The sequence below is a fragment of the Psychrobacter sp. Choline-02u-9 genome (genome assembly GCF_002836505.1).
Lineage (GTDB): Bacteria > Pseudomonadota > Gammaproteobacteria > Pseudomonadales > Moraxellaceae > Psychrobacter.
In genome coordinates, this window is sequence record NZ_PJBF01000042.1 from 1 (window position 1) to 57,671 (window position 57,671).

Below are 57,671 nucleotides of genomic sequence, written 5' to 3' on the forward strand. Positions count from 1 at the left end.
TAAGTATTTCAGCCTACGAGTCTTTTTTAGCTTTATTTGCAGTCAGCAGCTCTCTTTCGAGATAGTGAATATTTTGCGCTTCACGAGTAAAGTTATCATCCGCCAAAATCACATCACGATGCAAAGGTATATTGGTTTTGATACCTTCGATAATCAGCTCATCAAGGGCATGTACTGTCTTAGCAATAGCTTGCTGACGAGTTTGACCGTGACATATAAGCTTACCAATCAATGAATCGTAATAGGTCGGTATCTCATAGCCAGGGTATAGATGAGAGTCAAAACGGATACCAGAACCACTTGGCGTGAACAATTGACTGATAGTACCTGGGCAAGGTACGAAAGTCGCTGCATCTTCGGCATTGATACGACATTCGATCGCATGACCCTGAATCTCAATCTCACTCTGACGATAAGACAGGCCGTAACCGGCAGCAATTTTGAGCTGTTCGACAACAACATCAATACCAGTAATCATCTCAGTCACTGGATGCTCAACCTGTACACGAGTGTTCATTTCAATAAAGAAAAATTCGTTATTTTCAAACAAGAACTCAAATGTGCCGGCACCGCGATACTTAACAAGCTCGCAAGCTTTTACACACGCCTTTAAGATTGGCTCACGTACATCATCTGGGATGTCAGGCGCAGGTGCTTCTTCTAGTACTTTTTGATGGCGACGCTGCAATGAGCAATCACGATCATATAGATGGATAGCATTACCATTACCGTCACCCAACACCTGTACTTCTACGTGGCGTGGGTTCTGTAGATAGCGCTCCATATAGACAGTGTCGTCACCGAACCAGAGCTCAGCTTCTTGTTTGGCCGCTTGTACCTGACCAATTAGTTCATCGAAGCGTTCAACCACACGCATACCGCGTCCACCACCGCCAGAAGCCGCTTTAATCAATAGTGGGAAGCCGATATTGCGTGCTTGCTCTTCAGCATTATGCAGGGTCACAGCGCCAACTGAACCAGGTACAGTTGGTACGCCCGCTTTTTTCATAGCATTGATGGCAGAAACTTTGTTGCCCATAAGGCGAATATGATCAGCATTAGGACCAACGAAGGTCAATCCTGCTTCTTCTACTTGTTCAGCAAATTCAGCATTCTCAGACAAAAAGCCATAACCGGGATGGATAGCATCTGCACCAGTGATTTCAGCAGCGGTTAAGATGGTATTGATATCAAGGTAGCTTTGGTTAGCATTAGGCTTGCCAATACAAATTGCCTCATCAACAAAGCGCAAGTGCATCAAGTTGGCATCCGCAGTAGAGTAGACACCTACCGTTTCGATACCTAGCGCTTTACAGGCGCGGACGATGCGCAGGGCAATTTCGCCTCTGTTGGCAATGAGCAATTTTTTTATCATGGGTTCATCCTTGTCGAAGCGTCAGTCATTGACTGAGTTTCGATACATAGCATCAGGTTGTTTAGCATTGACGCAGTATATATACCAAAAGCCAGCCATAATGAAATAAAGTATGGCAAATATCGTTACGCTTTATAGCGTATGACAGGTTGACCGAACTGTACGACTTCAGAGTTATCTACCAAGATCTCGTCAACAATACCACTTTGAGTCGCTTCAAGCGGGTTCATGATTTTCATCGCTTCGATAATACCTAAAGTATCACCTGCCTGAACTTTTTGACCAACTTTCACAAATGGTGGATCATTAGGACTTGGTGCTGAATAAAAAACACCAACCATTGGTGAAGACTCAACGCTACCCGCTTTTTCTGCAGGTTTGCCTTCGACAGCGGCAGCAGGAGCAGCGCTCGCAGCCATCATAGTTGGCGCAGGCGCGTCATAGTGACGAGTTAAGCTAATATGCTCGTCGTCAGAACTGATTTCTAAATTAACCAGTTCACTTTCTTCCATAAGGGCGATGAGGGTGCGTATTTTTTCAATATCCATAGTTTTTATCTGGCCTTGTACTAAATTCGAGAAATAGTGTAACTAAATATTGTCTAATTAATTGCTAATGATACCTAGATTCAGGGCAATGAGCAATCAATGTACAGTTGTTAACTGAGAATTTTTACATATTTTGACGTAAGCCATCTTTTTAGTAAGAAAATATCTACGATTTTTCATAGTCTGTATGATCAAATAACGCTAACAATGATTATAAAATGCAATCCATAAGCAATTGGCTCAACCCCATAGTATAGTTAAGCGTTTTTGCTGATAGCGTAGACGCAAAGTAAGTAAAATAGATGATAAGAACAAACCTGTAATCAACGCCATCCAAAATCCTTGTGCGCCAACGTCAGTGAAACGCACCAGATAGACGCCAAGTGGTAGGGCCACTAACCAATAGCAGAAGAGCGTTACCCACATCGGTATGGTGGTATCTTGCATACCGCGCAATATACCAGCGACGTTAACTTGCCAGCCATCAAACAACTGATAAGCAAGTGCAAAGATAAGCAAATGCATAGACTGTGCTCTAACTTCTGGGTTATCCGTGAATGCTGCTGCCAGTTCTGGTCTGAATAGCCATATCCCAAGCATGCAGGTCAAAGCGATCAATACGGTCCATACCAGTCCAGTAGCTTGCACTTGGCGCAGTGCCAATAGGTTTTTTTGACCAAATCGATTGGAGACCATGATAGTGAGCGCCATGGCGACAGATATCGGTATCATAAATAACTGTGAGGTCACTGACAGTGCCACTTGATGCGATGCTGTTGCCAGCTCGCCCAATGGGCTAATGACGAGTGCGCCTAAGCTAAATAAACTGGCTTCGAAGAAGATAGAGATACCAATAGGGATACCAAGTTTTAACAGCTTTTTGATCTGTGTTCGGTTAGGGCTAGAGAAGCCATAAAAAAATCGTGTGCTCACAAATTCGCGGCGCTTTGTAAAGCTAGTATAGGCTGCAAGCAATAGGACATTTATCCATAAGACCAATGCTGTCGCCACCCCGCAGCCTGCACCGCCCATTTCTGGCATGCCAAATAACCCATGAATAAATATATAGTTCAAAGGAATATCTGCGAGCAGGCCAATGATGCTAATGACAGTCACAGGCTCAGGACGACCCAGTGCCTCACAATAACTGCGTAGAACAGCATATACAGCGAGCGCTGGGAAACCAAATGAGACACCATGTAAATATTGCGTCGCTATCGGCTGAATGTTTTCTGGGACACCCATAATGCCAAGAACATTAGGAGCCAAATTAACAATGATAAAACCAATAATGCCAATGACACCTGCCGTCCATAGAGACTGCTGCGTGATATGCGGCACTTGGCCATGCTGGTCTTGACCAATCGCCTCACCAATCAGAGGCGTGGTTGCGATAAGCACACCTGTGGCCAATAAAAACAGCGGTAGCCAAATACCAGAGCCAACTGCTACCGCAGCCAAATCAAGCGCCGATACTTGACCTGCCATGATGGCATCGACCACGCCAAGTGCGGCTTGGCAAAACTGAGTAATTAAGATAGGGAGGGCAAGTATGCCTAAACGTAAGCTGTAGCTTTTAAAATCTTTGAAAGACAATGGAAAAACCATGGTAAGCAACTTTTTATTCTTTGCGGTAATTGTTATTAAGATAATTATTAATAAACAAACACTGCTATCAATCGACTAAGATTGACGCAGCAAGGAGAGCGTAGTGCCGACGATAATACTCCGATAAATAATATGAGCAAGCTTATAATGTTGCATAAGTAGATAGACAGAGTATGAAAATAAAAGTAAAGACACTAAAATAAAAATAACCCGTCGATCCAAGTAGTGGATTGACAGGTCATATACATAGTAAGATGGTAAATAAGCCACACTATGATGTCAACGCTTTAGCGCCGCTATACAGGTATTAATCTTAGGTTTTTTGTACTCTATTTTATAGTTGACGGACAACAGCCAATAGTTAAATCAATGAGTTTACTCCGGTAACAACTCAAGTGTCTCCGCCATATCCATAATCGCTTGCCAATGTTTGGGCTCTAATGGAATCACTGTTAATTGCTGACATCCTTTCCTAAGTAATAAGGAATCTTCCAAAGCTGGCAAAAATTTTAGCTCTGATAGTGGTAATACCTCTGTAAAAGCTTGCTCAAAAGTGAGATCGACCATATACCAGCGAGGTGCATCTTCAGTCGCAATAGGATCATAGTGACGATGCTCAGGGTGAAACTGAGTAGGATCAGGATACCCTGCTGTAGTCACTGTCATAATACCAGCGACTCCAGACGGCTTGGCGCTAGAGTGATAAAAGAACACTTTGTCACCAACTTTCATATCATCACGCATAAAGTTACGTGCGCGGTAGTTGCGGACACCGTCCCAACCGTCGGTGCCCAGGCGCTGCAAATCTTCAATACCAAAAAATTTAGGGTTGGATTTCATTAACCAATACGCCATATACCTGTCCTTTGATTTTTTATTTATTTTTCAATTTGTTCTTAAAATTATTAGAGTTAATTTTTATCAACTAACTTTTTATTAACTCACTATCTACAGACCGGCTCTTAAACATACTTTCATTTTTAATAGCGTTTTTTCTTAGTAGGGTCTGTTTTTAATAGAACTTAGGGAGAGCATCTATATGCTGCCCATAAGTTACCATGATGAATAGGGGATTTGTACATGGCTTTGTTAATAGTTTTATGATAGATAGGCTTTTCTTTATCTCATCTAGTCGCTATCCTAGCCTTACTTTTGATATCGATCATTATTGCTCACTACAAAATAAGTTTATTTATGCCCAAAGTGAATACAGACAGCATGCCAAATGACCTGAATACGTTAAGCCTTACTGAACCAACGACGGATACTATCGCGGTAGATGTGACCGACATTCCATTGTCTCTTTACATTCACATCCCGTGGTGTGTAAAGAAGTGTCCTTATTGCGATTTTAATTCGCATGAGCTACCGATAGACAGTGAGCTATCCATGTATGAGGAATACGTCGATGCGTTACTGTTAGATGCCGCAATGCAGCAACCTTTAGCTCAGAACCGAAAAATTGGTTCGATATTTATCGGTGGTGGTACGCCGTCTTTGCTACCTATTGCCCAGTATCAGCGATTGTTTACTGGGTTACGTACGTGTTTTGAATTTGCAGAAGACATCGAAGTCACGATGGAGGCCAATCCTGGCACGCTTGAGCATGCACCATTTGCGCAGTATTTAGAGGTTGGTATCAATCGTCTGTCTATCGGCGTACAGAGCTTCGCCGCCGATAAGCTAAAGGTACTTGGACGTATCCACGATCCTGTGCAAGCATTATCAGCGATTAGCGCGGCCAAAGCGGCTGGATTTGTACGGGTCAACGTCGACCTGATGCACGGTCTACCGAAGCAAACCATGAACGAAGCGCTAGAAGATATTCAAATGGCGCATGATGCTGGCGCAACGCATATCTCTTGGTATCAACTGACTATTGAGCCAAATACCGTGTTTTACCGTAGCCAGCCTATTTTACCCGATGAAGACAATTTGGCAGATATTGAACAAGCAGGTCAGTCGCTATTGCAGCAATTAGGCTATAGCAACTATGAGGTATCTGCGTGGGCAGGCGAGTCAGACAAACCATGTCGTCATAATATCAACTATTGGCAGTTTGGCGACTATTTAGCTATTGGCGCTGGTGCACATGGTAAAGTGACGATTGGTCGTAACGATAGCAATGGTAGTAACTCGTCAGACGTAAAAGATAAGATGGAAGATGACTTGTTAGTAGCGTCAGGTATCTATCGCTTTAGCAAATCACGTTTGCCAAAAGATTATGTAGTAATAAATCCAGATACCACAGAGAAGTCTGACATACGCCAAATCACACCAAAAATGGTTGGCTGGCAAGCGATTGATCAAGAAGAATTGGTGAGTGAGTTTATGCTAAATGCATTACGCTTACATGGCGGTGTCGCTTGGTCACTGTTTGAAAAGAGAACTGGATTAACGCTTGATAGTATTGCTGAACAAGTAAACAGTTTGGTCAAACAAGGATTGTTGGTAGATAGCGATACGCAGTTGCAACCGACCGTATTAGGTCAGCGTTATCTCAATCAGATATTACGCGCGTTTTTATAAAATCGTGCTTGAGTAATTGTTTAACAGCAGCGAAGTAAGAACACAAAAAAGACTTATCAAATGAATGATAAGCCTTTTTAAAAATCTAAAAAAAGTAGACCTTAGATTTTATCTTGTACGTCTTGTGCGCCGCCAGTTACAGCATTTCCGGCGCTTGATACGTCTTGGCCAAGGCCTTTGAACGTGTTGCAACCAGTTAGAACGAACATAGCAGTTAAAGATGCGATGATTACTTTTTTCATAATAGTATCCTCAAAGATAAATGAATGGTTATAAATAACAACAGTGACGCTAAGCATCGTGCTCAAGCTTCACTGAAGGGGTATTGGATGAGACAGTCATACATAAATGCTATCGCGCTATCCATTACAGACATCATAATGAAAGTTAAAAACGCTGCACAGTATCAAAATGTAATTATTGGCAGTAAACTGTAACTTTCGATTACCTACTGCTCATAAACTTAAATAATAGAGCGTTGAATATTTGCGGAGTAAGAATGACCATCCATATCGTGCTAGTAGCACCAAAAATGCCGAGCAACACTGGAAATATTATTCGACTGTGTGCCAATAGCGGGGCACAGCTGCATTTAGTCAGACCGTTAGGGTTTGAGCTTGATGATAAAAAGCTACGCCGCGCAGGTCTCGATTACCATGAATATGCCCATTTGCAAGTGCATGATGATTGGACAGCTGCGAGACAAGCTCTAAAAACTGCTGATTGCCATGTGGTTACCGCATTGACAACCAAGCTAAGCAAACCGTTTTATGATTATGATTTTGGTAAGCACTCGGACTCTGAAGCATCTGATAAGGCTGCTATGCCCAATATTGCGCTAGTCTTTGGTTCTGAGACAGCAGGTCTGGCAGATGATATACGCGAAGATATCGGTGCTGATAACTGGCTAAGACTGCCTATGCTAGCTGACTCGCGTAGTTTAAACTTATCAAATAGCGTAGCCATTTGTTTGTACGAAATATGGCGACAGCAAGGATTTACAGGCGATGAGGGTCGTAGTGTCGGTTATGAGACGTTGACAGTCTATGACCCAAAATAGCGTTTCTATAAAGCAATAACTATAGACTTAAAAGTATTTGCGTACTTAATGAGCAGTAAAATATTAGATACTGCTCATGTACATATGATGAGTTTCTAGTGCGACATTGATTGTATCTGATCGCTTATAAAGAACTTATAAACAGTTTGGTGGTTTTGGTAGTCCTGCTAAGCGATTGACATGACGCGCGACCAAACCTGTGTTAAACAATTGCTGTAGCTTTTGATTGCTAATATCGAGTTCTGGCAAAGTCTTTTGTAGCCATTTGATTAATGGACGGGTTGCAGGCGCGTGATTAAATTTGTCAAAAAACGCGCGCACTTGTTGCAAAATTTCTAAATGCTCATCGCTCAGATTGACCTCTAGTGTGTCTGCCAATTGCTGTGCGATAGCAGGTGTCCAAATCGTATGGTCACACAGATGACCGTCTTGATCTAATTCGATATTAGCCGCTGATAATGTAGCGTTGTGAGTGGTCATGTCATTACTCATAAGGCAATCGTCACCACTTTATCAAACTGACTGCTCTGAGTCAGTTCGACCCATTCTGCGTCGGTTAAAATAGCAGTCAACTTAGTTTCTAAATTAAGTTTGCCAGTTGTATTTGTTGTGAGCTGGGCGATGTCATCTGCTAATGCGTAAATACCAGCAATATCCTCGATATCGCTATCATTTAAATAAGCATTGAGCCAATCGATGAAAGCAGAGGTAGCACCAAGCAGAAGGATGCTGTCGCCCGTGCGCCAAGTGCGAGACATCTCTTCAGTACTGCGTCTAAGGGTAGCCATCGTGCTATGCAATTGATATAAAGTTGCCATAAAGGTATCCGATTACGTGCTTTATTATTTTATAAATCTAAGTTATATAGCGATTTAAAAGGTAAGTATCTGCTCAAAGTCTTGCGAATTGATGACCTCTGGCACGAGTGTGAGCTGTGATGCCAGATCTGTCGGCAACATACCAGTGACCCAGCCACTAAAGACGTCATCAGGTAGCCAAGCTGCGGGCATATCGTAAAGCTCAAGTGACTGAATCATGCCATGTAGCCGCGAGTCAGATTGCATCAATAAGCCAAAGACTGGCGCATCTAAGAATAGTTGCACCTCATGACCAAATGTCGCTAAAGTTAGCGCAAGCGCACAACCTTCGTAGCTTGCTGCTTCAGTGGGCGTGTGCAGCTGAATTAATAATCTCATTATGTATTCCTAAAAATAGTTACCGCTACTAGTGATCTTAATATACAAACTATCAAGCGACACGCTATCAAAACTGTATCAAACGACAGTCATCCTGCATCATCATCGCAAGCTCACTAAGTCCCACTAACGTAAACCCTGTCGCAAGATTGGTACCGTCAAGCTGATGGCGTGAGCTATTGTCTACATCACTCACACCGCGACTAAGTGCTGTACTGACACAGACAGGCAGGGGTAATTGATACTGCTCAGCCAAAGACTGCCATTCTTTGGTCAAGTCTAATTGATCGGCTGACTGCCAACGCAATCGATTGGCTATATGAGCCGAATCGCCATAAAAGAAGACATTGAGCAATGGTTGTTCAGAAGTAGCATTATCGCTGCCGCCTGTACCTGTACTATTAGTGTCAGTGTGATCAATATCATCACTATTCGCTGCGCCATTTAGGTAAGCGCGTGCATAGCGTAACGCCAAGTGTGCCAATGGGTGACTAGGGTCAGCAGTAATCAGTAGTAACGGGGTAGTGGTCGTCATAAGGCGCGGTATCACATATTATAAATAAGAGTTTAAAAATTATGGCCGAGTTGCTATAAATGCTTTGTATAAAGTCATTTGGTCGTTATTATTATAGTGCTTGTGTGCAAACTTGCGTGACAGAAAACAGAATTTATACTGATAATGCGACATACAGCGGATCATACTGTCACATCAAATATCGTTATGTCATAAAAGAGAGGTGCGTCGTCTCTATCAAAGATGTTTATGCTAACATAAAGCGCCGCAAACCAAATAGAGTCACTGTTATTTAACGTGGTTTTATCTCAAGTACAGGCACACTGAGTATTATTATTTGATGCTGTGACTGCCTCGTAAGAAAAAACAATAAACTTATGAGCTAGGTTCACGTAGTCTTACCATTCTATGTAAGGAGTTTTTGTCACTATGTTACCTGCTATGCCCTCACGTGTGAACAATGGTACAGATTATCAGCCTACCGTAGAACAACTGCAAGTACTGCAGACAGCGAGCGAATTTGCTTATCAGATTTGGGAAAGTCGGACCGTTTCATGTCAGACGTTTTTGCGTAGCTATCCATTGAATAGTACGCTGACCCGCCAGCAAATCGATGATTTGATACAAGATTATACGTTAGATGAGAACTATCAACTCGCTGATGAAATCAAGGTCATGAGTGGTCTGCGTCACTTGCGCACGCTACTAATGATGCGCTGGATTTGGCAAGATGCCTTGCAGACGATCAGTCTGGAGCAGCTGACCGATGAGTTGTCTGAGTTTGCAGATGGCTGTATCTCTTTTGCTAAGGATTATACCTATCAGCACTTGGTTGCTAAGTATGGTGAGCCGACCTTTATCAATGAACAAGGCAATATACAAATCGATGATATGGCAATCATGGCCATGGGTAAACTTGGTGCGCAAGAGCTGAATTTATCAAGTGATATTGACCTAATATTTGTGCATCAAGCACGCGGCGAGACCAATGGCAATAAGGCAAAAGGCACACGTAGCATAGATAACAAACGCTTTATGACCAGATTGGGTCAAGGCATTATTAAACTGCTTGATAACAAGACCGCTGACGGTTTTGTCTTTCGAGTAGATATGCGCCTGCGACCATGGGGTGATGGAAGTGATTTGGCCATTCATCTGTCTGCATTGCAAAAATACTTTACGATGCATGGGCGTGCATGGGAGCGTTTTGCTTGGTTAAAAGCGCGCGTAGTCGGACAAATAGACCAGCCATTTTATGAAGAGATACAAGCGCTGATTAAGCCATTTGTTTTTCGTTATTATGTGGACTACAGTGCGTTTTCGGCATTGAGAGAGATGAAGTCTCTTATTCAAAATCAAGTTGCACAGCGTGAAGACTTGGACAATATCAAGCTTGGTGCGGGTGGTATTAGAGATATTGAGTTTATCGTACAGGCCTTTCAGCTTATCTATGGCGGCCGGCATCCACAGCTGCAAATCAAACCTTGCTTGCAAGCGATGCAAGTATTGTCTGAGCTTGGCTACCTGGAGCATTCAACTTACGAGCAGCTACAGGCAGCGTATCGGTTCTTACGCCGGCTTGAGCATGCTATTCAAGCGATTAATGACCAACAGACCCAGCGCTTACCACACGATGAGCAGTGGCAGCATAATCTAGCAGTGACGCTGAATTTTGAAAACTGGCATGCCTTATTAGATCAGCTTAATCGTCATCGCGAGAATGTCAATGTGCCGTTTGAGCGTATGGTCACTGAGCGCCAAGTACCTGACAACGAAGATACCGATCTAGAACCAGAGCACTTAGATGAGCAAATCGCCCGTTTAAAAGAAGTGCTGACGGAAGAAAATCGCGAGTTACTACAGAACTTTTGGCAATCAAAAATGGTGGCTAACTTAAGTGATGAGGCCAGAGAGCGTTTAGACGACGCATATCCTGTCATTGTCCATGCGTTGTTAGCGCATCAAGAACAGCAGCAACTTGCCAATACTGCTTTACCGAGATTGATCTCACTGCTTGAAGCGATTTGTCGCCGTTCTATTTACTTGGTCATGATTGCTGAAAACCCCAATGCAACGATTGAGCTGATTCCAATGCTATCTGCCAGCCCATGGATCGCAAAAGAGTTGGCTCAGTATCCCGTGTTATTGGATACATTTTTGCAGCAGCGTTATCGCCATCTGCCAGATAAGCGTGAGCTGCGCGATATCTTGCGTCAACAGTTGCTACGCGTCGAGCCAAACGATGAAGAAGAGCTATTGAGCGTCCTACGTCTGTTCAAAAAGAATCAAGTGTTGGCGGTCGCTGCTAGTGATGTATTGGCTGAACGCCCGATTATGAAAGTGTCAGATTCATTGACTTATATCGCTGAAGTGGTACTAGAAGCGGCATTAGAGCGCGCTTTTGCAGAGATTGTTAACCGTTATGGGTATCCTATTGGCCAAGATGGCGACCCAGTCACTGAAGCTGACTGCGGCTTTGCAATTATCGGTTATGGCAAGCTTGGTGGCTTAGAGTTATCGTATTCTTCAGATTTGGACTTGGTATTCTTACACAAGATAAAGGAGCAAGGCATGACCACTGGTGAAAAATCAGTCAGTGGTATGAAGTTTGCCGCGCGTCTTGTACAAAAGCTGATGAATTATCTCAATACTCAAACCCGTGATGGCCGTGCTTATGAGATTGATATGCGTCTGCGGCCTTCAGGAAATGCTGGCATGATGGTAGTGTCTTGTCATGCGTTTGAAACCTATCAAATGGATAAAGCATGGTCATGGGAGCATCAAGCGTTGGTACGTGCTCGTGCAATTTGCGGGGACAGACGAGTCACTGCACGCTTTTGTGATATTCGTCGCGACGTATTGTCATTGCCACGAACACTGGATCAAGTACGTAGTGAAGTCACCAGCATGCGTATCAAAATGCAAAAGCATCTAGGCACGAACCAATGGCAACAGGAGGCGGGCAAGTTTCATCTTAAGCAAGATGCAGGCGGTATTGTAGACATTGAGTTCTTAGCACAGTTTGCCGTATTGGCTTACTCGCATGAATATCCGAGTTTGACCAAATGGAGCGATAATGTGCGAATTTTCGCAGAAGTTGCTTTGCTTGGTATTTGGGATGACCAAGTCTGTCAGGATTTGACCGATGCCTATCTAAGAATACGTGCTGCCACGCATCAATTAGCACTATCAGAGCAGTCTTTGCTCGTTGATGAGTCACTATGGCAGGAGACGCGAACGTTAGTACAGTCACAATGGCAGCATCTCATGGGCGTGGAGACAGACGACGAGTAATATCGTAACTTGTATGATTCAGGCCTTGCCGATAGTCCAAGAGACGCTTAAACTGTAATGCGTTACGATAAATAGAAGCTATGAACAAAAGCTATCAATAAAAGCTATGAACAAAAACTATGGATAGAATCGGTAGCTAGAAACGATATAATTAAAAACCATATAGTGCCAAACCAAAAGATTTCATTTGCCAAGACGGCCAGTGATATAATCGGTCACACATCATCATAGCACTGTCAGTCGTTTGTCATAATGAAGCTGTTGTTTAGGCAATAAAAATTGACGCTGCGGTGTTATCATACGATGTTGATCAATACTGTTAAATAAAACCTACCTAAAAAAAGTTAGACGTCAGTGCTAGCATAAGGACAATAAAATGAATATGGCAACACAAGATGGTAAGCTTTGGATGAATGGCACGATGATCGAACAGCCAGATGCTAAAGTTCATGTGCTTACACATAGCTTGCATTACGGTATGGCTGTGTTTGAAGGCGTACGCGCTTACCAAACCGCGGATAATCGTACTGCTATTTTCCGCTTAAAAGAACATACCGAGCGTCTCCTTGGCTCAGCCAAAATCTTCCAAATGGACGTACCTTTTGATGCTGCCACTCTAGAGCAAGCACACAAGGATGTGGTCAAGCAAAACAACTTGGCAGAAGCTTATATTCGTCCGCTCATTTGGGTAGGTGCAGAAAAACTTGGATTGTCTTCACGTGATAACAGCATCAATGCAATGGTTGCTGCTTGGCATTGGGGTGCTTATCTTGGTGAGGAAGGTATCAAAAACGGCATCCGTGTAAAAACGTCATCTTATACACATCACATGCCAAACGTGACTATGTGCAAGGCTAAAGCCTCTAGTAACTACCCTGTGTCTATCATGGCAAACCAAGAAGTGACGCGTAATGGCTATGACGAAGCTATCTTAATGGATCCACAAGGATTTGTATGTCAGGGCGCAGGCGAGAACTTATTTTTGGTAAAAAATGGTGAGCTACATACGCCAGACCTATCAGGTGGTGCATTGGACGGTATTACCCGTCGTACTATCTTGCAGTTCGCGGCTGACCTAGGTATCAATGTTATCGAACGCCGTATCACTCGTGATGAGTTTTATTTGGCTGACGAGATATTTATGACAGGTACTGCTGCTGAAGTGACGCCTATTCGTGAATATGACGATCGCATCATCGGTAATGGTGGCCGCGGTGAGTTGACTGAAAAACTACAAACCCTATACTTTGATGTAGTTCATGGCCGCAACGAGAAATATATGGACTGGTTAAGCTTTATTGATTAATAATGCCGTTACTTTAAAGACCAAAAAGGCTGAACATAATTGTTCAGTCTTTTTTTTATGCTAATATAGCTATCATATTTATTCATACGATTAAAGTGAGCAGTCAATGCCAATAGATTCTAGTACAGCCGATAATAAAAATATCAAACAAATTATTTGTATTAAATGGGGTACAAAGTACGGTGCTGATTACGCCAATAAACTATATGGTATGGTATCTCGTAATATCACTCCGCCATTTCGTTTTGTATGTTTTACGGATGATACGACTGATGTACGTCCAGAAATCGAATGTCAAGAATTGCCACCATTAGATGTCACTATGCCGACGAATACGTTAGGAAAGTGGCCGAAATCCCGTTTGTGGGGTGAAAAGCTCGGTGATTTAACAGGGACAGTATTATTTGTAGATTTGGATGTAATCATCGTCGATAGCCTCGATCCTTTCTTTGAATATGGCGAGCCAGATGATGTTATCTTGTCTTACAACCCGAGTAATCCATTAGAGCGCTTAGGGCAGACTTCTTGTTTTAGATTTCAGATAGGGTCACTTGTTTCACTTCAAGAGAAGTTCAAAGCTGACCCGCAAGGTATCGCTGATGAATATCGTTTTGAGCAGCGTTTTGTCACCCGTAATGCACCAGGTGGTGTAAAACTATTTCCAAAGGCATGGGTCGCACACTTTAGACGTAAATGTCGCCAACCGTTTCCACTTAACTACATCAAAGAACCGAAGATTCCTAAAGGCGCTCGTATTGTTATTTTCCCAGGTGATTTGTATCCTACGCATGCTATTGAAGGTAGATACAATAAAAACGCCGCCGATAATGCCAAAGACCATCTAAAAAGACTTACTGAACCTAAAAACTTGAAACGCCCATTGCGCCATTTGCGTCATTTTATCTTGCCAGTAGGGTGGATTGAGAAGTACTGGAAAGAATAGATTTAACTTTATAGTTATTACCATATTAGCAAACGTTAGTATTGATGCTTTCTATCTTTATATTCGTGAAGATAGAAGCATGCCCCAGTGAATGGATAGAATTATGAAAACAAATGATACCATCAAAGTCTTTGTTGGCTGTGACCCAAATAACTGTGATTTAGAGCAGATGATGGTTCTAGATTATAGTATTCATAAACATACTAGTATGCCAGTGGAAATAGTATGGATGCAGTTATCGCGCGATCCGGATAGCTACTGGTATTCAAATCCCGAGACTGGTAAGGGCTGGGATACTACTAAGTGGTCAACGCCTTTTTCTGGTTTTAGATGGGCGATTCCAGAGTATTGCAATTACTCTGGACGTGCGATCTATATGGACGCTGATGTTGTTATTTTAGACGATCTAGCAAAGCTATGGCAGCATCCTATCAAAGGACAGTCTATAGTAGCCGCTAAAGCAAATGCCGATATGACTCGTCTATGTACCTGTGTTTGGGATTGCGACGCTGCAAAGAATGTGGTTTTGCCTATTGAGAAACTTAAAAAAGATCCCAAAAGTCACAAAGAGATGATGGCTTTGTTTAAGAAAAAACCGCAACTGATTGAGTCTTATCAAGATAGCTATAACTGTATCGACGGTGAAGACTTAGCAATAGAAGAAATCAAAATTTTGCATTATTCGGATATGGGCACGCAGTTCAGTCATAAGTACTCCTTACCTAGAGTGAGTGAGGAAGGGATTGAGCATTGGTTTGATGGCGAAGTATTACCACATCCAAGACAGGATTTGGTCGATCTTTTCGATACCTACTATAATGAAGCGCTTACTGCTGGATATGATTTAGAAAGTTATCGAATTGAGCCATTTGGTAGTTTTCCAAAAAAATCACAACAAGGATATATAGGCAATAAAGTCACGCGTGCTGAGAAGCATAAGAAAAAATCATTTTTCGCAAGATTATTAAAAAATTAATCTCTTGTCGACTAAGAACTTCCGAGGATTTAATGAAAAAGCTCATTATTAGTTTAAAAGATGCCCAAGATAGAAGGCAGCACATCGCAGAGCAGTTTGAAAATAAAAATATTCCTTATGAATTTTTTGATGCAATCGATGCCACTCAAATTGACGCTATCGCAAAAAAATTAAATATATCAATCGCGAATACGCTATTAGGAAAAAATGAAATTGCTTGTTTTTTGAGTCATGCAAGTATTTGGCAGTTAGCAGTGGATAACAACTATCCTTATGTTTGCATTTTTGAAGATGATGTTTATATTGGTGAAGATTCAGAATTTTATTTGAACAATATTTCAGAATGGAAGCCGGATGACGCTCATATATTAAAACTTGAAGTTTATAATAAAACCATTAACGTTAGCGGAAGCGCTAAAAGCTTACAAATCGGTGACAGAAATCTTGTAAAACTAGCGACAAAGCATACAGGCTGCGCTGGTTATATTATAACACTTGAAACGGCTCACACTTTACTAAATATAGTAAGAAACTATGATCAACTAATTCCTGTTGATCATATTGTTTTTGGTGATTTTCTATATAGCTACGCAGCCAATATATATCAGATTGTGCCTGCAATTTGTATTCAAAGTCAACGTCATAACCTCACTACACCTCTCACAAGTTATCTTGAGCCTGAAAGAAAAATCAGGTTTGGAACGTCTAAAACTGAGAAAAAAATTGTCAGTAAGTTATTTAGAGAAGGAAAGCGACTGACTAAACAACTTAGCAATACCATTGATAAAATTAACTTTAAATTTAAAGGTATTAAAGTACTAAAATTAACTTTTAGATAACAACAGGCTATCTGAGCATTAAGCTTGAACGTATAACATAAATATACGACAAAACATGATAGTCATGATACTTCAGATCATACTACTAATATTTAATATGCAAAAGCAATATATAGCTTTATGGTTCGGATATTGAGACTGATCAATAAAAGTGTCGCAAGTGGATATTATTTATTTTAAAGACAAGCTTTGCAAAAGATAATCTGACTTTTTCATCCGTAACTGCTTAAACTCAGAAAATGTACTATTCTTTTTATATCTTCTACGTAACAAGATAAAGGGTAAAAGATTATAAAAACATATCTTTGATTAGCCTATAAACTAATGTCTTAAATTCTCTAAATGGGCAGTGACGTCAGTCTTCTTAGGTTTATTGCTTAAAACGTTAAAATCACACATCTGTTTCGTAACGAGCGTCGCTTTGATCTTATAGATAATTCTCTTATTAATTTCTTTATAACTGTAGTAGCGTTTGTTTTTTTACTGTTAAAAACCAATATGACTTTTCTTTGCCACTCTTTGATCTGAGACATACAAATGTTATCTTTAACTGCTATTAACTTTACTTCAACTTTATCCCTACATAGATATTAGGTTTGCTTATAATTTAGTATTGCTGATTTATAAGAGGTAGTGGTATTTTTCTTTTCTATTACTCTCAATCATATAATATCGTATTACAAACATCACAATAAAATGTACCTAACAGAATTAATCTATTTTAAATTAAGTTTACAGGATTCTTTATGACTAACCATGTCATTTCGGCGCGAAAAATGAATAATATTAAACCCAAAAAAAAGGTACTGCTAGTAATTAACTGTCTTCAAGGCGGAGGTGCTGAGCGCGTAGTATTAACTTTAGGTCAGGGTTTCTTTGAATTGGGCTATGATGTTCATATTTTACGTTTTAAACCGCTTATGCAATATGATACGAATCCGAATTTAAATTACCATGTGCTCAAATTTAAACCTTACAAACTCATTCCTGGTAAAGAGCGTCGCGATAAAATCTTTGCAAGCGTAGTGGATAAGTATGTAACAAATTATATCGGTCATTTTGACATGATTTTATCCAACCTAGATCGTGCCGATAGCATCTTAAGCTACAGTAAACTGCCTAATATTTTTTATGTTATTCACAACACAGTGTCACTACTTTATAAGTTTCACAAAAACAATATTGCTACGCAACTAAAGTCTAGAATGGCTGAGATATATGCAAAGCATCCTTGTATTTGCGTCAGCGTAGGGGCAGAACAGGATTTTATCAAGAGCTTTGGTCATATTACGCCAACTACGGCTATTTATAACCCTATAGATAAAGAGTCTATACAAAAACAAGCTGATGCTTTTGTTCCTGAATATCAAAATTATATCATTCATGTTGGTAGTTTTAAGGATGCAAAGCGCCATGATGTATTGGTAAAGGCTTACGCACAGACTGATCAATCTATGCCATTAATACTCCTAGGTCAGGGCAAGCATAGGAGCGAGATAGAGCAGCTAGTGACAGAGTTAAATTTAGCGAACAAAGTAGTATTTTTAGGTTTTCGTGACAACCCTTTCCCCTACATTAAGCATGCGCAATTTAAAATATTGACCTCTAACTGGGAAGGTTTTGCTTTGGTTATTGCCGAAGCTCTCGTACTAGGTACACCTGTTATCAGCACAAACTGCCCATCAGGCCCAAGTGAGCTATTGCCTCAAAATAACTTAATGCCAATGGATGATGTAGAGGCAATAGCTGATAAAATGAAACAAGCAATGATAAATCCCCAGCAGTTTAAAGCCCCATTTGATGAAAACTTGTTACCTGTTAAAATAGCGAAGCAATATGATACGTTTATGGAAAGTATAAAATAATGGTCATCACCACTTGGCAATCCTTTAGTCGTACCACCATTTGGACCAATCATCTCTATGCAATTGCCGTAGAGTAGCGAAAGCACTCTGGTTGTTCTGTAGTTTTTCGAATACAGCGAGTAGTATAGTCGTAGCCAATTTATCGACTTTCTGAAATTTATTATAGCGTTTACGCATATTTCTTAAGCTATCATCGGTACCAATACGGAAATAAGTAAGTCCATCGTATAGAGGCAAATCGCCGGCATACAGTATGTCGGTTTTTTCGTCTAATAACGGCTTAGGTTCAGCATTAGCGCTCAGTTGTAAAAAGTTTTTAGTCTCATGAACTCTTAAGGTATTCATTAGAGTGATGACGTTCATTAAAATAGCAGCTCTAAGACTGTTATTTGAGTGATCAATGAAAGTATCGCAGGCTGAGACAATCCAGCGTAGCGAAAGGTGCTCTAATAAATAGTCGCTTTCTGATTCCCAAAGCCTCTCAAATTCAGCAAAAGTTTTATCTATTTTGTATTTGCGGCGCATCAATATAATAAGCGTATTGTGATAAAAGCAGAGCTCAGAGTCTCCTAATGATTGATACTTTAAATTATTTAAGTGGATTTCTAAGTCTGTACTTTTACGCTCATCTGTCAGTGCTTCAATATCACACGATGACTCAGTGATTATTGTCGTTTTCATCTCATCAAAGCTTTTACCATCATAGTTTTTGACAATCTTACCCGCATTCAATCTTTTTTCACTTAGAAATATCAATAGCAGTTTTCTTTGCCAGTTTGAAGGTGTAGTCATGTCACTAAAATCCTTTGAACAAGTATGATGCAATTAGAGCTTAAACGTCTGTCGAAAAAATTGATACCAAAGTAGTTTATGAAATATTCCTGCTTAAACTGAATAGTATTGCTTGTACCATTCGACAAATTTTGTGATTCCATCTTCGATACTGGTATCAGGTTTGAAATCAATATTATCTACTAGCTCGTCTATATCTGCATAAGTAATAGGCACATCACCTGCTTGCATCGGTAATAAATTCTCTTGCGCTTTTTTGCCACAAGCGCTTTCGATGGCAGTGATAAAACGGCGTAAAGTTACTGGTTGGTTATTGCCAATGTTATATATTTTATATGGAGCGGTCGCTGTAGTGATAGTAGAGTATTGAGGAGAGGGGGCTTTATCCATTATCCGAATGATACCTTTTACAATATCATCAATGTAGGTAAAGTCACGCTGCATATCACCATTATTGAAGACATTGATTGGCTCACCAGCTAGAATTTTTTTGGTAAAAGAAAAATAGGCCATATCAGGTCGACCATAAGGACCGTAAACGGTAAAAAACCTTAATCCTGTCGTAGGGATATTATATAAATGGCTGTAGCTATGAGCCATGAGCTCGTTTGATTTTTTCGTGGCTGCATATAAGCTGATAGGAAAATCAACACAATCAGCAGTGGTAAATGGCTGCTTTATATTCATACCATAGACTGAGCTGGAGCTTGCATAGATTAAATGCTTGATATCATGATGGCGGCAGCCCTCAAGTATATTAACAAAGCCAACCACATTTGAATCAATATAAGCATTCGGATTTTCGATAGAGTAGCGCACACCTGCTTGGGCACCTAAATTAATGACAATATCGAATTGATAGGTAGAAAAAAGATCAGACATAGCTTCGCGATCAGCAAGGTCTAGCTTAATGAAAGTAAAGTATTCTGTTTCTGATATTTCGTTTAGTAGTTTTAAGCGCTCTTTTTTTAAGCTCACGTCATAGTAGTCGTTGATATTATCAATACCAACGATGCAGTTATTGCTATTAGGCAGCTGTATTTGTAATAGGGCTTTGATTAAATGAAAACCAATAAAACCTGCCGCACCAGTGACTAATATATTCATCAGTCGCTCCCAAATAAATCACGCGTAAAGACCTTGTCCGCCACATCTTCGATTTCAGCAGATAAACGGTTTGCCACAATGACATCACTCATTGATTTAAACGCTTCTAGGTCTTGAATAACTTGTGAGTTGAAAAAGGTACTTTCTTTCAATACTGGTTCGTAAACAACGACTTCGATACCTTTTGCCTTAATACGTTTCATGATGCCTTGTATCGCAGAAGCTCTAAAGTTGTCTGATCCGCTTTTCATAACCAATCGGTGTATACCTACAATTTTTGGTTTTCTTTCAATAATTTTATCAGCGATGAAATCTTTACGAGTTCTGTTGGAGTCGACAATGGCTTTTATCAGGTTACTTGGCACCTCGTCATAGTTCGCCAATAGCTGTTTGGTATCTTTAGGTAAGCAGTAGCCACCATAGCCAAATGATGGATTGTTATAATGATCACCAATACGCGGGTCTAACCCAATACCTTCTATAATTTGTTTGGTTTCAAGTCCAAAGGTTTGAGCGTAAGTATCAAGCTCATTAAAATAGGCCACGCGCATTGCTAAATAAGTATTAGAAAACAGCTTGATTGCCTCAGCTTCAGTAGGCTTTACAAACAGTAGCGGTACGTCCTTTTTGATTGCGCCTTCAAGTAGTAAGTTAGCGAACAATTGAGCTCGTTCTGACTGTTCACCTACAATGATTCGAGAAGGATAAAGGTTGTCATGCAGCGCTTTACCTTCTCGCAAAAATTCGGGTGAAAAGATAATGTGGTCAGTCGCATAACGCTCTCTAATACTTGCTGTATACCCTACTGGTACGGTAGATTTGATAATGATAGTCGCTTGTTGATTGACCAAAAGTACTTGCTCAATCACTGCTTCTACCGTTGATGTATTAAAATAATTGGTCTTGGCGTCATAATCAGTTGGTGTCGCCACAATAATAAAATCAGAGCCTTTATAGGCCGCCGATGCATCAAGTGTCGCAGAAAAGTTGAGATTTCTATTTGATAAAAAGTCTTCAATATCTTCATCTTCAATAGGGGATTGCTTAGCATTCAATAAGTCGATTTTTTCAGGAACAATGTCGACAGCGACGACTTCGTTGTGCTGTGCCAATAGCATTGCATTTGATAGGCCTACGTAACCTGTACCTACTACCGCTATTTTCATAATATATCCAAGTAATGTTTACGCTTTAATGGATCTAATCCAAAATTGGTTTGTGCTAAATAAGATTTAAAATCACGATACTGTGTCAGCTCAGCTAGCTGGTGTTCCTGTCACAGAAACGGGGAGATACGCTAAAAATTTATGCTTCATAGCTTGGCTGATTTTTTTGTGTAAATCTGGTTCAAGAAGATCTAGGCTTTGGATACAACCGTACTTGATAGATTTATCTTCTAAAGCAGTAATAAAATCATCGACACTACTTTCATTTTTTAGATAGTTGACAGAGGTATCGGGTTTTAGATTTGCTTCATTTTTTTGAATTTTAAGATGATTCATCAGGGTTATTGGGTTCACCTGCGCCACATCTCTAAATTTATATCTAATCTGCTCTGTCAGCAGCTGAGGATGATTTAGCAAATAATCTTTCAATATGTTCCTATCGACGATATGAGGATAGTGATGAATTTCAAAGAATTGATCCATACCCAGTATTTTAGCACTTAACATTTGCGCGATAGTATGCCTTGGCTGTATCGATGTGCCAAACAATTTAAAGCGTGATTTTCGAAAATTAAGCTTGGCATTCAAAGCAGCACTTTTACGCCACTCACCATGAATGATTAGCTTCTCACTGTCTAAAAAGTCATCTATCGTCACTGGTTGATTAAAAAAGAAATCATCGTTCATATAGATAAAATAGTCAGACAATCCTTGGATATTCCAAATCATCGTCTCAATTGATCGAGTGTTGAAGGTCGGTAAAAATTCTTCATAACCTAAAAATATGTCCTTATGATCAACAATGCGTATTTTATCTGCTGAGCAAATACCTTGCTTGGCAAACTCATCGATGAACGCTGGCTTTTGTTGATCTGTGACGACATATATATGACGACAAAAAGGCACATATTTGATGATAGAAGCAATATTATAATATATCTCATCGTCACTGGCGAAACGCGTGTCAGTTATTGCGTCAGATGCCACTTCTTTAGTTGGCTTATACTGTTCTCGCTTTTGTTTGAGTATAGGGTCTGCGCCATCTACCCAAGCAATGACGATGTCTAATGTACTTTCATTAGGCTGCTTCATAACTGATCCTGCTCTCATCGGATATGCATCTATTTTAGTAGCTATATTAGACCAGCTATGATATTTGCTGATGCGATTATTAACAAGGTTTAATCGATTCAGATAGTTAGACTTATTATCATTTTTTATAGAGATACCGTTAAATCCTGCTCGTACTTTACTGAGTAAATGCCGAGCAACAGCGGTAGGTGAGACTAGCATATAAAGTTAGAACGCTGCAATAATTATGACCATAGATGCATTCATTTGGCTAACCTATCATGCCTATACCGTTAAAAAACCAAGCTGAGACACCAATGCCACCTATTATTCTATTTATTTTAAAAGCGCTTGAAGGTCGCGGTGCTGAGCGTATGGTTGCGACGTTGGCAAGCACTTATGCAGATATGGGCTATCGTACTCATATTCTATGTTTGGAAGCGACGCAAGATATGCTACTAGACGCTCGTGTGCAATATCACATCGTGCCATATGATGAGGTGTTTTCTGAGCAGAATCTCGACCCAGAATCTACGCAAGCACAAGCCTACGAATCAGTCGCTAAGCGTATTGACACTTACGTGCTTAGCCAAATAGGGAAGCCAGATTTGATACTGGCTAATATCTATAAAATAAACTGGATTATGGCATATAGCCAGTTGCCAAACATCGTAAATGTACTGCATACGGCGCTATCTAAGCAGTTCCAAAACCAATTATTAGAGTCGCCAGTACAGACTATAAATCATTTGAAACTGGTCTATGGCGCTCATCCTTGTAGCTGTGTGAGTAAGGGTGCACGCCAAGATTTGATTGCTCTTATAGGAAATATCACCAAAACCACAACAATCTATAATCCTTGTGATGCTACTGGTATAAAGACCAAAGCAGCAGCATCTAGCCATCTTGAACATTTCGGATTAGTAGATAAAGAGTACATTATACATGTCGCCTCATTTGATGACATGAAAGGTCATCGAGACTTGCTACAGGCGTATGCCAAAACAGAACGAAAGCTGCCATTAGTGCTAGTAGGTAAAGGTAGGCTTGAAGCAGAGATTGAACAGTTGGCTGTCCAACTAAATATTAGCGATTGTATTAAGTTTTTAGGCTTCCAGACCAACCCTTATCCATTAATTAGATCAGCTGCACTGATGGTACTCACCTCTAAGTTTGAAGGCTTTGGCTATGTCATCGTAGAGGCGCAAGCACTGGGCGTACCAGTAATCAGTACGGATTGTCCTTTTGGTCCACGAGAGCTATTACCCGAGCAGAACTTGATTGCGGTAAGTGATATTGATGGATTGGCCATGCTTATCGACCAAGCCATAGACAACCTTACAGATTATATAGTGCCACTAAACCAGCAGTTACTGCCTGAACATATTGCAAGACAGTACTTAGCGTTTGGTTCTGTTTTAGATTCAGATAAAAATGAGGATTTATAACGTGTAGTGGTTCTTAATTAAACGCAATCAAGTAGAGGTTATTAATTGCGAGTCATCAACTAGAAAGTGTCGAATAGCGATTTAGAGATAGGAGAGTGGTTGATGACGGGTACACCATGCGATTGATAGATTCTGCCGAGCAAGTTAAACGAAGGGACAATGCGCTCGTTCATGACTTTGCTAAGCATACTTGGCGCACTATTGTTTTTATTTTCATAAAACCGTGGTTGCTTACTGTTTAGCAGGTCAATACCGTACAGATGAATACTCGCTGCTTGACGTGAAAAAGCCAACTGCGCTGCTACATAGGCGACAGTGCCTGCTTCCACAAAGCCATGAGTAATGTTAAGAGAGACGCCAATGTCAGCCGCTTTATGATTACTATCAATAATAAAGTTTGGATTATTGATAAAGTAGGATAGCGGCATTTTTTTATTGAGTAATTTTTTCTTAAAGATCAGCTTATTAAAAGATAGCTTGTTTGACTTCACTCCCCATGGCCTATCTACTGGGTACAACACTCGCATGGCATGATGGTACGTTCGCATAATATCAGGGTGCGTGGTGGCCATCGCTTCAAAGACAGCTAACGTTGCATATAGAGGTTGCCCTGTATAGTACTGCTGTAAAATCTCAGGCTGATGATTGATAAAGCGCGCATCACTGATGACGTAACCAGCAATATCGGTAAACTGATGCTGCCCAACCAGGCTGATACTGCCATTAACAAAAATAGCAGGCGTATCTAGGAGCTCTGCTAACGGCAGCTGCTGTATAGATGGTCCTGAGGCGATAATATTGACGTCTTTTCCATGCAGGCTTTGTGCTGGTTCATTGGCATTAAAAGCATTGATAATGATGAGCTCATTATCAATATTGAAACCAGCAGTAGCAGGTAATCTTAAATATAGCGCCATACTATTTTCCAGTCGTTTATTTCACCTATCTTATATCTTAATACACAGCCTTTACGCTAATTATAAATTGTCTACATATGGTTAATTACTAAGCATTCATTGCCAATGGTCTTTTAACCATGGGCTTGGCTTCACATGTCGATACCATTTACCGCCACTACCAGCAATTGCATCGGGCGGGTTAATCTCACCGTGGAAGATAACGATTTTGGCATCATCCGGCAGAGTAGGTGTGCGTACAAAGTTAAAAGGAATCGGCGCAATACATTGGTACTTAAAGCTGACACACCATGTTTTATCCCAATACTCTAAGTGGTGATGCTCACGCAAATAGTTAGAGAGGTAAGCCTGCTCGTGACGTACTTGGGTGCGAATGGTTTCAAAGTTCCGCTCAAAATTGGACAGCAAATCAGGATAGGTATTCATGCCAATATTAAAGCGGTAGACAGAGCTATTACCAATCATGCGCCAAGGTTTTTTCCAGTCGCGGATAATGACGACACTGTCCTCATGCTCAGCTTGATAAGTAAAAAACGCATCAATATTATCGACAATGACGATATCGATATCTAAAAATAGAGCCACACCTTTTAAATCATATAGCTTAGGTTTAAAGGTGGTCAGTTTCTTCCAACCACGTTCAGGACCTGCTGGTAAATCCATATCGGGTATCGGATAACACGCAATCGCAGGGTCAATACCTGTGCTGTCATCGGTCAAGCAAACCATTTGAAAATCTAGGGTTAGATGTCGACTAACCATGTTGTAGAGACGATTGACGTATTCAGGACCATATTTGTCGCCCCATTTCATACAGATGATATAACGCTGTTCAGCAGCATTTGTGCTGGTTTGATTAGGATCTGTAGATGAGATCTTAGTTACGTCAGATGTCATAATGCACTCGCATTGAGATAATAGTCAGATAAATGAAGGACTAATAAAAGTAAAAAAATATAGAGTTCAACCAATATTAGCATAGCTGTGACTGATGGTACGTCTAAACTGATGGTATGTCTAAATAGTGCAACGCTAGGTTGGTGATGACTAATGATTGTCGAGCTTAGTGTTATCGCTTTTAACAGTACTATCGTTTTTAACATTGTCAGTTTTAACGCTATCGTTGATATCGCTAGCAGAGCGACTAGAAACGCTAGAATGGTGAGATTGGATAAAGGCTGCTAAAGTCTCTTTATCTTTTCGGTAAGGATTGCCTAAGTTTGGTATACGCTTAAAACGGCGATAGCCCCACATATAATGACTGTAGTTGTCTGTAATCATACGCTCCATTGCCTGATTGAGAGCATGAGTCGCCACTTCAGCATTGCGGTCATACAAGGCTGGATCATTGAGTTTGTAGCAGTAAATGTCAAAACCGCGTCCATCGGTACGGCGAATACAAGATAAGCCAACTAGCGCACATTTGGTTTTGCTGGCCAGTTTGGAGGCAAGGGTACTGGTCAGTGTTTTGATACCAAAGAATGGAACGACAACGCCACCTGATGGCTCTGGAACGTGGTCTGGCAGTACAATACTAAAACCACCTTGCTTGAGCGTTTTAAACACGGCTTTGACGCCGCTACCATCAGTAGGTACCAAAGTCGCGTTGAGTCGGGCTCGACCCTGAAGGATAAACTCGTTAGCGAATTTGCCGTCAACTGGCTTATACATAATAGTTGGCGCACCAAACTGGTTGAGCCAAGCATTCATCATCTCCCAAGTGCCGAGATGCGGTACGATAGCAAGCATGCCATTTGGATTGGCAAGACCTTCTAAAAGAATGTCTTTATTATGGACATCACGAATCTGAGCGATACTCCACTCAGGTGGCATCGCCCAGCTTTTTATAGATTCAATACTGGTCAGACATTGATGATAAATAATGTCTTTGGTCAATGCACGCTTTTGCTGCTCAGACAGTGTATGAGTAATCAGCGCCATATTGATCTGAATGGTACGCATGATACTTAGACTGGGTATCTTAATGATAACCCAAGCGGCAAAACGTGCCAGCATCTGCAGTACAGACAATGGCACGACTTTGAAAATATGATACGGATTCATGACCACTCACATGGTAATGAATCACGTAACAAGCACTGTAGACAGCAACCGCGCATCATCAAACGATTTATTCAGCAGGCTTGCTGGTATCAGCCTGTGCTTTTTCACGCACACGGATACCAAGCTCACGTAGTTGTTTGCTATCAACGCCAGCAGGTGCTTGGGTCAATGGGCAGTCAGCTGTTTTGGTTTTTGGGAAGGCGATAACGTCACGGATAGAGCTTGCGCCTACCATCAACATAATCAAACGATCCAAACCAAATGCTAGGCCGCCATGCGGTGGCGCACCGAATTTTAGGGCATCAAGTAAGAAACCAAACTTGTCTTCAGCTTCTTGCTCACCAATACCCAAGGCTTCAAGTACAGCTTGCTGCATATCGTAAGTATTGATACGTAAGCTACCACCACCAATTTCAGTACCATTCAATACCATATCATAAGCGATAGAAAGGGCAGATTCTGGGTTGTTTTTCAACTCTTCAACTGAGCCTTTAGGCTTAGTGAACGGATGATGCATTGACGTCCAACGACCATCGTCAGTTTCTTCAAACATTGGGAAGTCAGTTACCCAAAGTGGTGCCCATTCACAAGTCGTCATTTCAAGATCTAGACCAATTTTTTGACGTAATGCACCAATTGCATCATTCACGACACTGGCTTTATCCGCACCAAAGAAGATAATGTCGCCATCTTCTGCAGCAGTACGCTCGATCAAGCTCACAAGCACGTCATCAGTCATGTTTTTGATAATTGGAGACTGTAGGCCTGACTCTTTATCCACACCGTTGTTGATGCTGCTAGCGTCATTGACCTTGATATAAGCCAAACCGCGTGCACCATAAATACCAACAAACTTGGTATAAGCATCGATTTGCTTACGGCTTAATGATGCGCCACCAGGGATACGTAGGGCAGCCACACGACCTTTAGGATCGTTAGCAGGGCCAGCAAATACCTTAAAGTCAACGTCTTTCATCAAATCTGCAACGTCAACCAACTTTAGAGGAATACGTAAGTCAGGCTTGTCTGATGCATAGTCACGCATGGCTTCAGCGTAAGTCATGCGAGGGAACTGCTCGAACTCAACGTCCATCATTGTCTTAAACAAATGCTTGATAAGACCTTCGTTGATGTTCATGATTTCTTCTTCGTTTAAGAAAGAAGTCTCGATATCCACCTGAGTAAATTCAGGCTGACGATCGGCACGTAAATCTTCATCACGGAAGCATTTAGCAATTTGATAATAACGGTCAAAACCTGACACCATCAATAATTGCTTAAATAGCTGTGGTGACTGCGGCAGGGCAAAGAAGTTACCTGGACGAGTACGTGATGGTACAAGATAATCACGCGCACCTTCAGGCGTTGCACGAGTCAAGATAGGTGTCTCAACATCCAAGAAGCCATGGTCGTCTAAATAACGACGAATCGCTGAAGTTGCCTTGGCACGGAACACCATACGCTCTTGCATTTGCGGACGACGCATATCAAGATAACGATACTTTAGACGCAAGTCTTCAGATACAGTCGTTTTTTCGTCATTCAATGGGAATGGCGGCGTTTCAGATTTAGCCAGTACTTCAATTTCTTTGCCCAATAGCTCAATCTGGCCACTGGTCATATTATTATTTTCAGTACCTTCATAACGGCGACGTACGCGGCCAGTTATCTTTAGCACGTATTCAGGACGTACAGCATCTGCTGCTGCGAAAGCTTCTGGGGTATCAGGGTCGACCACGACCTGTAAGATACCAGCGCGGTCACGCATGTCTAAGAAAATCACGCCACCGTGATCGCGACGACGATGTACCCAGCCTACGATACTAATGGTTTGCTCAAGCAAGCTCTCGGTTACGGCTCCGCAATACTCGTCTCGGTATTCGCTATGCGTCATAGTGCTTTGCGTCATAATATGGTTATCCAGTTATCAGCCCAATTCGAAGTACAATAATGCAGCCATTGTTGTGCGTTTCAAGCTATTTGCAAAAAAAACACACAAACAACGCGATTAAGACATATGGTCATCACGTTGGCTGCAGAAAATTTGATATAAACGCATATTATGCCTAATCTGCCTTTGTTATACAACCGGCTGAGTTCAATCAAAGAACGGGAGTCTGCAAGTATCTGAGGTGTTTATTCAGTGATATTTATATTGGGTTAAATATTGTCATCATGCTTGAAAACACCGCTTAGTGTGCACATATCAACCGCACGCTAATAAAAACAGCCATATCAATATATTTACTGACTTGAGGATTTGTAACCATGCTATTTCATCCCCCTAAAAACCTTGTTGAGCTTAAAATACGCCACTTGAATGATGCTCAAAAGCAGTGCCGTGAAGATTTGATGGAAGCTACCCAAGGCAAAGCTGCCCTCAAACAGTTCAAAAAAGTCATGGCCAAAAAAGCCAAGCAAGCATTGAAAGCAAAAACCAAAAATAAGAAAAAACATTCTGATGATAAGGCACAAGTTTTTGTGCTCGATTTTGACGGTGATATCAAAGCAACTGCGGTCAAACATTTGCGTGAAGAAATCAGTACTCTAATTAGTACCGCAAATAAAGGTGACGAAGTTATCGTCCGTCTCGAATCAGGCGGTGGTTTGGTACACGGCTATGGTTTGGCCGCAGCACAATTGGTTCGCCTAAAAGATGCTGGTTTAAAACTGACAGTCTGTGTTGATAAGGTGGCGGCAAGCGGTGGTTATATGATGGCTTGTGTTGCAGACAAGGTAATAGCAGCACCATTTGCTATTATTGGCTCAATTGGTGTGGTATCACAGCTGCCAAATTTCCATAAATGGCTAAAAAATCATGACGTCGATTATGAGATGTTTACTGCGGGCGACTACAAGCGCACAGTTACTGTGTTCGGTGAGAACGATGCTGAAGATCGTGCCAAGTACCAAGAAGAACTGGAGCAGACACACGAGCTATTTAAACACTTTGTCAATAACTATCGCCCAACATTAGATGTGGCAAAAGTGGCCACTGGAGAACATTGGTATGGCGAAGATGCGCTAAAACTTAATTTGATTGATAGCTTGCAAACGTCAGACAGCTATATTTTGGAACGTATGGAAGACAACGAAGTGTACGCACTTTATTCACGTCAGAAGCCGACGTTAGCAGAAAAGTTAGGATTGGCTCAAGCAGCAGAAGCGACATTGAGCATGGCTGTAGATAAATTACCTAATGCACTTGCACGTTTTGATTTAAATAGTCGCCTAAATATTCTGAAATAATGTTAGTTATCATTATGATAGTTAAATAATGGTATTTCAGTGCTCAGAAATTTTTAGATACATTGTTTATATTTTGTAAAAGGTGTGGCCTAGCTGGTCGCGCCTTTTTGCTGTTTATTGACAATTGCTGTGTTATAAATGTAGCACACGGAAAACAGTATACGTGCGTGCACTAAAGCTCTAGTAGAGCTTTTTATCAACATTTGATTTAGACAATCAATAAAGAAAAGGAAGTCATTTATGTCTAACGACAATTTAATGTTTACCGCAACAGAACATGGTCAAGCCATGCATGCCAAAGTCAAAGCGTTCATCGAAACGAATATTGAGCCTATCGAATCACAATTCTGGGAAGATTGTCATAAGAAAAACCCTGATGGTAATTGGGAAAACTGGGAGTGGCCAGAAGCCTACGAAAATTTGCGCAAGCAAGCGCGTGAAGAAGGCTTGTGGAATTTATTCCTGCCAGATGACACACTAGGTGCAGGACTGTCAGTCACTGATTATGCGCCTATTGCAGAATTGACTGGTCGTAGTTTGCTAGCACCTCATGTATTTAACTGTAATGCCCCTGATAGCGGCAACATGGAGCTGTTATGGCGCTACGGTACTCAAGAGCAGCAAGACAAGTGGCTTACCCCAATCCTAGAAGGTAAGACACGCTCTGTATTCTGTATGACTGAGCCTGACGTGGCGTCAAGTGATGCAACCAATATGCAAGCAACCGCCGTAGTAGATGGTGATGAGATTGTCATCAATGGTAGTAAGTGGTGGTCATCTGGTCTTGGCGATCCAGCGGTTGATGTTTTGATTGTGATGGCATATACCGCGGATGAAAGTGCAGACCGTCATCATCAGCATTCGATGGTACTTGTGCCAGTCAACACACCAGGTGTAAATATTAAACGTATGCTTAAAGTGTTTGGTGATTATGATGCACCGCACGGCCATGGTGAAATTAGCTTTGAAAATGTGCGTGTGCCAGTCAGCCACTTTATTGGTGGGCCTGGTAAGGGATTTGAGATTGCGCAGGGTCGTCTAGGGCCAGGCCGTATTCATCATTGCATGCGCTGTATCGGTGCTGCCGAAAAATCTCTTGAGTTAGCGGTCAAGCGTGGTATGTCACGTACTGCCTTTGGTAAGCCATTACTACAATTGGGTGGTAACTTTGAGCGTATCAGCGAAGCCCGTATCAAAATCGACCAAGCACGCTTGCTCACATTGTACGCCGCCCAAAAAATGGATGCTCAAGGCACCAAAGCCGCATTGACTGAAATCTCTGCTATCAAAGTAGTGGCGCCAACTGTGCTACAAGAAGTCGTCGACATGGCGATTCAGATTCATGGTGGTATGGGCGTATGTCAAGATACCTTGTTACCAAATTTTTATGCGCAAGCACGTGTACTACGTTTAGCAGATGGTCCAGATGAAGTACATAAAACCATGATTGCTAAGCTAGAACTAAAACGTCAGGGCTTTAGTCGTTCTGCTAAATCTGACAAAGCTTAGCCTTAAGTTTAATCTTAACAAACGGTTGTGTGAGTTAGTTTTGATTTGCTCACGCAACTATCAAGAATAAGCCAATCAAAATGCTAATTGAAAATTCACTATTAACGACTTAGTAGTGAATTTTTCATCACTAAAGCGAGTCCTCATTTCAAAAATAGTGAGAAGAGTGAGATAAACTGAATTGAGAACTGGCTCGCATATCTGTTATAAAAATAAATGACCACATGATAAGGAATGTCTCATGGCAACTGATAATAAAGTACTAGACAAAGGCGGTGCCGTACGCGAAGGTGAAGAGCTTGATGCCAAAGCAGTCAGTGAATGGCTTCGCGGTCAAGGCGTCGACGTGGTAGGCGAGCCTAAGGTCACTCAGTTCTCAGGCGGCGCATCAAACTGGACGTATCGACTACAGTATGAGGGTGAAGATAAAAACCAAGACCTCATATTACGTCGTCCACCAAAAGGTACCAAGGCAAAATCTGCCCATGATATGGTGCGTGAGTACACCGTTCAAAAAGCATTAAAAGATGCTTATCCTTATGTACCTGAGATGATTGCGCTATGTACGGATGAAGCTGTTATCGGCGCTGACTTTTATGTGATGGAGCGGATGGAAGGTATTATTCCTCGTGCAGAATTACCAGAAGGTATCGATCTAAATCCTGAGCAAACGCGTCTGCTTTGCACCAATGTATTAGACGCTTTGGTAGAGCTGCATCAGATAGACTATACCGAGCATCCTGATTTGGTCAATTTGGGCCGCGGTGAAGGTTATTGCGAACGCCAGATCAGTGGTTGGGATAAACGTTATGTCAAAGCAAAGACACCTAACGTACCGAGCTTTGCACTGGTTAGACAATGGCTTGCTAAGCACACGCCTGCTGATAGCAAAACTTGTATCATTCATAATGATTGGCGCTTTGACAATGTCATACTTGATGCAGATGAGCCGACCAAAGTTATTGGCGTGCTCGATTGGGAGATGGCAACCCTTGGCGATCCATTAATGGACTTGGGTAGTGCGTTGGCTTACTGGATTGAAGAAGATGACAATATCATCATGCAGCAATTCCGTCGTCAGCCAACACATTTAGAAGGCATGATGACACGTGATGAAGTGGTTGAATATTATCTAAAACAGTCAGGTTTAGAGATAGATAACTGGACCTTTTATGAAGTGTTCGGATTGTTCCGCCTTTCAGGCATTATTCAGCAAATCTACTATCGTTATTATCATAAGCAAACCACCAATCCAGCTTTCAAAAATGCTTGGCTCGTTATACATGTCATGCATGCTAAATGTTTGAAGCTAATTGCGCAATATGAAGGCGAAGCCTTATTCAATGCGTATGTTCAGCCGCATTTAGAAGACATAGGTGTAGATGCTGCTGCTATCGAGCAGTTGCCAAGCCCTGTTCAAAAAGTGGTCAAAAGTATTTTACCAAAAGGTTATTTTGCAAAAGCACCTGACTCTCCTGAAGCGTAAGCATTCAGCAAACTGTACTTTAGCAAATATGATAAAAGGTAAGAATTTATGACAACCATACTTTTAGCACGTCATGGCCAAGCGTCTTTTGGACAAGAAAATTATGATCAACTCTCAGAACTAGGCACTATCCAAGCCCAAATGCTAGGTCAGCACTATGCAGCCACACAGCGCCGCATCGATGCCATATTTACTGGTAGGTTGGTTCGACAGCAAGACTCAGCACGTCATTTTTGGGAGCGTTACCAATCGTCTGTACATGTTAATAATAGCAATGGCACAGCTACTGCGCCCGCAATCAACTTTGATCAGCCAGATAGTTATATTCTGCCGCAGTTTGATGAATTTAATCATAAAGACGTGTTCGTTAAGTCAGCAGAGGCATCTGGTAATCGATCTGACATCTCAGCTGAAATCACCAAAGCAGAATCGCCAGCCACGCGACTGGCTGAGCTATTTGATCAAGCGATGCAGCGCTGGCATGCTGGTGACAATGACCAAGATTATCTTGAAAGTTGGCCACAGTTTAATGATCGTGCACAGCAAGCCCTTGAACAAGTACGTACAAAAGTAGCAAGTATGAGCTTAGATCAGGACAGCACCGTACTCGTATTCACTTCAGGCGGTGTCATCGCTGCAATCACTGCACAATTATTGCAACAAGGTAGTCAGACTGCTTATCAGCTGAATAAAAGCTTGGTTAATACGGGTGTGACCTCTATTACTTTAAAGAATCAAAGTTCTCGCTTATTGTCTTTAAATGAATACAGTCATTTATTTTCTGATGGCAAACCGTTTGTGACATGGCGGTAAATTTACACATGATTTGCGGTTAATATAGTGTCATATCTGCTTAAAGTATAAGCCTTATCGACGTTTATACTAAGAAATACCGATTTGATTCTGTGCAATATCGATATACAAAGGACGGTACATGCAAAACAAATTAATAAAATTGGTTGCTAAAAGTGCGCGCCATAGCAAAAACCAGATAGTAGGCGCGGTTCGACCTGCAAGCTATCTAAAAGACTTGAGTCAGCAGCAAGTAGGCAAAGGTAAAACGGTGCTTATCACAGGTGCCAGTTCAGGTCTGGGCGAGGGCATGGCTAGACTGTTTGCTAGCCTTGGCTACAACTTGGCTATATGTGCGCGTCGTACTGATCGTTTAGAGCACCTAAAATCAGAGATGATGGACAAGTACCCTGATATCCGAGTCGAATACCAAGCATTAGATGTAAGTGATTACGATACGGTCTTTCAAGTATTTGATGCTTTTGCAGATGACTTTGGTAGTATTGAGCGAGTAGTGGTCAATGCGGGTATTGGTGATAGCCGCCGCATTGGTAAAGGACATTTCGAAACCAATCGTCGCACTGCTGATGTCAATTTTGTCGCCGCACTGGCACAGTGTGAAGCTGCCATGAATATCTTCCGTGCTCAGAACAGCGGGCATTTGGTCGTGATATCTAGCATGTCAGCCATGCGTGGATTGCCCAGGCATCTGACAACCTATGGTGCAAGTAAAGCTGGCTTGGCTCACTTAGCAGAAGGCATCCGTGCTGATATGCTTTTGACCAATTTACCTATTAAAGTTTCTACGATTTACCCAGGTTATATTCGCACTGAAATCAACGAAGGCTCCAAACCATTACCGTTCGAAGTCGATACAGATACTGGTACTAAAGCCATTGTCGCGGCTATTGAAGCGGGCGTAGATGAAGCCTGTGTACCGAGCCTGCCTTGGTCTATGGTCAGTCACGCGATGAAGCACTTACCATTACAGGTGATGAATAAACTAAGTTAATAAAATTGGTTTCATTAATGCAGAAAGAAGAAGCCCACTATTGTAGTGGGCTTCTTCTTTTATTTACTCTGAAGCAGCACGGCAAGTATTACAACGTTTGAGGGTTGTTTGACATATGCTGTTCACGCAGCTTTTGACGCAGTACTTTACCAACATTACTCTTTGGTAGTTCACTGACAAACTCAATATGACGTGGACATTTATAACCAGTCAAATTTTCAAGTGCGAATTCCTTGATGACTTCTTTAGTGACGTTATTGTCAGCAGGTACTATATAAATTTTAACCGCTTCACCTTGATTTTCATCAGGAATACCAATTACGGCACAATCGACGATACCATCACAATCAAGCATGACAGATTCGATTTCATTCGGAAATACATTGAAGCCTGAAACTAAGATCATGTCTTTCTTACGATCTAGTAGAGTAAAGTAGCCTTTCTCATCCATGCTAACGATATCACCTGTGCGGAAGTAGCCATCGCGAGTAAAGTCATTGCTATTGTCTTTATTAAAATATCCTGACATAACGTTTGGACCTTTGATACACATCTCGCCTGCTTGATGCATGCCAACACGCTCACCGTTTTCGTCAATCACGATAATATCGACACTCGGTACAGGTATACCAATAGTACCGTTGAACTTGCGATCAGTGATAACGTTGGCAGTACCGCCAGCCACACCTTCCGTCATACCCCAACCTTCAACCATGGGGCAACCAGTCACTTCTAACCAACGTGCTGCGGTTTGCTCGGTTGCCGCCATACCACCTGCTTGCGTGATACGTAGCGAGCTAAAGTCTAAGTCTTTAAAGTTTGGTTGGTCAAGTAACCCTTTAAATAGAGTGTTTACAGCAGGGAAGATGTGGAATGGTTGTTTTGATAACGTTTTAATAAACCCAGGCATATCGCGCGGATTAGGCACTAGGATAAAGGTATAACCTGAACGCATACCAAGCAGACTTAGCATGAAGGCAAAAATATGATATAGCGGTAAGGCCATAACCATATTGATATATACTTCATTGATACCTGAGGTCACAGGACGATACCATGCCTCTGATTGCATAGCAGCAGCAACGACATTACGTTGTGTTAGGATAGCACCTTTAGATAATCCAGTCGTACCACCTGTATATTGCAAGATCGCTTTTTGTTGTAGGGTGGTTTTTGGTGCTTGAATCGGTAGGTTTTTTCCCTTTTTTAATACTTCAGGGAATTTAGTGACATTGTACTTAGGATCGTTCAGGTTGTATTTTGGAACCAAGCGTTTGACCTGACGGATGACTGTATTGACCAAAATACCTTTTAAACCCATCATATCGCCCATTTTTGACAGCACGATACGTTTGATATTGGTTTCTTCAATGACTTGTTCTAAAGCTTGAGCAAAGTTATCCACAACAAAAATAACCTGAGCGCCCGAGTCGTTCAATTGATGACGTAGCTCACGGCCTGTATATAGCGGATTGATAGGTGTACAAACGTAACCTGCACGCAGAATACCAATCATAGTCGGTAGGTATTGTGGAACGTTCGGCATCATGAGAGCCACTACGCTACCTTTAGGTAAACCTTGAGCTTGTAACCATGCTGCTACTGCCAGTGAAGCGTTATCAACATCACCATAAGTATGCGTCACACCCATACAGATAGTCATCGGATGCATACGAAAGCGGTTAAAACACTCTTCATATAACTCTATGAGGCTTTCATACTGATCAGGATTAATCGTCTTGGGTACATTTTCTGGGTATTGAGCAAGCCAAGGTTTATCTACAGTCATGATTAGCGTCCTTAAATATTAAAATAAATTAAGGCTCTATAAAAAAGTAGTCACATCCATGTCAACAATTTAAATCGCTGTTCCGTTAGCAAGAAATTGTCGAGTGCTATCCTATATGTTCACATACTGCTAAAATACGGGGCCCTTATAAAGTTTGATTTAATCACAGAGCATAAATAGCTCATCAGATTAAAAAACCAATTAATGTTTTGGTAATGAAAATAGCTACTAGTAATGCTGCTAATCAATCGATATGAATCATAATTATATAAGATCAAAATAACAGAAAGTATAGTGACACATTTTGGCAATACATTAACATAACTACAACCGTGCCTGTTATTCTTATACAAGAACTTGATAGTTTACAGTTAAATTTGATAAATGAAACAATATATGTTGAATAATCAGAAAATACCTAGACAAATAATTTACTTTCTTATCAAGTAATTAACATGAAATTTATTCAAAAAATGTCATATAATTGGATATAAAAGTAGATTTGTAGTAATTATAATAGAGAAATTTTATATTTGAATGACAGAAAATAAATATACAAAAAGGGCATCTTACAATTACTGTAAGATGCCTTTAGTAAAAATAAATTCATGTTTTTAGAATTTTTTAAAAATTGTCTCTATTTATACTTGAGGGTAGTCTGCATTGTGTTTTTCACGCAATTTTTGACGCAGTACTTTACCGACATTACTCTTTGGTAAGTCGCTCACAAACTCAATGTGACGTGGACACTTATAACCCGTTAGATTGTCTAACGCAAAATCTGTAATCACTTCTTTGGTAACATTATTGTCTTCAGGTACTACGTATATTTTGACCGCTTCACCTTGATGACTATCAGGAATGCCAATTACCGCGCAGTCAAGAATACCATCACAATCAAGCATCACGGACTCAATTTCGTTTGGAAATACATTGAAGCCTGAAACCAAGATCATGTCTTTTTTGCGATCTAGCAGTTTAATATAACCCTTGTCATCCATGCTGACGATATCACCAGTGCGGAAATAACCATCACTAGTAAAATCAGCACTACTGTCTCTATTCAGATATCCAGAGGTTACGTTAGGGCCTTTAATACATAGCTCGCCCCTTTCGTTTAGATCTACATGCCTGCCGTCTTCATCGATAATAATAACATCTACGCCAGGTGCTGGCACACCGATAGTACCGTTAAACTCACGATTGGTAATAACGTTGGCGGTGCCGACTGCAACGCCTTCTGTCATACCCCAACCTTCGATCATCGCGCAGCCAGTTACTTCTAACCAGCGATTCGCAGTTTGCTCAGTAGCCGCCATACCACCAGCTTGTGAGATACGTAAAGAGCTAAAGTCCAAATCTTTAAAATTAGGATTATCGAGCAGCCCCTTAAAGAGGGTATTAACCGCAGGGAAAATATGGAACGGCTGTTTTGACAAGGTTTTAACAAATCCAGGAATATCACGTGGATTAGGTACTAGTATAAAGGTATAGCCTGAACGCATACCAAGTAAACTCAACATAAATGCGAAGATATGATACAACGGCAGTGCCATCACCATATTGATATACACTTCGTTGATTTCTGACGTGATAGGGCGAGTCCATGCTTCTGATTGCATCGCTGCTGCTACGATATTACGCTGTGACAAAATAGCGCCTTTCGAAAGACCTGTGGTACCGCCTGTATATTGTAAAAATGCTTTTTGATCCAAAGACATTTTTGGTTGCTGAAAAGGTAGGTTTTTACCTTTTTTCAATACTTCAGGAAACTTAGTGACATGGTACTTAGGATCGTTAAGGTTGTATTTGGGTACTAAGCGTTTGACCTGACGAATAATTGTATTGACCAAAATACCTTTCAAACCCATCATATCGCCCATCTTCGATAGGATTACACGTTTGATAGCCGTTTCTTCAATAACTTGCTCAAGCGCTTGGGCAAAGTTATCAACCACAAAGATTGCCTGGGCACCTGAGTCGTTAAGCTGATGGCGTAATTCTCGGCCAGTATATAGTGGGTTAACAGGGGTACAAACGTAGCCTGCACGTAGTATTCCAATCATGGTGGGCAGATACTGTGGAACGTTTGGCATCATGAGAGCGACGACACTACCTTTTGGCAAGCCTTGATTCTGTAGCCAAGCGGCGACTGCCATTGAAGCATTATCAATATCACCATAAGTATGAGTCACTCCCATACAAATGCTCATTGGATGTCCACGGAAGCGATCGAAGCATTCTTCGTACAGCTCCATGATGCTGCTATATCTATCGGGATTAATGGTTTTTGGCACACCGGCTGGATATTGAGAAAGCCAAGGTTTGTTCGATATCATAGTTAGCATCCTTGCGATTTGATATAGGCTAAAGTATTTTGAAAAGGTAGTTATCAATCTATCAATGGTACAAACCACCATTTACTTAAGTGGTATCTACCGTAATCAATAGCATCCCTGTCTATTGATTAATAGCTAGTCTTTTTGCTGCTATAACAGCATTCTATTTAATGAGTATTTAGATAAAGCATTAAATAGAACAAACAAATAAAATGTTTAGTAAAAAAAACAATGCTCGTTCTAAAACTATTTATCTGCTGCTTACCAATAAAGTATCAAAAAAACGATACATTTGAGCAATACATTAGCATGAATTTAGTCTAAAACAATAACAGTAAGCGATACTGATCAGTACATATATTAACTTATAAGAATATAGTAACTTTGCTGGCTGACAAAAGAAGGATTAGTTAATTAATATTGGTAAGCTGATAAAATACAAAGGAGTTTAGATGCCAAAATTATTGCGGTAAAATGAATTGATCTTTTCTATTAAAGAAACGTCGATAGATGAGTAATGCACTAATAGTGCAGCCAAGCGTGCTGCTGACACATATCAGGAACATAGTGACTATTTGATAGCGTACGGCTTGAGTGGGATCGGCGCCCGCTAGGATTTGACCCGTCATCATGCCTGGTAAGCTAACAATACCGACGACTAGCATAGAGTTTAAAGTTGGAGTCATGCCATTGGTGATAGCTGCTTTTATCTGCTCATGGACGGCTTCGAATGGCTTAGCAGATAGACTGAGCATCATTTCTACGCGCCCTGATTGCTCATGAAAGGATTCAATCAATTGATTGCTCGTCAACGAAATGGCAGTCAGAGAGTTACCTAATATCAGACCCAATATAGGAATAATGAATTGCGGTGTATACCAAGGCTCAACATTCAAAATCGCTATAATCGCAATCGCTGTTACTAGTATTGCTGAGATACCGACTGCCAATAACGTATCTGTCAATAATCCTCTATAACTGCGTTTAACGCGATTTTTGGCCGCACTTCCTGCAATTAAAGTCATGACCGTTAAGATAAGTAGTACTTCATACCATTGTTCACGTGCAAAAATCCACGCCAGTATCAGCCCAATAAAGCTAAGCTGTATAATCGTACGAAGTGCCGCTATTAAAAGGGTCTTGCTTAGCTTTAAACGTAACCGCCAAGAGATGAGTAACACGATAATAATTAAACTACTGGCAAGAGCAATATCACTATAAGTGAGAAATATTTGCATATCATTCGTACCACTCATATGAGCTTATTTAGAAAGTAATTATAGTAATAATACAAGGTGAGGGTTAAGGTTATTAACGTGCTAAATTGTCTGAGCAACTATACGAAGACTTACTCATTTGATTAAATGTTTCTGATAAAAGCTCTTCAAGAGTCCGCAGTGAGCACACCGGCTTGCATGTGCCAATGTCTATTTGCCAAAGGCATAATATCTTTTGTGTCGTGAGTCACCCATAGGAGTGTGCGCTGTGCATCTGCGCGCAACCAGCTGATGAGTAAGTTGACTAGCTGTGTTGAAGTGTCAATGTCCAAAGCAGCAGTTGGCTCGTCTAGCAATAGAACTTTTGGACTAAGTTGTAATAGACGCAATGTATTGACCAGTTGGCGCTCGCCACCAGATAAGTGCTTGGCGTCCTGTTGCAAAAAATCTGCACTTCTATCTAAGTGTTCAAGCTGAGCAACATGCCAGTCTATGTCAAAAGTCTGCGATTGGTGAGCATATAATTGATAAGGCATTTGTAAGTTTTCAAGGACACTACCGTCTAACAGTTGTGGATGCTGAGCAAGTAGGGCGACCTGCTGGCGCCACCGTATAGGCGCAGTCTCATGCATATCGTGATAAACATTACTCGACGTGTCATCGTGCAAACGAACAGTACCGCTGCTCATTGGTAATAATCCTGCCAATACTCGCAATAGTACTGATTTACCGCTACCAGACGCTCCTGTCAAAACAGTGACTTGCCCTGACAATAGCATACCGCTCGCACCGCTTATTAGCGTTCGATCAGGAGTTGATGGCTCTTTATCCAGTGAAGCGTCTGCGGTTAGCTTGCTTGCCCATTTTTGATAAATGCTATACGGCATAGAGATTTTATTCGAGGCTTCTTTGCTATTTTTAATGCTTTGAGCATTTATCGTCCGTTGGCTATGTACCCATAGGTTATCAAATTCAAGCAACACTCTACCCGTATCTATGCTCATAGCGCTCTACTGCTGACCATGCACTTGCTCAGAGATAGCCTGTTCGATCGTAACGCGCAGTTTTTTTGGTACACGAATAGGACGCATTGGTGGGGTTGTCGCTGAAGTATCTGGTTTATCGCTGCCTATCTCGTCATTACTCATTGGCTCTGGTTTGACGAGATTTTGTACGCAGGCAATGACGATTTTGGTACTGCTTAGTAGCTGGCTATCATCTGTTTCGTTAGTACTATGATTTGGTAGATTGCGATAGATACTTTGATAAAATATGATGCTGGCAGGTTTTAGCTCCACTTTATCAATACGTACGCTAATTACCTCATCTAATAGAATGGCTCTTTTGTATTGCAAGTCCGCCTGACTCACGACAAAATGCTGTACTTCACCACTGTCAGTCTGCAAAAAATACCCATTTAAGCCAAGCTCAGTAAACCAGTCGCGTCGGCAGTTTTCAAAAAACACCAAATGATTGGCGTGATAGACTATACCGCCAGCATCAGTATGGTTAATATAGACGTTATAATCTTTAGCAAATAATGGTTTGGGGTCATCATTCATGGCTGATGTCGTATTTTTTTGCTTAATTGTTGTCATAGCGATGCTCGATATTTTTAATAAGTATTGTTGAATAAAAGTGTTTCAGATAGACCAATAATAGATAGTGCTTATAATAGAGTTACTCTAGCTCAAGATATCAGGCCATGCAACCGCTAGAACCGCTTACATTTGTTATCATAGTCGTTTATATTTCACCCATTTATAGAGCGCTATATTCTAACCAATCAGTATAGGACAGTTTATGACCCGTTTTGTCAGTTTTAACATCAATGGTATCCGTGCACGTCAGCATCAGCTCGAGGCAGTGCGCGAGGTAATCGATCCTGATGTCATGGGCCTACAAGAAACCAAGGTTCATGATGATCAATTTCCGCTTAGCGATATCGAAAGTCTAGGCTACCACGTCGAGTACTTTGGACAAAAAGGGCATTACGGCGTTGCACTGTTATCCAAAGCTGCACCTGTATTCATACAAAAGGGCTTTCCTGGCGAAGATGAAGAAGCCCAAAAGCGCTTTATCCATGCACGTTATGAGTTTGAAGGTCGTGAAGTAGATGTACTTAACGGGTATTTTCCGCAAGGAGAGAGCCAAGATCACCCGACCAAATTTCCAATGAAGCGCGCTTATTATGCCAATTTGATGGCTTATATTGATACGCTAAAAGCGGAGGGTCGTTCGATTATCGTCATGGGTGATATGAATATTGCACCAGAAGATATCGATATTGGTATTGGTGAAGTTAATGCCAAGCGTTGGCTGAAAAACAGAAAAACCTCATTTCTGCCAGAAGAGCGTGAATGGTATTCAGCATTGATGTCACGTGAGCTGACAGATACTTACCGTCTGCATTATCCAGAGAGTACCGAGTTATACAGCTGGTTTGATTATCGCAGTCGCGGCTTCAATGATGAACCTAAGCGCGGGTTACGTATTGATCATATCCTATGCACTTCAGACTTAATCGATAAATGTATCGATGCTGGTATCAGTTATGAGCTACGTGCTATGGAAAAACCGTCTGACCATGCACCGATTTGGTCAGCATTTGACCTAAAGAAACCGTAATACTTATATACCGTGATACCTACATATAGTCAATTATCATGTCAATTAGATACGATGATTAGCTTGTTCAGTCTGCTTATTGTAGTGCTGCAGCTAGTTCTTCTTGGATCTGAACTGTCTTGAACTGACTGTAGTGTTTATCACTTAGTATTCCGTAAATAACGATAAAAATTGAAAAATAAGGATTTTATTATGGCTGTTGGAAATGTATCAGTACCTGACGTTATCTATCCTATCGATGGTATTAAACTCAGTGCCACAGCGGCAGGTGTCCGTTATAAGGACCGCGATGATCTAGTAGTTATCGAAATATCTGACAAAGCTACTACTGCGGTTGTCACCACTAAAAACACCTTTTGTGCAGCGCCAGTGCGAGTATTGCGTGAGCACTTTGCTAAGGTTAGTCCGCGCTATTTAGTCACCAATACAGGTAACGCAAATGCAGGTACGGGCGCTGATGGTAAGCGCCGCGCTATTGATATCTGTACAGCATTAGCTGACAAAGCCGGTGTAGATACCAATACGATATTGCCATTCTCTACCGGTGTCATTGGTGAGCCGTTAAATAGTGATGCGGTTATCGCAGGTCTGGATAATGCATTGGCTAATCTAGCGCCTGATAGCTGGCTAGCCGCTGCTAATGGCATTCGCACGACAGATACCATTCCTAAATTAGCCAGCCAAAAAATTGATGTAGCAGGTACTAGCTATCATGTCACTGGTATGTCTAAAGGCTCAGGAATGATACGCCCAAATATGGCGACTATGCTGGGCTATGTGGCGACAGATGCTAATATCGCTGCTGACTTATTGCAAGAGATGCTAAGCGCTATCAATGAGCAGTCTTTCAACCGCATTACTGTCGATGGCGATACCTCAACCAATGACTGTTGTGTGTTAATCGCAACAGGTGCTGCTAGCTCAGAGGTGATTGATAGTCCAGAGCATCCACATTATCAGCCTGTATTTGATGCATTGGCTGATGTGTTTGTTCGTCTGGCACAACTGATTGTACGTGATGGCGAAGGCGCTACTAAATTCATGACGGTCAAGGTGACTGGCGGTCAAACCACGCAAGAATGCTGCGATGTGGCTTATGCAGTCGCACATTCACCTTTAGTAAAAACGGCATTCTTTGCCAGTGATGCTAACTGGGGACGCATATTAGCAGCAGTGGGCTATGCTGGTATCGAAAATTTAGATACAGAGCAAGTTGATGTGTATCTAGACGAGGTAATGATTTGTCAAAATGGCGGTGTTGCACCTGACTATACAGAGGAGGCGGGCAAAACAGTCATGAGCCGACCTGAGATTACCATTCATATCGACCTTGCACGTGGTGATGCTAGCGATACCGTATATACCTGCGACTTGTCATACGATTATGTCAAAATAAACGCTGATTATCGTAGCTAGTACTCTTCAATAAAACATAATTTGTATAGTTGTATAAGAGCCAGAACAGATATTGTTCTGGCTTTTTAACGTCAAACATATGCTCAGTAGCAAATCACTCTGCTATTCAATACGCTTCATTAACATCAGTTGCAAAAGCTGACGTTAATTTACAAAGTAGTCATAGAGGGTAAGACGACTAGCGACCTATACTGGTTTCAGTAAAAAGCAAACAACCTTATTAGCTTGTAGCAAAGCAAGATAAGGTGTTCAAAATAATAATTTTATCTAAGCAACCATAAGTTAGTAGTTAAGCCAGTAACTAAACTATTAATAAAGAATCAATAACAATTATCTGAGGATTGAATAATGAAGAAATTAGCACTTGCAGCATTGATGACAACTTTTGCCCTTTCTGGTTGCTCTACGATGAGTATGGATGATGAGCGCACAATGGTTGTTGAAGGACAACCTATGAATGTAAAAGTAGTAAATATCCCGAGTTTTGAAGTAGAAATTGCACCGCGTAAAGCAGTATGTGACTTGACTGCTACTGATGGCAGCATGGTTGAATCACAGTGCTTGCAGTATCGCCAAACCTATCAGAAAAACTACACTACGCTAAACGGTAATATTCAGGGCTTTACCTATGAGCCGAACTATCGTTATGTCCTAGATGTACGCCAAGAAGCAGTAACAGCAGAAGGCTCAAATGTCGTGCAGCCAGTATGGATTCTAAACGAAGTGGTATCAAAAACTGCTGAATAATATTGATAGCAATATATAGACGATAAAGCAGTTATACATGACAAAAAGGCCTCTAATTCGTTAGAGGCCTTTTTACGTGTTTATTGTTAGTAAATTATTTTTCGAGAAGTCGGATTAGCACTGACTATAATTAACACTGACACCGCGCGTTGCCGTAGGGATTCTATTGTCAGCATAAATCGCCAGACCGCCTCGTGCTGTTTCTTTATACTTATCAGACATATCAGCTCCTGTTTGCTTCATTGTCTCTATCGCTTTATCTAAAGAGACGAAGTGCTGACCATTGCCTCTACAGGCTAAGCGTGCTGCATTGATTGCCTTGACTGCGCCCATCGCATTACGCTCGATACAAGGCACTTGTACCAGTCCGCCAATAGGATCACAAGTAAGACCTAGATTGTGCTCAATGCCAATCTCTGCTGCATTCAGGCATTTAGCTGGTGTGCCATTCATGATTTCTGCCAGTGCAGAGCCTGCCATTGCACACGCAGAACCAACCTCACCTTGGCAACCGACTTCAGCACCAGAGATTGAAGCATTTTGCTTGATAAGGCTACCGATAGCAGTGGCGTTTAGCAAAAATTTACGAACGCCATCTTGGCTGTAGTTGGGCAAAAAATCACGATAGTAGTGCAGTACGGCAGGAATGATACCTGCTGCGCCATTGGTTGGAGCCGTGACTACTTTGCCGCCATTGGCGTTTTCTTCATTGACGGCGAGCGCGTACAAATCGACCCAGTCCATAGCGGCTAACTTATCAGTCTTGGTGATAGGTTGGTCTTTTTCAGCACACAGCTGCGTATGCAAATCTTGGGCACGGCGCTTTACATCTAATCCGCCCGGCAAGATACCGCCATTTTCACAGCCTTGTTTGACGCAGTCTTGCATCACTTCCCAAATGCTATCTAGATAAGCAAAGACTTCTTCTTTAGTATGGAAGTGACATTCGTTTGCCAGTACCAATTCGCTGATGTTCAAATCATGCTCACGACATTGCTCTAGTAGCTCTGCTGCGTTATTGAACGGATAGGGAACTCTATCGATGGTCGGACTGGCATGATCTTCGTCAGGGTTAGTCGCATCTTCTTCATTAATGACAAAACCACCACCGACTGAATAATAAGTCTGCTGATAGCGAACGCCTTCAGTTGAGATAGCGCGTAGCGTCAATGCATTAGGGTGATAAGGCAGCACAGTATCGTCATACCAGTAGATGTCTTGCTCTGTATCAAAAGCAATCGTATGCGTGCCTGATACATTGAGAATCTTGTCAGAGAAGATAGGAGATAGGTAGCTACTGGTCATACGTGTGTCTATCGTACTAGGCGTATGTCCAAGCAGTCCTAACAATATAGCCGTATCTGTTGCATGGCCTTTTCCAGTCGCCGCCAAAGAACCATACAGCTCAATCTCAATGGTCTTAATTGCAGTCAGTTCCATCTGCTCAGTTAGCGAGGTCAAAAATAAGTTTGCAGCGACCATCGGTCCGACTGTATGCGAACTGGATGGGCCGATGCCGATTTTAAATAAATCAAAAACACTGATCATAATAAGTCACCAAAAATTTTAAGCGCTTTAGCCTATTTTATCTATGGCATTGGGCGCTTTTGTGAAAAATATAATAGACAGCCGTCGCTCCTAGTCACCATTGATAGGTGGGCGCGAGACACTATTTATGAAGGTTATAAGGTAAATGAGCACTGAGGGCAGTTGAATAATAACTTTTATTTATTTTGAAACTCCGTTATCATGCTCGCAGTCAACAACTATGTAACATCCTGTAAGTTGGTTATCATCGTAAAATAAGACGGATTAAAAAAGACTAAATTTTTCAGTCAAACATATCCGTATTCATACATCTAGCAAGATATGGCTATCATACCAAATAATACTTTTGGTTTGTCATATTACAACATAAATGCATGAATTGGGATGACATATTATAGATAGGAAGACTTAACGTTCTGCTATTTATACAAGCCCTTAGAAATATGTCCATTTATTAATATTCTTATTTTATCAGTTATTCTAGCCTATTACTTTAGCTTAGCTCACATAGGACAAGCGCGCATGCCATCTCAAAAAGACCCTTCATCAGCGTCAGACAATAGCGCTCAAGATCTATCGACTCAAAATGCCTTGGAGTCTGCAGGCATTGATTCAGCTGCTATCAATTATCCGCACAATCCAGATTTTGAAAATGGCCGTTGGTTTCCGACATGGCGTCCTTATAAGGGCGACTTGGATCGTGATCCAGTCGGTATCAACGACTATTTACCTCCGTCAAAAAGCGTATTGCTCGGTATACAGCATACATTTGCGATGTTTGGTGCAACCGTGCTTGCACCTTTATTGATGGGGTTTGATCCTAACTTAGCTATCTTGATGTCCGGTATCTGTACGGTAATGTTTTTTATGATTACCGGTGGGCGCATGCCGAGCTACTTGGGATCAAGCTTTGCTTTTATTGGTCCAGTCATCGCGGTGACCGCTTATGCAGGCGCAGGGTTCAATGACAATCTAAATGTTGCGCTAGGCGGTATTATGGCCTGTGGTATTATTTATGCATTGATTGGTCTGCTAGTGATGAAGACGGGTACAGGTTGGATTGAGCGTTTGATGCCGCCTATTGTGACGGGTGCGATTGTCATGATTATCGGTCTTAACTTGGCGCCAGTGACCATTCAAGGCGTGTCTGCCAATCAGTTTGATGCTTGGATGGCCACTTTGACCGTACTGCTCATTAGTGGTGTGGCAGTATTTACTCGCGGTATGTTGCGTCGTCTGTTGCTACTCGTCGGTCTGGTTCTGTCGTATGTTGCTTATTTTGTCATGACCAATATTTTAGGCTTTGGTACAGCGATTGATTTTAGTACAGTAGCTGCCGCTTCATGGTTTGGACTACCAAGCATTCATACGCCTCGTTTTGAGCTGAGTGCTATTATCTTAATTGCACCTGTGGCCTTTATTTTGGTTGCTGAAAACCTAGGGCATTTTAAAGCAGTAGAGGGCATGACTAAGGCTCGTGTGACCCCTTATATGGGTCGAGCATTTTTGGCGGACGGTTTAGCCACGACTTTTTCAGCAGGATTTGGTGGTACAGGTGTTACTACTTATGCTGAAAACATCGGTGTCATGGCGGTTACCAAAGTATATAGCACGACGATATTTGTCGTAGCAGGATTGGTTGCTATCATATTGGGACTGTCACCAAAGTTTGGTGCGATCATTCAGACCATCCCAGCGGCTCTATTGGGCGGTGCTTCTATTGTTGTCTTTGGTCTTATCACGGTTGCTGGGATAAAAATCTGGATCGATAGCCATATTGATTTTAGTAAAAACAGCAATCTAATCATCGCGGCAGTGACGGTCATTATGGGTACTGGTAACTTTAGCTTGCATTTAGGTGGCTTTGATTTAGGCGGTATCGGTACTGCTACTTTAGCTGCTATCGTGTTAAATGCCTTGTTTAACCAAAGTTCTGAAACTAAATAAGTAATGCTTATGAAATTGAAGTTTGAGTCTGTCAGCTAAAGGTGGTCAAAGCATATCTCATCTAACAAAAAGCGCCCATGCTATCGATATCATGGGCGCTTTTTTGTATGGCAGTGTTGAGCAACAGTATTGAAAAAATCAATATTACTTATAATCTCGCTTATAAAATCTTGAAAAAAAACGATAGCGACGAAGGGCGCGTGGCTTTGGTTTTAAAGAGCCTAAGTAAATAGCAAACATCGTTAATAGTGCGCCACTCCACTGCAAAGTGTTAATCGGCTTGTCCAGCCAACTATAATCAATGACAAGGGCTGCAATAGGTTCAGTCAACAATAGCAGCCCAGTCAGTGCCAGAGATAGCTTAGGAATAGAGTAGGCAATCAATCCCCATGCCAGACACTGCATCACCGTACCATAGATAAGTACCCAGCCAATCTCAGACCATGTATTGGGTAGGATATTACCTGTGTCAAATACAAACATCGGTATAATCATGGCTAAGACGCCGCCGATACTGATCAGCTGCATTAGCATAAATATAGGCGTCGGTTCAGTGTCGTGCGTTTTGCGGATAAATGTCATCGAAGCCGCTAGCATGGCACCCGATACAATACCAGTGACAAAGCCCCAAGTCGCAGCGGTGTTGTGTGCGAATTCAGGGCTACCTATCATTGCCACGCCTATCATGGCTAAAAACAAACTAATAAGCTGTACGATAGACTGACGCTCATTGAAATACATAAACCCAATCGCGGCCAAGAAAAATATTTGCAGACTATTAAGCAGCGTCGAAATACCAGGCCCAACCGCATAAATACTCTCATGCCACAGCGCCAAATCTAATCCTAAAAACGCTCCTGATAATAGCGCATAAAAAATAGCCCGTCTTGATTTGGGCATTCGTTGGCCCATTATCTTAGCCAATGCCGCAAATACAATACCAGAAACAGCCAATCGCCAAAACGACATGGCCCAACCACCAATATCGACGTGAGCGACAATTAAGCTGCCCAATCCAAAAATGATACAACCAATGACTAAGCCAATAGGTGCAGATCGCGTTGAAGCAATAGCCATAATTTGTCCTTATAACAGTATTTGAATAACAGCACTTTGAATAACAGCACTCTTATTATCATTGCATCATGTCAGAACTTATGTTGACATAGAGCCATATTGTCGTAGTTTTAAGTGCAAAATGAAATGGTAAAACCACAATTTATTACGGTGAATACAGATACTATCGCTATGCGGAAAATTATTGAGCATGTTAGACGTAAATAAATAATCAAAGTGTTTGATATGGCTGCGTTTTTCGCAATAGACTTATGACAGTTGGGCAATAGTATTTATATCAAAATATTTGTATCAGGGCGCCGATTCGTAGGAGTATGAAAGCGCATAATGTATGCAAGTGATATTTCTGCACGGAGGATATGTGTGTAGCACTTTAAGCGACATTAACGCTGCAACACATGTATAGTAGATTGACGATATAATGTACTTAACGTCTGATTTGTTATACCAAACAATCTATATTATTTGTCTAGGTTTATTTATGCTTCAACGATTGCTATCAAAAAAACAGCCACATACACTGTCTGGTTTGCTACCAAAAATATCGCAATACAGTGTCGTCGTGACGATGCTATCTAGCGCATTGTTTTTAATGCCTAGCGCACATGCGGCTAGTTGTAAAATCCCAAAAAGTTATTACAAAAACGTCTCCTGCACGGCCAGTAGTAATTATTTTTTGGCGATTAAAGACTTTGGTGCGCCGGTGGCGTTAATCGATAAAAAAGGCAAACGAGTCGTGGATTTGTCACGTTATCAAAAAGTCGATGCCGATAAGCTATCGGGCGGTCTGTTGCCTGTACTGCGCAACAGTCGCGTTGGTTATCTTAATATGCAGGGCCGCGAAGTCGTGCCTGCCATGTACGATATATTGACAGAGAGTCAAGGTTGGGCGCGGCCTGTATCGGATGGGCGTATCGTGGTAAAAAAAGAGGGTAACTATGGTGTGATTAACACAGCTAATAGTACTGTTGTCTCGTTTTCTGCAGTGATTGATGATATCGACAATTATCGTAATGGGGTGGCGCGTGTACGTAAAGGTCGTGCAACCAGTTGGGTGGATAAAAACGGCAATGCGGCGAGTGATCCGAATGCCCAGAATAACACTCAGGCAGTGAATAAACCTACTTCTTCTAACGAAAAATCTAGCACAGCATTACAGTCTGTACCAGCGCGTTTTACGACGCTTCAATCGCGTCAGCAAGATGGCAAATGGGGTTTCGTCGATGACAATAATGTCACGATGATTACGTACTCATTTGATGAAGTGCGTCCGTTTTCTGAGGAATATGCTGGCGTGCGTATCGGTGAAGAGTGGGGCTTTGTCAATTTAGGCGGTGAGCTGGTGATTCCTTTTCGCTTTGCTAATAGTGGTGTGAACGCTAACGATAGCTATCAGGGCAAACCATCCTTTGTATTTACAGGTGGTAAGGCGTGGATTGGTAACCTAAAGAATGGGAATAAAATGTGTATAGATAAGGAAGGGGCTGGTGTCGCTTGTGATTGATGCAATTACTAGGGCGTGTCCTCGTTTTAAGAGTGGTGATAAAAATGAGATAAATCGCAGTCAAACAAGGAAAATAGCGCAGATAATATCGAGATATTAACCAGCTATTTGACGCTGTTTGGCAAGATTTAGCCATTTTTAACCCATTTAGATAACTATCGATTGAATTGAGGACACGCCCTAGGATTAAATAGGCAATAAAAAAGAGTGTAAAACCTATGAGTTTTCGATAGGTTTTACACTCTTTTTTTAACACTAATGCTTTTAGCTCACTTAGATGACTATCGATTGAATCGAAGACAAGGCTTAGTCTTCTACAGCTAGTTGCTCGATAAGTGATTACTGATTAAGTCAACCATATAAGGCTGATAATACTCTGGAATATCGTGTGCCATGCCTTCGATGAGATGGAACGTAGCATTAGGGATGGTCTTGGCAACGACTCGGCCCTGTGAGGCAGGCAGGAGTCCGTCAGCGCTACCATGTAATACAATCGTTGGTGCTTTGACTTGCTTACTAAACCGACTGATAGAGCCTGATGCCAAGATAGCATTGAGCTGCTGTACTGTACCAAGCGGGTGAAAATTGCGCTGATAGCGAATCTTGGCGATTTCACGGACCATACGCACATTCACATGACCTGGTGTACCAACGGTCTTCATAAACCAAACGCTATGACGCACGATATCACGCTCAGAGTGGCTCTCTGGACGATTGATAAGGGTATATAGCTGTTTAGGCTTGGGCGGCTTCAAAAACGCACGATTAGTCGTGGTGAACATAAGCGCCATTCGCTGCACTAAGCTTGGATAACGTGCCGCCACGATTTGTGCAATCATACCGCCCATTGAAGCCCCAATCAGATGTGTCTTACCGAGCTTGAGTGCTTTAATTAGACGTGCGGTGTCTTCAGCCATGTCCGTCAAGTTATAAGCAACCTGCGTGCTTTTGTTAGACAGCCCTGTCTGTAGACGTACCATCATTTTGAGCTGGCTAATACGTGGCAAGCCTTCTATCTGCACTTTAGAAGACAAGCCGATATCACGATTATCAAAACGAATCACAAAAAAACCAGCATCGATAAAGCGCTTAATAAAATTGTCTGGCCAAAATATCATTTGTGAGCCTAGCCCCATGATCATCAGCAGCGGCGGATTGTTGGGATTACCGCCAGCTTCGACACACAACTCAATACCATCACCGATGTCAATCATTGCTTGACGAAGGTGCTTACTCAAGTCAGAGTCGCGCCATTGATGCTCCCCAAACTTGCGCCACTCAGGAGTAGGGTAGTTATTCAGATGATCTTCTAGATTGTTATCTAGCGTTTCAGGCAATTTGGCACTATTGATGTCATTTGATTTTGTCATGAAGTGTCCTAATTAGAGGGTCATCTACTACAGCTCAAGCATCTCAAAATCAAGCTTACCGACACCGCACTCAGGGCAAGTCCAGTCATCAGGGATGTCTTCCCACTTAGTGCCAGGTGCGATACCTTCTTCTGGGCAGCCAAGCGCCTCATCATATATCCAGCCGCAGACAATACATTCATAACGTTTCATAAATAGTCCTATCGATCATTACCAGTATTACAGTTACAGCGTGCTATAAACGCTCATTTTTAATATTACAGCTATTATATTAGACTGCAAAAACGCACGTAGTTTAGCATATAACCGCAATTTTCATAGTTAAGTTTACACTTGTATATTGAGATGACTTTTCTTTTATCAAGTCAATCACATACGTTACCTTATTAGCGCTTAATAACGAGACTGGACGCCAGCCCGCCATACGAAAACCAATTATGCTATAATAATCGCCGCTAAATTCACAGTAATGCTTAGCATTTATCGCTGATATATCATCCAGTTGTTGTCTTATCTAAACTAACTAAACCATCTAAATACATAAGCTAAGGGTCATCATGAGTACCAATGCCGCCGCCACATCCGCCACCAACAATGAGACGTCTCATATGCTCAATACTGACCATCCGTTTTGGCAGATTATTCGCACAGTACCAGACTTTCCAAAAGCTGGCATTGATTTTTATGACATTACCCCATTACTGCGCAGTCATATTGACGCTGTTATCGATGCGCTACTTGCTGCATTGCCAGAAGGGCTTATGGACGAGGTAGATTGTCTGGGTGCGGTAGAAGCGCGCGGTTTTGTATTTGCCAGTATGCTAGCAGGTCGTCTGGGCAAAGGCATGATCTTACTACGTAAACCAGGTAAGCTGCCGCCACCGGTTGCCAACAAAGCCTATGCACTGGAATATGGTAAAGACACGCTTGAGATGCAAAACAATCTACCGCCTGAGCGCGTACTATTGGTCGATGATATCTTGGCGACTGGTGGTACGTTGACTACCGCTTACGAGCTGTGTCAATCGGCTGACCATACTGTGGTCGGTGCGTTAGTGTTACTGGACTTGGTCGACTTGCATGGCGAGTTCCCAGTACCTGTCTATACGGTACTCAAAGCTTAAAATGAATGGCAGTTTCTTTGACTACTAGACAGGTTGTATTGTTGATATAGTTAAACGATTCTCCAAATAAAAAGCGCCCTGATACTATGTCAGGGCGCTTTTTCGATACTGTATTGATGTTTTTTAGTATTGTGTTAAGTAGGCTGTATTTATTGCTCTTCGTCTTGTTCGTAGTCCTTACAAGACTGCTCTATCACCGTACGACCGACTGTCTTTGGGGTGGTGACTTTAAAATCTTTTGTGGTCAATATTGGTTTTTCTGACTGCCATGACTTGGTTACTTTGCCTTCAGCATCGTAGTTAACAAAGGCTCGTCTATAGTAACTGGCATCTTTGCATGAAATGAGTAGTTGTTGCTCACTATGGTCAATACTGTTTTTTTCTTCCTTCGAATCATCTGTATCGGCATCTTTGTCTTTAGGATAGGTTCTAAGGATAGATACCGTGATATTTTCGACGTCTTTTTCATCTATGATACTGATGTCAGAGCTTTCAATAGAATCCAAATCTATACTAAAAATTGATCCAGAGCTGCTCTCGGACACCTCTACCCAGTTGACTGCCTGGGCGCTGATCGCTAAAGCACTGCCTGCCAATAATATTGATAGCCGTTTCATATAAGCCTTGCTTCTTGTCATTTGAAGTAGGTAATGATAGCCAACTTACTATTAGTAGGCAAATATCTTTTGTGCCAGCTCAGTATCCGTCGTGCTCTGTCGTGTGGCTATTATTGTCCGCGAATGTCTGCTAATGTCTTGGCCAGCTCGTCACGCGCCCCGATAAAGCCATCAATACCCTTAGGTAACAAGTCCTGTGTAACCTTGTCTTGCTGATACGCAGCACTAAACTCTTCGTGCGTTAAGCTTACCTGAGTCATCGCCTTCATATCCATCGACATACTCGGAGACAGTTGGCGAGTTACCTCGGTATCCATGGCTGCCAACTCATCAATGAGGTTGGGAGCTATCGTCAACAAGTCACAACCTGCCAATGCCAAAATCTGCTCGGTAGAGCGGAAACTGGCGCCCATTACTTGCGTCTCGTAACCGTGCTGTTTGTAATACTGATAAATGAGCTTGACTGACTGTACGCCCATGTCATCAGAAGCTGGTACGTTTTGACGGCTTTGTTGGCGTTTTTGCCAATCTAGAATACGGCCAACGAAAGGTGATATCAGGGTCACACCAGCATCTGCACAGGCAATCGCTTGGTGTTGTCCAAACAGTAGGGTCAGGTTGCAGTGGATATTTTGAGTCTCAAGATAGCGCGCCGCCTCGATACCTTGCCAAGTTGCCGCCATTTTGATCAATACTCGCTCTGAATCGACGCCTGCTTTTTGATAAGCATCAATAAAGGCCAGTGCCTTATCTATCGTCGCTTGAGTATCATAAGATAAGCGAGCGTCCACTTCAGTAGAGACTCGGCCTTCGATCAGCTCTAAAATATCGCAGCCAACCTGAATGGTCAGCGCATCGATCACGGCATCCACGTCACCATTGTGACGGCTCATGGTCTCTGACAACATGCCTTGGTTGTCAGGATGAATCAGAGCCTTGGTAATAAGGCTTGGGTTGGTGGTTGCATCGATAGGTTTTAAACGGGCAATAGCGGCAAGGTCACCAGTATCAGCAACAATCGTGGTCATAGTGCGTAGCTGTTGTAATGCGCTCATCAGGTATCCTTTTTTTTATTAATCATATGATGCTCCTCTTATATATAACAGGGTAGGGAGCTGAACTGGAACTGTAACACAGTTTTGGGCAGGTGTTGCCTCATAGTTATGCTATGCGTCACTGTTATCTGGCTCAACTGTGCTAATATTAATAACAGTTGGTATATTTATACGCATTTACGCATGGGCACTGACCTTAGTTTTTGCTATAGTAGAGCCGGCTATGTATCAAGCTGCTGTATTTGGCAGTAAATATAGCATTAACGCCAAATGGCACTAGCAATATAAGGTGTTTTTGATAGACTGTTTTGAGGTTGATTTTGAACATAGTTTCTATCATCAGCCTTTAACTAAAAACAGCAAACAGTCAGATTTGGCAATAGAGCTACCTAAGTTATAGCAATGTAATAGCAATATTTAAATAATAGTAATATCTAACAGCGATAAAATCTAAAAAGGATGGGCGGTAATGAGCGAGCAGTCACCAGAGCAAACAATGGATAATCTAAATCAAACCACTACAGGCGCTAGCGATACCGCAACTGAAAAAGAGTTTTTAGACAATATTCGCCAAAATATTGACGCAGTAGACTGTGAGATCCAAACGTTAATCAACAACCGTGCAAAGTTGGCTCAGCAAGTAGCCATGGTAAAGAAAAATCATACCGCTGCTGATGACAATAGCAATCCTATCTTTTACCGCCCTGAACGTGAAGCACAGGTACTAAAAGCTGTCATGGAGCGTAATGCAGGTCCCATTGCTGATGAAAAAATGGCGCGCTTGTTTCGTGAAATCATGTCAGTATGCTTGGATTTAGAAGCGCCGCAGCGTATTTCCTTCTTGGGCCCTGTCGGCACCTTTACGCATGCCGCTGCGCTCAAGCACTTTGGTAAAGCCGCTGATACTGTGCCAATGACAACCATTACTGATGTGTTCCGCGAAGTCGAAGCGGGTACAGCGATGTATGGCGTGGTCCCTGTTGAAAACTCTTCAGAAGGCGTCGTCAACCATACTCTAGATGGTTTCTTATCTTCTACTTTGAAAATCATTGGCGAAGTTGAACTGCCAATTCATCAAAACTTCTTAGTTGCTGAGCATACTAAGATTGATGGCTTGAGCCGTATTTATTCACACCAGCAGTCGCTTGCTCAGTGCCGTCATTGGCTAGATGTAAACTTCCCTAATGTCGAACGTGTGGCAGTATCAAGCAATGGTGAAGCTGCTCGCCGCCTTAAAAACGAATGGCATTCAGCTGCGATTGCAGGTGATGTCGCTGTTGCAGAGTATGGCTTACATAAGCTCTACTCAAATATTGAAGACAATCCAAGTAACACCACACGCTTCCTTATTATCGGTCATGAGGCGATTGCGCCATCTGGTCAAGACAAAACTTCTATCGTCGTCTCCGCTCACGATAAAGCAGGCGCACTGATCGAAATCTTGAAACCTTTGTCATATCATGGCGTATCGATGACCAGTATTGAGACGCGTCCTGAGCGTCCTAACAAGTGGGCATACGTATTCTTTATCGATATGAATGGTCATGTTAATGATCCAAACGTTAGCGCTGCCATCAATGATATTCGTCCATTGGTCAAAGATTTGCGCATATTGGGCTCATATCCAAAAGCTGTCCTATAGGCGACTACCTATAGATAACTATAGGCTTATTCACTGGTATTCATACATAATAGATGGGTCTTAGCTTTTGCAGATAGTATTCAAAAAAAGCATTTATAGATACCATCTAAGGATAAACCATGCAGACTACTCAATTGACCGCGTCAGATCTATCGCCGTTAACGCCAGCTTACGACAGTATTTTGGCATTGGCACCTTATCAAACCGGTAAGCCAATTGAGGAGCTGACACGTGAGTATGGTGTCTCAGATGTGGTCAAGCTGGCTAGCAATGAGAATCCAATGGGATGCTCCCCACGAGTGACGCTAGCAGTGACCGAGCAGCTAGGGCAGTTGTCACGTTATCCTGATGGCAATGGTTACTATCTAAAGCAAGCGCTGGCTGACTTTAACGATGTCAATGCCAATCAAATTACCTTAGGTAATGGCTCTGATGATTTGCTCGATATTTTAGCACGCAGCTTTGTGGGTGCTGATGATGCCATCGTCTATAGCCAGTATGCTTTTGTGGTTTATCCTATGCTAGCGAAGATGCAAGGTGCCACGGGCATTGAAGTGCCTGCTCAGCGCTTTGGCCACAACCTAAAAGCCATGAGCCAAGCGGTACAAGATAATCCGAATACCAAAATCGTTTTTATTGCCAATCCGAATAATCCAACGGGTACGCAGCTAGAGCAAAAAGAGCTGCGCCAGTTCGTTGCCAGTGTGCCAAGCTCAGTCTTGGTGGTACTAGATGAAGCTTATATCGAGTATAGTCCTGAGAGTAACAACCGCGCACTATTAAATGAGTTCGATAATGTCATTATTGTGCGTACTTTTTCTAAAGCTTATGGGCTGGCAGGTTTACGCGTCGGTTATGCTCTAAGCTCGGTGGCAGTGGCGAATTTACTAAACCGAATTCGTCAGCCATTTAACGTCAGCCGTGTTGGTTTAGCTGCCGCTGCTGCTGCACTTGCCGATCAAGACTTTATCGAAAAAACTCGTCT

General features: G+C 41.7%; 50 protein-coding genes (1 of these 50 running past the window's edge). 22 read left to right on the forward strand and 28 right to left on the reverse strand.

Going from position 1 to position 57,671, the window contains the following annotated elements:
- Positions 1–13: 13 nt before the first annotated feature.
- From accC to CXF69_RS03660, 4 genes are all read right to left on the reverse strand, one after another.
- Positions 14–1,375, reverse strand: a complete 1,362-nt coding sequence (accC, locus tag CXF69_RS03645; protein ID WP_057759692.1) for an acetyl-CoA carboxylase biotin carboxylase subunit — start codon at positions 1,373–1,375, stop codon at positions 14–16.
- A gap of 125 nt (positions 1,376–1,500) precedes the next feature.
- Positions 1,501–1,923 carry an acetyl-CoA carboxylase biotin carboxyl carrier protein gene (gene accB, locus CXF69_RS03650; protein WP_101204416.1) on the reverse strand — a complete coding sequence of 141 codons (423 nt, stop codon included), beginning with the start codon at positions 1,921–1,923 and terminating at the stop codon, positions 1,501–1,503.
- A gap of 240 nt (positions 1,924–2,163) precedes the next feature.
- Entirely contained in the window at positions 2,164–3,531 is a 1,368-nt protein-coding gene (locus CXF69_RS03655; protein WP_101204417.1) for an MATE family efflux transporter, read from the reverse strand.
- A gap of 375 nt (positions 3,532–3,906) precedes the next feature.
- A complete protein-coding gene (locus CXF69_RS03660) occupies positions 3,907–4,386 on the reverse strand; it encodes an EVE domain-containing protein (RefSeq protein ID WP_101204418.1) in 480 nt (159 codons plus the stop codon).
- A 363-nt stretch (positions 4,387–4,749) separates the two neighbouring features.
- Between CXF69_RS03660 and hemW the strand changes: the two genes are divergently transcribed.
- Positions 4,750–6,060: a radical SAM family heme chaperone HemW gene (gene hemW, locus CXF69_RS03665; RefSeq protein WP_101204564.1), complete on the forward strand. Its 1,311-nt coding sequence runs from the start codon at positions 4,750–4,752 to the stop codon at positions 6,058–6,060.
- Between the two features lie 101 nt (positions 6,061–6,161).
- Here hemW and CXF69_RS03670 read toward each other — a convergent pair whose 3' ends face one another.
- Complete coding sequence (locus tag CXF69_RS03670; protein ID WP_101204419.1) at positions 6,162–6,302, reverse strand: entericidin A/B family lipoprotein; 141 nt, start codon at positions 6,300–6,302, stop codon at positions 6,162–6,164.
- A gap of 257 nt (positions 6,303–6,559) precedes the next feature.
- On the opposite strand from CXF69_RS03670, the gene CXF69_RS03675 reads away from it, so the two are divergent.
- Positions 6,560–7,120: a tRNA (cytidine(34)-2'-O)-methyltransferase gene (locus CXF69_RS03675; protein WP_101204420.1), complete on the forward strand. Its 561-nt coding sequence runs from the start codon at positions 6,560–6,562 to the stop codon at positions 7,118–7,120.
- 135 nt (positions 7,121–7,255) lie between these two features.
- On the opposite strand, the gene CXF69_RS03680 is transcribed toward CXF69_RS03675, so the two are convergent.
- From CXF69_RS03680 to tusD, 4 genes are all read right to left on the reverse strand, one after another.
- Positions 7,256–7,600, reverse strand: coding sequence for a TusE/DsrC/DsvC family sulfur relay protein (locus CXF69_RS03680; protein ID WP_227678817.1), 345 nt, complete (start codon positions 7,598–7,600; stop codon positions 7,256–7,258).
- 8 nt (positions 7,601–7,608) lie between these two features.
- On the reverse strand, positions 7,609–7,938 hold the full coding sequence (locus CXF69_RS03685) for a hypothetical protein (RefSeq protein ID WP_101204422.1): 330 nt from the start codon (positions 7,936–7,938) through the stop codon (positions 7,609–7,611).
- A 54-nt stretch (positions 7,939–7,992) separates the two neighbouring features.
- Positions 7,993–8,316 carry a hypothetical protein gene (locus tag CXF69_RS03690; protein WP_101204423.1) on the reverse strand — a complete coding sequence of 108 codons (324 nt, stop codon included), beginning with the start codon at positions 8,314–8,316 and terminating at the stop codon, positions 7,993–7,995.
- 67 nt (positions 8,317–8,383) lie between these two features.
- The gene (gene tusD, locus CXF69_RS03695; RefSeq protein WP_101204424.1) at positions 8,384–8,851 is read right to left on the reverse strand and encodes a sulfurtransferase complex subunit TusD; all 468 of its coding nucleotides are present in this window, start codon (positions 8,849–8,851) and stop codon (positions 8,384–8,386) included.
- Positions 8,852–9,259: 408 nt separating this feature from the next.
- On the opposite strand from tusD, the gene glnE reads away from it, so the two are divergent.
- The 6 genes from glnE to CXF69_RS03725 all read left to right on the forward strand — a co-directional run bounded on the left by glnE (position 9,260) and on the right by CXF69_RS03725 (position 18,053).
- Positions 9,260–12,124, forward strand: coding sequence for a bifunctional [glutamate--ammonia ligase]-adenylyl-L-tyrosine phosphorylase/[glutamate--ammonia-ligase] adenylyltransferase (gene glnE, locus CXF69_RS03700; RefSeq protein WP_102078392.1), 2,865 nt, complete (start codon positions 9,260–9,262; stop codon positions 12,122–12,124).
- A gap of 376 nt (positions 12,125–12,500) precedes the next feature.
- Positions 12,501–13,430, forward strand: coding sequence for a branched-chain amino acid transaminase (locus tag CXF69_RS03705; protein WP_101204426.1), 930 nt, complete (start codon positions 12,501–12,503; stop codon positions 13,428–13,430).
- A gap of 106 nt (positions 13,431–13,536) precedes the next feature.
- Complete coding sequence (locus CXF69_RS03710) at positions 13,537–14,373, forward strand: glycosyl transferase (protein ID WP_101204427.1); 837 nt, start codon at positions 13,537–13,539, stop codon at positions 14,371–14,373.
- 103 nt (positions 14,374–14,476) lie between these two features.
- On the forward strand, positions 14,477–15,349 hold the full coding sequence (locus CXF69_RS03715; protein ID WP_101204428.1) for a glycosyltransferase: 873 nt from the start codon (positions 14,477–14,479) through the stop codon (positions 15,347–15,349).
- A gap of 32 nt (positions 15,350–15,381) precedes the next feature.
- On the forward strand, positions 15,382–16,188 hold the full coding sequence (locus CXF69_RS03720) for a glycosyltransferase family 25 protein (protein WP_101204429.1): 807 nt from the start codon (positions 15,382–15,384) through the stop codon (positions 16,186–16,188).
- A 746-nt stretch (positions 16,189–16,934) separates the two neighbouring features.
- Positions 16,935–18,053 (forward strand): glycosyltransferase, encoded by a 1,119-nt coding sequence (locus tag CXF69_RS03725; protein ID WP_227522869.1) that lies wholly within the window; start codon positions 16,935–16,937, stop codon positions 18,051–18,053.
- Positions 18,054–18,077: 24 nt separating this feature from the next.
- On the opposite strand, the gene CXF69_RS03730 is transcribed toward CXF69_RS03725, so the two are convergent.
- From CXF69_RS03730 to CXF69_RS03745, 4 genes are all read right to left on the reverse strand, one after another.
- Positions 18,078–18,845: a hypothetical protein gene (locus tag CXF69_RS03730; RefSeq protein ID WP_101204430.1), complete on the reverse strand. Its 768-nt coding sequence runs from the start codon at positions 18,843–18,845 to the stop codon at positions 18,078–18,080.
- 93 nt (positions 18,846–18,938) lie between these two features.
- Complete coding sequence (locus tag CXF69_RS03735; RefSeq protein WP_101204431.1) at positions 18,939–19,952, reverse strand: NAD-dependent epimerase; 1,014 nt, start codon at positions 19,950–19,952, stop codon at positions 18,939–18,941.
- Entirely contained in the window at positions 19,952–21,118 is a 1,167-nt protein-coding gene (locus CXF69_RS03740; RefSeq protein WP_101204432.1) for a nucleotide sugar dehydrogenase, read from the reverse strand. Before CXF69_RS03740 ends, CXF69_RS03735 begins: the two co-directional genes overlap by 1 nt.
- Before the next feature lie 90 nt (positions 21,119–21,208).
- The gene (locus CXF69_RS03745) at positions 21,209–22,210 is read right to left on the reverse strand and encodes a Stealth CR1 domain-containing protein (protein WP_101204433.1); all 1,002 of its coding nucleotides are present in this window, start codon (positions 22,208–22,210) and stop codon (positions 21,209–21,211) included.
- Between the two features lie 260 nt (positions 22,211–22,470).
- Between CXF69_RS03745 and CXF69_RS03750 the strand changes: the two genes are divergently transcribed.
- Positions 22,471–23,637, forward strand: coding sequence for a glycosyltransferase (locus tag CXF69_RS03750; protein ID WP_227522870.1), 1,167 nt, complete (start codon positions 22,471–22,473; stop codon positions 23,635–23,637).
- Positions 23,638–23,696: 59 nt separating this feature from the next.
- Here the strand turns inward: CXF69_RS03750 and CXF69_RS03755 are convergent, their stop codons facing one another.
- The 4 genes from CXF69_RS03755 to aspS form a co-directional block, all read right to left on the reverse strand.
- On the reverse strand, positions 23,697–24,554 hold the full coding sequence (locus tag CXF69_RS03755; protein ID WP_101204434.1) for a hypothetical protein: 858 nt from the start codon (positions 24,552–24,554) through the stop codon (positions 23,697–23,699).
- A 96-nt stretch (positions 24,555–24,650) separates the two neighbouring features.
- Positions 24,651–25,451 carry a glycosyltransferase gene (locus CXF69_RS03760; RefSeq protein WP_101204435.1) on the reverse strand — a complete coding sequence of 267 codons (801 nt, stop codon included), beginning with the start codon at positions 25,449–25,451 and terminating at the stop codon, positions 24,651–24,653.
- Between the two features lie 150 nt (positions 25,452–25,601).
- Positions 25,602–26,618 carry a lysophospholipid acyltransferase family protein gene (locus tag CXF69_RS03765; RefSeq protein WP_101204436.1) on the reverse strand — a complete coding sequence of 339 codons (1,017 nt, stop codon included), beginning with the start codon at positions 26,616–26,618 and terminating at the stop codon, positions 25,602–25,604.
- A gap of 67 nt (positions 26,619–26,685) precedes the next feature.
- On the reverse strand, positions 26,686–28,512 hold the full coding sequence (gene aspS / locus CXF69_RS03770) for an aspartate--tRNA ligase (RefSeq protein ID WP_101204567.1): 1,827 nt from the start codon (positions 28,510–28,512) through the stop codon (positions 26,686–26,688).
- 374 nt (positions 28,513–28,886) lie between these two features.
- On the opposite strand from aspS, the gene sohB reads away from it, so the two are divergent.
- The 5 genes from sohB (at position 28,887) to CXF69_RS03795 (ending at position 34,666) form a co-directional block, all read left to right on the forward strand.
- Positions 28,887–29,867, forward strand: a complete 981-nt coding sequence (gene sohB / locus CXF69_RS03775) for a protease SohB (RefSeq protein WP_101204437.1) — start codon at positions 28,887–28,889, stop codon at positions 29,865–29,867.
- Between the two features lie 258 nt (positions 29,868–30,125).
- Positions 30,126–31,376 carry an acyl-CoA dehydrogenase family protein gene (locus CXF69_RS03780; protein ID WP_227522877.1) on the forward strand — a complete coding sequence of 417 codons (1,251 nt, stop codon included), beginning with the start codon at positions 30,126–30,128 and terminating at the stop codon, positions 31,374–31,376.
- A 241-nt stretch (positions 31,377–31,617) separates the two neighbouring features.
- Positions 31,618–32,862: a phosphotransferase family protein gene (locus tag CXF69_RS03785; RefSeq protein WP_101204439.1), complete on the forward strand. Its 1,245-nt coding sequence runs from the start codon at positions 31,618–31,620 to the stop codon at positions 32,860–32,862.
- Positions 32,863–32,910: 48 nt separating this feature from the next.
- Positions 32,911–33,675 carry a histidine phosphatase family protein gene (locus tag CXF69_RS03790; RefSeq protein ID WP_101204440.1) on the forward strand — a complete coding sequence of 255 codons (765 nt, stop codon included), beginning with the start codon at positions 32,911–32,913 and terminating at the stop codon, positions 33,673–33,675.
- A gap of 121 nt (positions 33,676–33,796) precedes the next feature.
- Entirely contained in the window at positions 33,797–34,666 is an 870-nt protein-coding gene (locus CXF69_RS03795) for an SDR family oxidoreductase (RefSeq protein WP_101204441.1), read from the forward strand.
- Between the two features lie 88 nt (positions 34,667–34,754).
- Here the strand turns inward: CXF69_RS03795 and CXF69_RS03800 are convergent, their stop codons facing one another.
- The 5 genes from CXF69_RS03800 to CXF69_RS03820 all read right to left on the reverse strand — a co-directional run bounded on the left by CXF69_RS03800 (position 34,755) and on the right by CXF69_RS03820 (position 41,609).
- Complete coding sequence (locus tag CXF69_RS03800; RefSeq protein WP_101204442.1) at positions 34,755–36,455, reverse strand: AMP-binding protein; 1,701 nt, start codon at positions 36,453–36,455, stop codon at positions 34,755–34,757.
- A gap of 641 nt (positions 36,456–37,096) precedes the next feature.
- Positions 37,097–38,794 carry an AMP-binding protein gene (locus CXF69_RS03805; RefSeq protein WP_101204443.1) on the reverse strand — a complete coding sequence of 566 codons (1,698 nt, stop codon included), beginning with the start codon at positions 38,792–38,794 and terminating at the stop codon, positions 37,097–37,099.
- A 461-nt stretch (positions 38,795–39,255) separates the two neighbouring features.
- The gene (locus CXF69_RS03810) at positions 39,256–40,032 is read right to left on the reverse strand and encodes an ABC transporter permease (protein WP_227522871.1); all 777 of its coding nucleotides are present in this window, start codon (positions 40,030–40,032) and stop codon (positions 39,256–39,258) included.
- Between the two features lie 146 nt (positions 40,033–40,178).
- Positions 40,179–41,015, reverse strand: coding sequence for an ABC transporter ATP-binding protein (locus tag CXF69_RS03815; RefSeq protein WP_101204445.1), 837 nt, complete (start codon positions 41,013–41,015; stop codon positions 40,179–40,181).
- 6 nt (positions 41,016–41,021) lie between these two features.
- On the reverse strand, positions 41,022–41,609 hold the full coding sequence (locus CXF69_RS03820) for a thioesterase family protein (protein WP_101204446.1): 588 nt from the start codon (positions 41,607–41,609) through the stop codon (positions 41,022–41,024).
- Between the two features lie 205 nt (positions 41,610–41,814).
- Between CXF69_RS03820 and xthA the strand changes: the two genes are divergently transcribed.
- From xthA to CXF69_RS03835, 3 genes are all read left to right on the forward strand, one after another.
- Positions 41,815–42,639: an exodeoxyribonuclease III gene (xthA, locus tag CXF69_RS03825; protein ID WP_101204447.1), complete on the forward strand. Its 825-nt coding sequence runs from the start codon at positions 41,815–41,817 to the stop codon at positions 42,637–42,639.
- Positions 42,640–42,831: 192 nt separating this feature from the next.
- On the forward strand, positions 42,832–44,055 hold the full coding sequence (gene argJ, locus CXF69_RS03830) for a bifunctional glutamate N-acetyltransferase/amino-acid acetyltransferase ArgJ (RefSeq protein ID WP_101204448.1): 1,224 nt from the start codon (positions 42,832–42,834) through the stop codon (positions 44,053–44,055).
- A 348-nt stretch (positions 44,056–44,403) separates the two neighbouring features.
- Positions 44,404–44,802 (forward strand): DUF4377 domain-containing protein, encoded by a 399-nt coding sequence (locus tag CXF69_RS03835; RefSeq protein WP_101204449.1) that lies wholly within the window; start codon positions 44,404–44,406, stop codon positions 44,800–44,802.
- A 114-nt stretch (positions 44,803–44,916) separates the two neighbouring features.
- Here the strand turns inward: CXF69_RS03835 and CXF69_RS03840 are convergent, their stop codons facing one another.
- Entirely contained in the window at positions 44,917–46,350 is a 1,434-nt protein-coding gene (locus CXF69_RS03840) for an L-serine ammonia-lyase (RefSeq protein WP_101204450.1), read from the reverse strand.
- A 522-nt stretch (positions 46,351–46,872) separates the two neighbouring features.
- Between CXF69_RS03840 and CXF69_RS03845 the strand changes: the two genes are divergently transcribed.
- The gene (locus CXF69_RS03845; RefSeq protein WP_101204451.1) at positions 46,873–48,297 is read left to right on the forward strand and encodes a solute carrier family 23 protein; all 1,425 of its coding nucleotides are present in this window, start codon (positions 46,873–46,875) and stop codon (positions 48,295–48,297) included.
- A gap of 144 nt (positions 48,298–48,441) precedes the next feature.
- On the opposite strand, the gene CXF69_RS03850 is transcribed toward CXF69_RS03845, so the two are convergent.
- Complete coding sequence (locus CXF69_RS03850) at positions 48,442–49,374, reverse strand: DMT family transporter (protein ID WP_101204452.1); 933 nt, start codon at positions 49,372–49,374, stop codon at positions 48,442–48,444.
- A gap of 481 nt (positions 49,375–49,855) precedes the next feature.
- On the opposite strand from CXF69_RS03850, the gene CXF69_RS03855 reads away from it, so the two are divergent.
- Positions 49,856–50,878 (forward strand): WG repeat-containing protein, encoded by a 1,023-nt coding sequence (locus CXF69_RS03855; protein ID WP_101204453.1) that lies wholly within the window; start codon positions 49,856–49,858, stop codon positions 50,876–50,878.
- A 320-nt stretch (positions 50,879–51,198) separates the two neighbouring features.
- On the opposite strand, the gene CXF69_RS03860 is transcribed toward CXF69_RS03855, so the two are convergent.
- Entirely contained in the window at positions 51,199–52,248 is a 1,050-nt protein-coding gene (locus CXF69_RS03860) for an alpha/beta fold hydrolase (RefSeq protein WP_101204454.1), read from the reverse strand.
- A 27-nt stretch (positions 52,249–52,275) separates the two neighbouring features.
- Positions 52,276–52,440 (reverse strand): rubredoxin, encoded by a 165-nt coding sequence (locus CXF69_RS03865; protein WP_057759803.1) that lies wholly within the window; start codon positions 52,438–52,440, stop codon positions 52,276–52,278.
- Between the two features lie 365 nt (positions 52,441–52,805).
- On the opposite strand from CXF69_RS03865, the gene CXF69_RS03870 reads away from it, so the two are divergent.
- Positions 52,806–53,372, forward strand: a complete 567-nt coding sequence (locus CXF69_RS03870) for an adenine phosphoribosyltransferase (protein WP_101204455.1) — start codon at positions 52,806–52,808, stop codon at positions 53,370–53,372.
- 149 nt (positions 53,373–53,521) lie between these two features.
- Here the strand turns inward: CXF69_RS03870 and CXF69_RS03875 are convergent, their stop codons facing one another.
- Both CXF69_RS03875 and CXF69_RS03880 read right to left on the reverse strand, forming a co-directional pair.
- Positions 53,522–53,989 carry a hypothetical protein gene (locus CXF69_RS03875; protein WP_101204456.1) on the reverse strand — a complete coding sequence of 156 codons (468 nt, stop codon included), beginning with the start codon at positions 53,987–53,989 and terminating at the stop codon, positions 53,522–53,524.
- A 110-nt stretch (positions 53,990–54,099) separates the two neighbouring features.
- Complete coding sequence (locus CXF69_RS03880; RefSeq protein ID WP_101204457.1) at positions 54,100–55,044, reverse strand: transaldolase; 945 nt, start codon at positions 55,042–55,044, stop codon at positions 54,100–54,102.
- Between the two features lie 469 nt (positions 55,045–55,513).
- On the opposite strand from CXF69_RS03880, the gene pheA reads away from it, so the two are divergent.
- Both pheA and hisC read left to right on the forward strand, forming a co-directional pair.
- Positions 55,514–56,686, forward strand: coding sequence for a prephenate dehydratase (pheA, locus tag CXF69_RS03885; protein ID WP_101204458.1), 1,173 nt, complete (start codon positions 55,514–55,516; stop codon positions 56,684–56,686).
- A gap of 119 nt (positions 56,687–56,805) precedes the next feature.
- Positions 56,806–57,671, forward strand: the 5' portion of a protein-coding gene (hisC, locus tag CXF69_RS03890) for a histidinol-phosphate transaminase (protein ID WP_101204459.1). It continues 277 nt past the right edge of the window; only the first 866 of its 1,143 coding nucleotides appear in the window; the start codon lies at positions 56,806–56,808; its stop codon lies off the right edge, out of view.

Excerpts from the sequence above, each read along its gene's own strand:
- CXF69_RS03790 (WP_101204440.1), top strand. The coding sequence starts at position 32,911 with ATGACAACCATACTTTTAGCACGTCATGGCCAAGCGTCTTTTGGACAA.
- CXF69_RS03745 (WP_101204433.1), bottom strand. The coding sequence starts at position 22,210 with ATGAAGCAGCCTAATGAAAGTACATTAGACATCGTCATTGCTTGGGTA.
- CXF69_RS03660 (WP_101204418.1), bottom strand. The coding sequence starts at position 4,386 with ATGGCGTATTGGTTAATGAAATCCAACCCTAAATTTTTTGGTATTGAA.
- CXF69_RS03820 (WP_101204446.1), bottom strand. The coding sequence starts at position 41,609 with ATGACAACAATTAAGCAAAAAAATACGACATCAGCCATGAATGATGAC.
- CXF69_RS03690 (WP_101204423.1), bottom strand. The coding sequence starts at position 8,316 with ATGAGATTATTAATTCAGCTGCACACGCCCACTGAAGCAGCAAGCTAC.
- CXF69_RS03685 (WP_101204422.1), bottom strand. The coding sequence starts at position 7,938 with ATGGCAACTTTATATCAATTGCATAGCACGATGGCTACCCTTAGACGC.
- hemW (WP_101204564.1), top strand. The coding sequence starts at position 4,750 with ATGCCAAATGACCTGAATACGTTAAGCCTTACTGAACCAACGACGGAT.
- CXF69_RS03850 (WP_101204452.1), bottom strand. The coding sequence starts at position 49,374 with ATGGCTATTGCTTCAACGCGATCTGCACCTATTGGCTTAGTCATTGGT.
- CXF69_RS03815 (WP_101204445.1), bottom strand. The coding sequence starts at position 41,015 with ATGAGCATAGATACGGGTAGAGTGTTGCTTGAATTTGATAACCTATGG.
- CXF69_RS03865 (WP_057759803.1), bottom strand. The coding sequence starts at position 52,440 with ATGAAACGTTATGAATGTATTGTCTGCGGCTGGATATATGATGAGGCG.
- CXF69_RS03800 (WP_101204442.1), bottom strand. The coding sequence starts at position 36,455 with ATGACTGTAGATAAACCTTGGCTTGCTCAATACCCAGAAAATGTACCC.
- CXF69_RS03780 (WP_227522877.1), top strand. The coding sequence starts at position 30,126 with ATGTTTACCGCAACAGAACATGGTCAAGCCATGCATGCCAAAGTCAAA.
- CXF69_RS03740 (WP_101204432.1), bottom strand. The coding sequence starts at position 21,118 with ATGAAAATAGCGGTAGTAGGTACAGGTTACGTAGGCCTATCAAATGCA.
- xthA (WP_101204447.1), top strand. The coding sequence starts at position 41,815 with ATGACCCGTTTTGTCAGTTTTAACATCAATGGTATCCGTGCACGTCAG.
- CXF69_RS03755 (WP_101204434.1), bottom strand. The coding sequence starts at position 24,554 with ATGGCGCTATATTTAAGATTACCTGCTACTGCTGGTTTCAATATTGAT.
- accC (WP_057759692.1), bottom strand. The coding sequence starts at position 1,375 with ATGATAAAAAAATTGCTCATTGCCAACAGAGGCGAAATTGCCCTGCGC.
- CXF69_RS03880 (WP_101204457.1), bottom strand. The coding sequence starts at position 55,044 with ATGAGCGCATTACAACAGCTACGCACTATGACCACGATTGTTGCTGAT.
- CXF69_RS03710 (WP_101204427.1), top strand. The coding sequence starts at position 13,537 with ATGCCAATAGATTCTAGTACAGCCGATAATAAAAATATCAAACAAATT.
- CXF69_RS03735 (WP_101204431.1), bottom strand. The coding sequence starts at position 19,952 with ATGAATATATTAGTCACTGGTGCGGCAGGTTTTATTGGTTTTCATTTA.
- CXF69_RS03810 (WP_227522871.1), bottom strand. The coding sequence starts at position 40,032 with ATGCAAATATTTCTCACTTATAGTGATATTGCTCTTGCCAGTAGTTTA.
- CXF69_RS03805 (WP_101204443.1), bottom strand. The coding sequence starts at position 38,794 with ATGATATCGAACAAACCTTGGCTTTCTCAATATCCAGCCGGTGTGCCA.
- sohB (WP_101204437.1), top strand. The coding sequence starts at position 28,887 with ATGCTATTTCATCCCCCTAAAAACCTTGTTGAGCTTAAAATACGCCAC.
- CXF69_RS03860 (WP_101204454.1), bottom strand. The coding sequence starts at position 52,248 with ATGACAAAATCAAATGACATCAATAGTGCCAAATTGCCTGAAACGCTA.
- tusD (WP_101204424.1), bottom strand. The coding sequence starts at position 8,851 with ATGACGACCACTACCCCGTTACTACTGATTACTGCTGACCCTAGTCAC.
- CXF69_RS03680 (WP_227678817.1), bottom strand. The coding sequence starts at position 7,600 with ATGACCACTCACAACGCTACATTATCAGCGGCTAATATCGAATTAGAT.
- CXF69_RS03845 (WP_101204451.1), top strand. The coding sequence starts at position 46,873 with ATGCCATCTCAAAAAGACCCTTCATCAGCGTCAGACAATAGCGCTCAA.
- CXF69_RS03675 (WP_101204420.1), top strand. The coding sequence starts at position 6,560 with ATGACCATCCATATCGTGCTAGTAGCACCAAAAATGCCGAGCAACACT.
- CXF69_RS03655 (WP_101204417.1), bottom strand. The coding sequence starts at position 3,531 with ATGGTTTTTCCATTGTCTTTCAAAGATTTTAAAAGCTACAGCTTACGT.
- CXF69_RS03835 (WP_101204449.1), top strand. The coding sequence starts at position 44,404 with ATGAAGAAATTAGCACTTGCAGCATTGATGACAACTTTTGCCCTTTCT.
- argJ (WP_101204448.1), top strand. The coding sequence starts at position 42,832 with ATGGCTGTTGGAAATGTATCAGTACCTGACGTTATCTATCCTATCGAT.
- CXF69_RS03705 (WP_101204426.1), top strand. The coding sequence starts at position 12,501 with ATGAATATGGCAACACAAGATGGTAAGCTTTGGATGAATGGCACGATG.
- glnE (WP_102078392.1), top strand. The coding sequence starts at position 9,260 with ATGTTACCTGCTATGCCCTCACGTGTGAACAATGGTACAGATTATCAG.
- CXF69_RS03840 (WP_101204450.1), bottom strand. The coding sequence starts at position 46,350 with ATGATCAGTGTTTTTGATTTATTTAAAATCGGCATCGGCCCATCCAGT.
- CXF69_RS03720 (WP_101204429.1), top strand. The coding sequence starts at position 15,382 with ATGAAAAAGCTCATTATTAGTTTAAAAGATGCCCAAGATAGAAGGCAG.
- CXF69_RS03750 (WP_227522870.1), top strand. The coding sequence starts at position 22,471 with ATGCCTATACCGTTAAAAAACCAAGCTGAGACACCAATGCCACCTATT.
- CXF69_RS03795 (WP_101204441.1), top strand. The coding sequence starts at position 33,797 with ATGCAAAACAAATTAATAAAATTGGTTGCTAAAAGTGCGCGCCATAGC.
- CXF69_RS03715 (WP_101204428.1), top strand. The coding sequence starts at position 14,477 with ATGAAAACAAATGATACCATCAAAGTCTTTGTTGGCTGTGACCCAAAT.
- CXF69_RS03870 (WP_101204455.1), top strand. The coding sequence starts at position 52,806 with ATGAGTACCAATGCCGCCGCCACATCCGCCACCAACAATGAGACGTCT.
- CXF69_RS03875 (WP_101204456.1), bottom strand. The coding sequence starts at position 53,989 with ATGAAACGGCTATCAATATTATTGGCAGGCAGTGCTTTAGCGATCAGC.
- CXF69_RS03765 (WP_101204436.1), bottom strand. The coding sequence starts at position 26,618 with ATGAATCCGTATCATATTTTCAAAGTCGTGCCATTGTCTGTACTGCAG.
- CXF69_RS03725 (WP_227522869.1), top strand. The coding sequence starts at position 16,935 with ATGACTAACCATGTCATTTCGGCGCGAAAAATGAATAATATTAAACCC.
- CXF69_RS03785 (WP_101204439.1), top strand. The coding sequence starts at position 31,618 with ATGGCAACTGATAATAAAGTACTAGACAAAGGCGGTGCCGTACGCGAA.
- CXF69_RS03670 (WP_101204419.1), bottom strand. The coding sequence starts at position 6,302 with ATGAAAAAAGTAATCATCGCATCTTTAACTGCTATGTTCGTTCTAACT.
- aspS (WP_101204567.1), bottom strand. The coding sequence starts at position 28,512 with ATGACGCATAGCGAATACCGAGACGAGTATTGCGGAGCCGTAACCGAG.
- pheA (WP_101204458.1), top strand. The coding sequence starts at position 55,514 with ATGAGCGAGCAGTCACCAGAGCAAACAATGGATAATCTAAATCAAACC.
- accB (WP_101204416.1), bottom strand. The coding sequence starts at position 1,923 with ATGGATATTGAAAAAATACGCACCCTCATCGCCCTTATGGAAGAAAGT.
- CXF69_RS03760 (WP_101204435.1), bottom strand. The coding sequence starts at position 25,451 with ATGACATCTGACGTAACTAAGATCTCATCTACAGATCCTAATCAAACC.
- CXF69_RS03730 (WP_101204430.1), bottom strand. The coding sequence starts at position 18,845 with ATGACTACACCTTCAAACTGGCAAAGAAAACTGCTATTGATATTTCTA.
- CXF69_RS03855 (WP_101204453.1), top strand. The coding sequence starts at position 49,856 with ATGCTTCAACGATTGCTATCAAAAAAACAGCCACATACACTGTCTGGT.